This is a genomic window from Streptomyces camelliae, from assembly GCF_027625935.1.
Taxonomy (GTDB): Bacteria; Actinomycetota; Actinomycetes; order Streptomycetales; family Streptomycetaceae; genus Streptomyces; species Streptomyces camelliae.
This window is the reverse complement of sequence record NZ_CP115300.1, coordinates 7457270-7514940: the sequence shown is the minus strand read 5'-3', so window position 1 is coordinate 7514940 and position 57671 is coordinate 7457270. Positions and strand designations below refer to the sequence as shown.

The following is a 57671-nucleotide window of genomic DNA, read 5'->3' as shown; positions in this document are numbered from 1 at the left end:
GGTTCCCCGGCGATCCGTTCGAGGACCCGCTCGAAGTGCCGCATGTCGGACGCGAAGACCTGGGCGATCGCGTCCGCGTCCCCGGTGACGGTGGACGCGGCCACGACCTCCTGGTACCGCTCCAGCCCCCGCTGAATGGTCTCCGGCGAGGTGTTGCGCCGGCAGTAGATCTCGATGTATCCCTCGGTCTCCCAGCCGAGCGCCGCCGGATCCACCCGGACGGTGAATCCGGTGATCGCTCCGGTGGCGCGCAGCCGGTCCACGCGCCGCTTCACCGCGGGCGCGGACAGTCCGACCAGTTGCCCGATGTCCGCGTAGGAGCGGCGGGCGTCCTCGGCGAGGGCGTGCACGATGCGTTCGTCGAGATCGTTCAGCACAGGGGGTGGTTCACTTCTTCGGTTCGGTCGCTTACTGCTGAGCCGTCACCGCGAGGGCCTCACCGGTCGCGAGACGGGAACGGCGATAGCCGTATACGAAGTAGAACACGAGCCCGACGGCCATCCAGACACCGAACACGATCCAGGTGACCATGGACAGGCTGCCCATCATCCACACGCAGAAGAGGAAGCCCAGCGCGGGCAGCACCGGCGACAGGGGCACGCGGAAGGTGCGGTGCATCGCCGGGCGGGTCCGGCGCAGCACCACGACGGCGACGTTGACCAACGCGAAGGCGAACAGCGTGCCGATGCTGGTGGCGTCGGCCAGCTGGCCCAGCGGGATCGCGGCGGCGAGGACACCGCAGAACACGGACACGATGATCGTGTTGGCCCGCGGGGCACCGGTCTTCGGGTGGACCTTGGCGAACACCTTGGGCACCAGGCCGTCCCGGGACATCGCGAACAGGATGCGGGTCTGACCGTAGAGCACCGTCAGTACGACGCTGGCAATGGCGATGACCGCGCAGAACGCGAGCAGCGTGCCCCAGAAGCTCTGTCCGGTGACGTCCGTCATGATCTGGGCGAGCGCGGCCTCGGAGTCCTGGAACTTCTTCCACGGCCAGGCACCCACGGCGACGGCCGCGACGAGGACGTACAGCGCAGTCACGATGACCAGGGACAGCATGATCGCGCGCGGCAGGTCGCGCTGGGCGTCCTTCGCCTCCTCACCGGCGGTGGAGGCAGCGTCGAAGCCGATGTAGGAGAAGAACAGCGTCGCGCCGGCCGCGCTGACACCCCCCATGCCGAGCGGCATGAAGTTCGCGTAGTTGCCCGACTTGAAGCCCATGAAGCCGATGGCGCAGAAGAGGATCAGCGCGGCGATCTTCACGCTCACCATGATGGTGTTGGCCCGCGCGGACTCCTTGGCGCCGCCGAGCAGGAACACCATGCCGAGGAGGACGACGATCAGGGCGGGCAGATTGAAGATGCCGCCCTGGCCGGGCGGGGCCGACAGGGCGTCCGGGATGGTGACACCCAGGGTGCCGTCCAGCAGCTCGTTGAGGTACTGGCCCCAGCCGACGGCCACGGCGGCCACCGAGACGCCGTACTCCAGCAGCAGACACCAGCCGCAGACCCAGGCGATCAGCTCGCCCATCGTTGCGTATGCGTACGAGTACGAGGAGCCGGAGACCGGGATGGTGCCCGCCAGCTCGGCGTAGGACAGGGCCGAGAACAGCGCGGTGAGACCGGCGATCACGAAGGCGAGGGTGACGGCCGGACCCGCCTTGGGGACGGCCTCGCCGAGGACGACGAAGATGCCGGTGCCGAGCGTGGCACCGATGCTGATCATGGTCAGCTGCCACAGCCCGAGGGAGCGCCGCAGCGAGCCTCCCTCGCCCTGACCGCCCTCCGCGACCAGGCGTTCCACGGGCTTGCGCCGCATCAGGCGTGCGGCGAGACCCGGGGACGCGGGGGTGGTCGCTGTGCGGTCGTGCGGGGGTGCGCCTTGGTCGAGCACGCGCTGGCTCCTTATCGCTGCCGGTCTTGCGGGCGGGGAACGAGAGCAGCCCTGCGCGGGCAGGAACCCACCGAGCGGGGTCCCCGCCACGCCACGTACAGACGAGCACCCTATGAGGCGGACCTTCACGGACGTAATGCAGCAACCTTGCGTATCCCCGCACAATCATTGCGTTCATCGGACCGGATCGCCAAATCGTTGCGCACGGGCTGTGAACTGTTGCACAGCGACCTCATATGCACCGTTGTGCCCACAAGTGAGTACGCGGCCTCCGGATACGCCGACGGCCCCCGCCCCTCCCTGGCGTGGGAGGGACGGGGGCCGTCGCGGAACGCGGAAAAACGTCTCGCCGGTCAGGTCCAGCTGGCGTGCAGCGGCTTGCCCTCGGCGTAGCCGGCGGCGCTCTGGATGCCGACGATGGCCTTCTCGGCGAACTCCTCCAGGGAGCCGGCGCCGGCGTAGGTGCAGGAGGAGCGGACGCCCGCGATGATCGAGTCGATCAGGTCCTCGACGCCCGGACGGGCCGGGTCGAGGAACATGCGGGAGGTGGAGATGCCCTCCTCGAACAGCGCCTTGCGGGCGCGGTCGTACGCCGACTCCTCCGACGTGCGGTTGCGCACCGCGCGCGCGGAGGCCATGCCGAACGACTCCTTGTAGGCGCGGCCGCTCGCGTCGTGCTGGAGGTCGCCCGGGGACTCGTAGGTGCCGGCGAACCAGGAGCCGACCATCACGTTGGACGCACCGGCCGCGAGGGCCATGGCCACGTCGCGCGGGTGCCGGACACCGCCGTCGGCCCACACGTGCTTCCCGTACTTCCTCGCCTCGGCGGCGCACTCCAGGACCGCGGAGAACTGCGGCCGGCCCACGCCGGTCATCATGCGCGTGGTGCACATGGCGCCGGGGCCCACACCGACCTTGACGATGTCCGCGCCGGCGTCGATCAGGTCCTTGACGCCCTCGGCGGAGACGATGTTGCCCGCCGCGATCGGCACGTGCGGGTCGAGCGCGCGCACCACCTTGATCGCGGTGATCATGGACTCCTGGTGGCCGTGCGCGGTGTCGATGACGAGCGTGTCCACGCCCGCGTCAAGCAGCTGCTTGGCCTTGCCCGCGACGTCGCCGTTGATGCCGACGGCAGCAGCGATGCGCAGCTTGCCGTTCGCGTCCACGGCCGGGGTGTAGAGCGTGGCGCGCAGGGCGCCCTTGCGGGTCAGGATGCCGGCCAGCCTGCCGTCCTTGTCGACGGCGGGGGCGTAGCGCCGGTTGTGCTGGTCCAGGGTGTTGAAGGCCTCGCGGGGGTCGATGTCCGCGTCGAGGAGCAGCAGGTCCTTGGACATGACCACTTCGAGCTGGGTGAAGCGGTCGACGCCGGAGAGGTCGGCGTCGGTGACGACACCGATCGGCCGCTGGTCCTCGTCGACGACCACACCGGCGTTGTGGGCGCGCTTGGGCAGCAGGGCCAGCGCGTCGGCGACGGTCTGGTGCGGGGCCAGCACGATCGGCGTGTCGAGCACCAGGTGGCGGCTCTTCACCCAGGAGACGACGTCGGTGACGACGTCGATCGGGATGTCCTGCGGGATGACCACCAGGCCACCGCGGCGGGCCACGGTCTCGGCCATGCGGCGGCCGGCGATGGCGGTCATGTTGGCGACGACGAGCGGGATGGTGGTGCCCGTGCCGTCCGGCGAGCTGAGGTCCACGCCCTGACGCGAGCCGACCGCGGAGCGGCTCGGCACCATGAACACGTCGTCGTACGTCAGGTCGTACGCGGGCTGGATGTCATTGAGGAAACGCACGTGCTGCACATCCCAGTCGATCAGAGGTGACCCCCCGACAGGTGTGCCGGGGGGAAAGAGCACGTACTTCATTGTCCCATGTCGGGGGCTCTGTCATGCCCCGACAGAACATCCAGGGTCCCCGCCGATCAGCTAGGAGGATCGTCCAAGGGCGAGGGCCACGGTGAGCGAGGGTGTCCGGTCCACCGCTTCGGTGAACACGTCCTGCGCGATCCGCCACTCCTTCGGCTGTGCCTCGGCGTACGGCTGCCAGCCGCGTACGACGATCAGCAGTCCCTGCTCGACGGAGCCCTCGGGCCAGACGGTGTGATCGGAGAGGGAGTCCGCCAGCGCGTCCCAGTTGCGGCCGAACCAGTCGGGCAGTGCCAGGGCGCGAGCGACCCGGTCCATCAGGCCGGCCTTGTCGGTCACGCCGTGGAGGTCCAGCGTGACCGTATGGTGGCCCGCCAGGTCTTCGCTCATCTCAGCACCGCCCGGAACGAGTTGTAGTGATCATCCGTGTAGTAGATCTCCCCGGCCTTGCCGGTGATGATGCGCCGGGCGCCACGATCGCGCGAGCCGGGCGTCTTGACGGTGTACTCGTGGTAGTAGCCGCGCTGGTGCCTCGGCAGATGCCCCTCGTGGTTCCCGAAGACGACGCCGTCGCGGGCATAGGGAAAGGGGCCGCCCTGGTCGATGAGGGCGAGGGTCTGCCGGGCCTCGGCAGGCAGCGCGGACGCCTGGACAGTGCCCATGCCCTTGGCCCAGGCCGGGGTGGAAGCAGTGGCACGCGAGGCGAGACCGGCACTCTTGCCGGTGCCGGTGCCGGTGCCGGTGCTCGTGTGCGACGAGCATCCCGTCAGCAGGACGGCAAGGACGACCAGCAACCCGGCGAACAGCCGGGCCACCGACCGCCGGGCAGGTGGGGGGACGAACCGCAGCGACATGCCGCCGATGCTGCCACGACCGCCCGCCATCACGAACCCACGACCCGCGACCGGCAGCCACCGCGGCCCACCGAGTTCACCTGGGCGCACCGCGAGCCGGACGAGGCCCGCCAGGACCGGCCAGGGCCCGCCCGGACCAGCTGGGGCCACGCGAAGCCGGGCCGGAGCCGGGGGCGGAGCCGGGCACGGCCCGCCGGAAACCCGCGGGCCCCGCTGACACCCGTCGGCGCCGGTCAGGACGCGTCGCGAACGGCCGGAGCCGGCCGTGAGCCGACCGGAACCGGTCGGGCGCGGCCGGAGCCGCACGCTGCCGGTCAGAGGCCGTCCGGGTCCGCCCGGCTCAGGGCCGGCTTCGGGGTCGGGCCCGCCGTCATCAGGTAGTCCGCGGCCGAGGTGTCCGTGACCAGGCTGGTGACCAGCCCGGACCGCAGCACCGCGTCGATCGCGGCCGCCTTGCGCTGCCCGCCCGCGATCGCCACGACCTCCGGGATACGGCGCAGCTGATCGGCCTTGACCGTGATGCACCGCTCCCCCAGGTCCCGCCCGATCCGGCGCCCCTCGGCGTCGAAGAGGTGCGCCGACATCTCCGCGGCGACACCGAGCGAGGCGTAGTGCGCCCGCTCCTCGTCGCTGAGCATGTCGTGCACGGTCGAGATGCCCGGCTCCCAGGAGCCGATGGAGACACAGGCGACCGTGACCTTGTCGAAGTACTCGAAGGCCCGGGCGATCCCCGTCTGGTTGCGCAGCGCCGCCGCGGTGGCCGCGTCCGGCAGCAGCATCGGCGCGTAGATGGGGTGCGCGTCCCCGCCCGACACCTGGGCCGCGCGGCGCACGGCCTCCACCGATCCGCGCTCGGCGGTCCCGGCGTCGTACACGCCCGTCAGCTGCACCACCGTGCACGGCGGCAGCCGGTCGAGCGCCGCCGCCATGTGGATGGTGGACCGGCCCCAGGCCAGTCCCAGCACGTCTCCCTCGTTGACGAGCTCGCCGAGCAGGTCGGCGGCGACCTCGCCGAGGTTCTCGGGGTCGGGGGTCTCCTCGGCCTCGGCCGGGGACTCGACCACGACGGCGTGCCTCAGGCCGTAGCGGGCGCGGAGCGCGTCGGAGCGCTCGGCGTCCAGCTCGGCCGGCACGCGGATCTCGATGCGCACGAGATCCCGTTCGAGGGCCGTCTCCAGGACCCGGGCCACCTTGAAGCGGCTGACACCGAACTCCTCGGCGATCTGGATCTTGGACTTCCCCTCAAGGTAGAAGCGGCGGGCCATGGCCGCCGCCTGAACCAGCTCAGCGGGTCCCATCCGCATGGCTGACCGGCCCGCCGACATACCCGACACGGCGATCTCCTCACTGCTGTTCACACTCTGGATTCGCCGTTCATCCTTGCAGATTCGGGGCGACTGATCTGCCCTGATGGGCGCCGTTCACTTAACCGTTCACGTATCCGTGGCTCAGTGGTCGCATGCCCAGGACGCCTTGGCCGTAACGGCCTCCGCCTGGGCGCGCAGGGCACGCACCGCCTCCGCCGGGTCCTCGGCCCCGTAGACCGCCGAGCCGGCCACGAAGACGTCCGCTCCCGCGTCCGCGCACCGCTCGATCGTCGACGCCGAGACACCGCCGTCCACCTGGAGCCACAGCTGCAGGCCGTGCTTGCCGATCAGCTCCCGGGTGCGGCGGATCTTGGGCAGCATGATGTCGAGGAAGGCCTGGCCGCCGAAGCCGGGCTCGACCGTCATGATCAGCAGCATGTCGAGTTCCGGCAGCAGGTCCTCGAACGGCTCGATCGGCGTCGCCGGCTTGAGCGCCATCGAGGCACGGGCGCCCTTCGCGCGGATCTCCCGGGCGAGCCGCACGGGTGCGGCCGCGGCCTCCACATGGAAGGTGACGGAGGAGGCGCCCGCCTCGACGTACTGAGGAGCCCAGCGGTCGGGATCCTCGATCATCAGATGACAGTCCAGCGGGGTGTCCGTCGCACGGGCCAGGGACTCCACGACCGGCACGCCGAGCGTGAGGTTGGGGACGAAGTGGTTGTCCATGACGTCGACGTGGAGCCAGTCGGCGCCCTGGACCGCCTTGGCCTCCTCCGCGAGACGCGCGAAGTCGGCGGACAGGATGCTGGGGTTGATCTGCACGGCCATGACCCAAGCCTGCCATGCCGCTGCGCTCGGCTGTAACGGCGGTCGGTCGCGGTTGTGGTTCGTCTGCGGGCCGGTGGGGGCTGATCGCTCCCCCAAGTTCTCGGCTTCGCTCGAACCCGGGGGACCCCCATCGCGGCGGAGCCGCGTATCGATACAGCCCCGCGCCCCTTTCAGGGGGCGCCGGCCCCCCGCGGCGTTCAGCCGGTTCTGCGGATCAGGGCCAGGTACATCGCGTCCGTGCCGTGCACATGCGGCCACAGCTGTACGTCCGGCCCGTCGCCGAGCGCCGGCACCCCGGGCAGCAGCGGGCGCGCGTCGACCAGCTCGGTGTCCGGGTGGTGCTTGAGGATGTCGGCGACGACCGCCCGGGTCTCGGCGAGGTGCGGCGAGCAGGTGGCGTACCCGACGATTCCGCCGACGCGCACCGAGTCGAGCGCGGTGCGCAGCAGGGCGCGCTGGAGCGGCGCGAAGTTCTCCAGGTCCTCCGGGCGCCGCCGCCAGCGGGCCTCGGGCCGCCTGCGCAGTGCGCCGAGCCCGGTGCAGGGCACGTCCATCAGCACGCGGTCGAAGGTGCCGGGCCGCCACGGCGGCCGGGTGCCGTCGGCGGCGATCACCTGGTACGGCCCCGGGTTGCCGGCCAGCGCCTTGGCGACCAGTCCGGCCCGGTGCGGCTGCTTCTCGGAGGCGAGCAGTGTGGCTCCGCGCTCGGCGGCGAGGGCGGCCAGCAGCGCGGCCTTGCCGCCGGGCCCGGCGCATCCGTCGAGCCACAACGCGTCGGACCCCTCGACGGGCGCATTGGCGAGCGCGAGGGCGACCAGCTGGCTGCCCTCGTCCTGCACCCCGGCCCGCCCCTCGCGCACGGCCTCGACCGCGCCGGGCTCGCCGCCCTCCGCGAGCCGTACGGCGTACGGCGACCAGCGCCCGGGCACGGCGGCCTCCTCGCGCAGCAGCTCCTCGACGGTGGCCCGCCCCGGCCGCGCGACCAGTGTCACCTCGGGCCGCTCGTTGTCGGCCTCCAGCAGATCCTCGATCCCGGCGCGCCCGCCGCCGAGGGAGTCCCAGAGCGCGGAGACGACCCAGCGGGGATGGGAGTGCACGACGGCGAGGTGGTCCTCAGGGTCCTCGTCGTAGGGCGGCGCGACCTTCGCCAGCCACCCGTCGAGGTCGTCCTGGGCCACCTTCCGCAGCACGGCGTTGACGAACTTGGCCCGCCCGTCGCCCAGCACCACCCGGGCCAGCTCGACGGAGGCCGACACGGCCGCGTGGGTCGGGATCCGGGTCCCGAGGAGCTGGTGCACACCGAGGCTGAGCACGTCCAGCACCGGCGGGTCGACCTCGCGCAACGGCCGGTCGACACAGGCGGCGATCACCGCGTCGTACGTGCCCTGCCGGCGCAGCGTGCCGTACACCAGCTCGGTGGCGAGGGCGGCGTCCCGCGCGTCGAATTTTTCCGGTCCCTCCTTCTCGCGGGCCTTGCGCAGCAGCGGGGGCAGCACGAGGTTGGCGTACGCGTCCCGCTCGTCGACCGCGCGCAGCGCCTCGAAGGCCAGGATGCGCACGGGGTCCTTCTGAGGACGGCGGTAGGGCTTGGCGGGCTTACGGGGCCGCCGGGACTGCTCAGTCACGAAAAAGGTGCTCCGGAAAGGGAAAGAGAGGCGAGTCCCAGCGTACGTCGCATACGCCGGGGTCCGCCGTCAGGTGGGCCGGGAGGTACCTAGGGAGTCTCCGGGAACGGCGGGGGGCGGCCGTCAGCTGCCGAGGGTCTCGCGCTCGGCGATGCGCACCCCGCGGGCCCAGTCGGCCGCCCGCATCGGCTTCTTGCCCTGGGCCTGCACCCAGAGCAGCTCGACGGCGTACGAACCGGTGCCCACGTGCACGCTGTTCTTGCCGACCGCCATCTGTCCCGGCGCGAGGTCGGTCCGCTCGGGCACGGGCGTGACCTGGATCAGCTTGAGCCGCTCGCCGCGGAAGGAGGTCCAGGCGCCGGGCGCCGGGGTGCAGCCGCGTACGACCCGGTCGACGCGCAGTGCGGGCGCGGCCCAGTTCACCTGGGCGTCCTCGACGGTGATCTTCGGCGCGACGGTGATGCCCTCGGCCGGCTGCGGGACGGCCTTCAGGGTGCCGTCCTCGATGCCGTCCATGGTCGCGGAGAGCAGCCCGGCGCCGGCGAAGGCGAGCCGCGTGAGCAGATCGCCGCTGGTGTCGGTCGCCCGGACCTCCTCGGTGACGGTGCCGTAGACCGGCCCGGAGTCGAGCCCCTCCTCGATGAGGAAGGTGGAGGCGCCGGTGATCTGGTCGCCCGCCATGATGGCGTGCTGCACCGGGGCGGCCCCGCGCCAGGCGGGCAGCAGCGAGAAGTGCAGGTTGACCCAGCCGTGCGTCGGGATGTCGAGGGCGACCCTGGGCAGCAGCGCGCCGTAGGCCACGACAGGGCAGCAGTCCGGGCCGATCTCCTTCAGCCGCTCCAGGAACTCCGGGTCGCGCGGCTTGAGGGGCTTCAGCACCTCGATCCCGGCCTCCTCCGCCCGCTCGGCCACGGGCGACGCGACCAGCCTGCGCCCACGCCCGGCCGGCGCGTCGGGCCGCGTGACGACGGCGGCCACCTCATGCCGCCCGGAGGCGATCAGGGCGTCCAGAGCGGGAACAGCGACCTCGGGGGTACCGGCGAAGACAAGCTTCATGGGCGGGATCGGGCCTCTCGGGCGGGGGTTGAACGGGCAGCGCACCAGTCTATGGCCACACCCGGGAACGGGTGGTGCGTGGACGGACGGACGGCGTACGCATATGCCCGTACGCCCCCACCCCGTGACCAGCGGAGCGCACACGCGTTGGTCAAGAAAGAGTTGACCACATCGGGCCGCTTTCGCGGCCCAATTCCTTTCAACGCCGGTTCGAGAGGCTTGTTCATGGCCGACCACGCAACCCACGACGCCCAGGCCCGGGCCAGCCTGCACTTGCTGGTGCGGGACATCGAGCGGGTCCGCCGCCAGGTGGACGCGCTGCGCACGCTCACCGCCCAGCTGGGCAATGTCTACCGCCCGCGCCGCTCCGGCCCGTCCACGGGCTTCGTCGTCTACGGACGCGCCCCCGCCCCGACGGTCCGCCTCGCGCAGGAACTCCGCGACAGTGTCGAAACCCTGGTCACGGCCGCCGTGGACTTCGACCGCTCACTCGGCTTCTCGTGGGACGCGGTGGGCTCGGCGCTCGGAGTCACCAAGCAGGCGGTGCACCGCCGTTACGGCGCCCGCCGTGCCGCGGCCCAGGCGGCCGCCGCCGAGGCCGAGCGGACGCCGGAGTCGTCCGGTACACGCACGCTCAATGTGAACACCACGCTGCCCACGGTCCCGACGGTCCCCGCGGCGCGCTCGATGCCCACGCAGCCGACCGCCGGCAGCCCGGCCCTGCGCGACCGCGACGAGCCCCGTCCGACGGCCTTCCCCAGCCCGCGCAACGGCTGAGCAACGGCCGCCACCTCCGCCCTGCCCTTCCGGCCACCCGGGAGGGCAGACACGCGCTTGGACGCCGGCCTGCCGGACAGCCGTCGACGGCGAGCAAACCCGTGGGTCGCCCGGCTTCACTGCCGACCGGAAACGGGCGGTGCGCCGGTGGGAGAAGCTCACCCGATGTCCGGCGGATCGATCCGCACCCGGACCGCCTCCCCGCTCCCGCTCCCTCGTGCCATGCGAGCGGCCTGAGCGGCCTTCAGCGCGGAAGCCAGGGCCGCCCCGGTGCCCGGCGGCACCCGCACCAGCGCCCGCTCCCAGTGCTCACCGGGCGGCGGAGCACCGGGCCTGCGGGGCCGGCCGGGCGGCGTGGACGGCACCGGTACGGGCCCCAACACCTCGGCGTCCGGCGGCAGTTCGGCCGAAGCCAGAAACTCCGAGACGGCCGCGGGCGGTCCGGTGACGGCCGCCATCCGGGACACCGGCGGGAAGCCCAGCTCGGCCCGCTCGGCCAGTTCCCGCACCGCGTGCCCGACGGGGTCCCAGCGCACCAGCGCCTGCACCGGGCGCAGGGTCGGCTCGGCCACCACGACCACCGTGCCGCCCTCGCTCGGCGGCCGGACCAGCGCCGCCGCCGCGATCCACCGGCGCAGGGCGTCCTCACCGGCCCGCAGGTCGGGCCGTACGAGCATGGCCCAGCCGTCCAGCAGCAGGGCCGCCGCATAGCCGCCCTCGGCGACGGGTTCGGCGCCCGGGGTGCTCACCACCAGCGCGGGCGTGCCCGGCACGGTGTCCAGCACGTGTTCGCGCCCCGAGGTCCGCACCGGCACGGCGGGAAAGGCGCGCCCCAGCTCCTCGGCCGTACGCCGGGCGCCGACCACCTGGGCGCGCAGCCGGAAACCGCCGCACTCCGGGCAGTGCCAGGCGCTCTCCTCGCGCCCGCACCAGCCGCACCGCAGCACCTCCGCGTCCTGCCCCTGGAGCGGGCCGGAGCAGTGCCGGCACCGCGCGGGCGCCCGGCACCGGTCGCAGGCCATCCGGGGCACGTAGCCACGGCGGGGGACCTGCACCAGCACCGGGCCGTGCCGCAGCCCCTCGCGGGCCGCCTGCCAGGCGAGGGTCGGAAGCCGGGCGGCGCGGGCGGCCTCGTCGCGCGCGAGGTCGTCGTCGCCGACGGTCCTGACCAGGGGCGCGGCCCGGCGCACCTGCTCGCGGCCGGCGACCAGCGGGCGGGCCCAGCCGCTCTCCACGAGCTGGGCGGCCTCCACGGTGCAGCTGAATCCGCCGAGCAGGAAGGCGCACTTGTCCAGCGCGGCGCGCAGCAGCAGCACATCGCGCGCGTGCGGCTGCGGGGCGTGCTGTTCGCCGAGGCTGTCGTCGCCGTCGTCCCAGACCGCGACGAGACCGAGATCCCGCACGGGCGCGAACATGGCGGCCCGGGTCCCGACGACGGCCCGTACGGATCCGCGCCGCACCGCGAGCCACTGCGCGTACCGCTTCTCGGGCCCGGCGTCAGCGGTGAGCAGCGCGTGCCGACCGGGGCCGAGCAGCGCGGTGAGCGCGGCGTCGACCCGTGCGGCGGCCCGCCCGTCCGGTACGACGACGAGGGCGCCGCGTCCGGAGGCGAGCGTGGCGGCGACGGCCCGGGCCAGCTCCTCGCTCCACGGCGGGCCCGGCAGCGCGTTCCAGACGGCCCTGGGCGCTCCGCCGGAGGCCAGGGCGTCCAGGAAGGCGCCCCCGTGCTCGTACCGCGTCCAGGAACCGGTGTCGGGGGCTGCGGGGGGCGGCAGCGGGGCGGGCGACGGGCGCTTCTCGGCGGCGGCGCTGCGCGGCGGCACGGCCAGCTGGAGCACATCGGCGAGGCTCCCTGCGTACCGGTCGGCGACGGCCCGGGTGAGCCCCAGCAGCTCCTCGCTCAGCACGGGCTCCGGGGACACGACCTGGGCGAGCGCCGCGAGCGGGCCGGAGTAGTCGGTCTCGGCCCGGCGCTCGATCAGGAACCCGTCGATGAGCCCGCCGCCCTCGCGGCGCCCCTCACGCACCCGGTGCCGGCCGGCCCCGAACCGCACCCGCACCCGCACGCCGGGCTGCGCCTGTGCGTCCAGCTCCTCGGGCACCGCGTAGTCGAAGTACCGGTCGAGGTGCAGCACGCCCTTGTCGACCAGCACGCGGGCCACGGGGAGCTCCTCGGCGAGCGCGGCCCCCCGCCAGGTGCGCGGCTTGGCGCGGGGCGTCTTCGCCTTGCGCACGCTCTCCCGGATGAGCGCGAGCTGCTCCGGCGGCGCGCCCTCGGCCCCGCCCTCCCCGCCCTCTCGGGGCGGCTCGTTCTCGCTGCTCACGCTTGCATTCTTACCAAACCGCACTGACAACGGCCCCCCGCCGCCTCGAACCACCTCGGACACGCCGAGGCCCGGCCCCCCGAAGGGAAGCCGGGCCTCGGCGAGAGAAGGGGAGCGGGCTTAGAGGCCCGCGGCCTTGCGGAGAGCGTCCACGCGGTCGGTGCGCTCCCAGGTGAAGTCGGGCAGTTCGCGGCCGAAGTGGCCGTAGGCCGCCGTCTGGGAGTAGATCGGGCGGAGCAGGTCGAGGTCGCGGATGATCGCGGCCGGGCGGAGGTCGAAGACCTCGTCGATGGCCTTCTCGATCTTCTCGGTCTCGATCTTGTGGGTGCCGAAGGTCTCCACGAAGAGACCGACGGGCTCGGCCTTGCCGATCGCGTAGGCGACCTGGACCTCGCAGCGGGAGGCCAGGCCGGCCGCCACGACGTTCTTGGCGACCCAGCGCATCGCGTAGGCGGCCGAGCGGTCCACCTTGGACGGGTCCTTGCCGGAGAAGGCACCGCCGCCGTGGCGGGCCATGCCGCCGTAGGTGTCGATGATGATCTTGCGGCCGGTCAGGCCGGCGTCGCCCATCGGGCCGCCGATCTCGAAGCGGCCGGTCGGGTTGACCAGCAGGCGGTAGCCCTCGGTGTCCAGCTTGATGCCCTCGTCGAGCAGGGCCTTCAGCTCGGGCTCCACGACGAACTCGCGGATGTCGGGAGCGAGCAGCGACTCCAGGTCGATGTCGGAGGCGTGCTGCGAGGAGACGACGACCGTGTCGAGGCGGACGGCCTTGTCACCGTCGTACTCGATGGTGACCTGCGTCTTGCCGTCGGGGCGCAGGTAGGGGATGGTGCCGTTCTTGCGGACCTCGGACAGGCGCTTGGACAGGCGGTGCGCCAGGAAGATCGGCAGCGGCATGAGGGTCGGCGTCTCGTCGGAGGCGTAGCCGAACATCAGGCCCTGGTCGCCGGCGCCCTGCTTGTCCAGCTCGTCGTCGTCGCCTTCGACCCGGGACTCGTACGCCGTGTCGACACCCTGCGCGATGTCCGGGGACTGCGCGCCGATGGACACCGACACGCCGCAGGAGGCGCCGTCGAAGCCCTTCTTGGAGGAGTCGTAGCCGATCTCCAGGATCTTGCTGCGGACCAGGTTCGCGATGTCCGCGTAGGCCTTGGTCGTGACCTCGCCGGCCACATGCACCAGGCCGGTGGTGATCAGCGTCTCGACGGCGACCCGGGAGGTCGGGTCCTCGCGCAGAAGCGCGTCGAGAATGGTGTCGCTGATCTGGTCAGCGATCTTGTCGGGGTGACCCTCGGTCACGGACTCCGAGGTGAACAGGCGACGGGACACAACGCTCCCTGTGGTTGCAGCGGCTGCTGGCTGATCATTTGCAGTCGGCACGAGGGCTGCGCCCGGTGCCGACCTTGAACAGTTTATCGGTCGCACTCGGCCGATGGGCCACCGTCTCGCCTCTCGGGAGCGCTGTGACCTGCGGCACGAGAATTCTGCCCAATGCCGGGTGATGTTGGCCAGGGTCGCCACACCGGAATCCAGCGCTCCTCGTGCACGCCCCCAGCGGATGGCCGCGAGGGTGCGCCCGGGCTCAGCCCAGGCGCTCGGCGACCAGGTCCCAGACGGTGTCGGCCAGGGCTTCCTTGGGTCCGTGCGGTACCGGCGTCTCGCTTCCGTCGGCGCCCAGCACGATCGCCTCGTTCTCCTCGGAGCCGAACGTCTTGCGCTCCCCCACCTCGTTGACCACGAGCAGGTCACAGCCCTTGCGGGCGAGCTTGGCACGGCCGTTGGCGAGCACGTCGTCGGTCTCGGCGGCGAAGCCGACGATCACCTGTCCGGACCTGGCGCGATCGGCCGAAATCTCCGCAAGAATGTCCGGATTCCGCACGAGGACGATCGGGTCGGGCTCGTGGCCGTCCTTCTTCTTGATCTTCCCGGCGGCGTAGACCGCGGGCCGGAAGTCGGCGACGGCGGCGGCCATGACGACCGCGTCGGCGTCCGCCGCGGCCTTCAGGACGGCCTCGCGCAGCTGGACGGCCGTGCCGACCGGGACGACGTCCACGCCGGCCGGGTCGGGCAGACCGGTGTTGGCCGCGATCAGCGTGACCCGGGCGCCGCGGGCGGCGGCGGTGCGGGCGAGGGCGTAGCCCTGCTTGCCGGAGGAGCGGTTGCCGAGGAAGCGGACCGGGTCGAGCGGCTCGCGGGTGCCGCCGGCGGAGACGACGACGTGCCGCCCCTTGAGGTCCGGCCGGGTGACGCCCCGGGCCAGCACCCGGCGGCAGACCTCGAAGATCTCGGCCGGGTCGGGCAGCCGGCCCTTGCCGGTGTCGACGCCGGTGAGGCGGCCGACGGCCGGTTCGATGACGACGGCGCCGCGTCGGCGCAGGGTGGCCACGTTCTCCTGGGTGGCCGGGTGCTCCCACATCTCGGTGTGCATGGCGGGCGCGAGCACGACCGGGCAGCGGGCGGTCAGCAGGGTGTTGGTGAGGAGGTCGTCGGCGAGGCCGTGGGCGGCCTTGGCCAGCGTGTCGGCCGTGGCGGGCGCGACGACGACGAGGTCGGCACCCTGGCCGATGCGGACGTGCGGCACCTCGTGGACGTCGTCCCAGACCTCCGTCGAGACGGGGTTGCCCGACAGGGCGGACCAGGTGGCGGCGCCGACGAAGTGCAGCGCGGAGGCGGTGGGGACGACGCGTACGTCATGGCCCGACTCCGTGAACCTTCTCAGCAGCTCACAGGCCTTGTACGCGGCGATGCCACCGCTGACCCCCAGGACGACCTTCGGCTTGTCCACGCTCACTCCCCGGACTCGGAACCCTGCACCACCAATGACACACCACAGGCCCGGCAGCACGACTGCCGGGCCTGTGGATAAGTCACCTGCGATCTGAAAGTACTACTGCGCAGCGTTACTGGGCGGGGCCTTCGACGGCCTCGGACGTCAGCAGACCCGCGTTGATCTCGCGCAGGGCGATCGAGAGCGGCTTCTCGTGGACGTGGGTGTCGACGAGAGGACCGACGTACTCAAGGAGGCCCTCGCCGAGCTGGGAGTAGTACGCGTTGATCTGACGGGCCCGCTTGGCGGCGTAGATCACGAGGCTGTACTTCGAGTCGGTGGCCTCAAGCAACTCGTCGATCGGCGGGTTGATGATGCCCTCGGGCGCGGTGATGGAAGAGGACACGCTCTACCTTCCGAAGGAGGGGAAAAGATCAGTCATGATCACACAACGTCCATCAAGGCTAGCAGCTCGCGCGCCACGTCCTCGACGGAGGTGTTGACCAAGGTCACGTCGAACTCCGGCTCGGCCGCCAATTCGGTCCTGGCCGCGTCCAGGCGGCGCTCGATGACCTCGGGAGGCTCGGTGCCCCGGCCGGTCAGCCTGCGCACCAGCTCCTCCCAGGAGGGCGGGGCCAGGAACACCAGCCGGGAATCGGACATGGACTCCCGGACCTGCCGGGCGCCCTGGAGGTCGATCTCCAGCAGAACGGGCTCGCCGTTCTCCAGCCGTTCCAGCACGGCCGCGCGGGGCGTGCCGTAGCGGTTCCCGGCGAACTCGGCCCACTCCAGCAGCTCGCCGTTGGCGATCAGCTTGTCCATCTCCTCGTCGGTGACGAAGAAGTAGTGGACCCCGTGCTGCTCACCGGGGCGCGGCTTGCGGGTGGTGGCCGACACCGAGAGCCAGACCTCGGGGTGTTCCTTGCGCATATGGGCGACGACCGTGCTCTTGCCGACCCCCGAGGGGCCGGAGAGCACGGTCAGCCGCGGACGTACGTCCGGGGGCTCGGGGGTCGTCCCCCGGAATGTTGCAGCCATGCAGCGATTATTCCAGCAATCCCGGAGTGCCCGGGACTCCCGGTCCGCCCGGAGACGGACTCAGGAGGCGGTGCTGCCGAACTCACGCTCCAGGGAAGCGATCTGGTTGGAACCGAGACCGCGCACGCGGCGGCTCTCGGAGATGCCCAGACGCTCCATGATCTGCTTGGCGCGGACCTTGCCCACGCCCGGCAGCGACTCAAGCAGCGCGGAGACCTTCATCTTGCCGATGACGTCGTTCTCCTGGCCCTGCTTGATGACCTCGTGCAGGGATGCGCCGGAGTGCTTGAGTCGATTCTTGACCTCGGCCCGCTCCCGGCGAGCCGCGGCGGCCTTTTCGAGCGCGGCTGCGCGCTGTTCAGGGGTAAGGGGCGGAAGAGCCACGCCTACGTCACCTCGGATGTCGAACTGTCGGATACGGACCGGTGAGGAACCTAGTCGCCCCACACCTGGGGAGCTACGAGCAACACGCTGCCCGCTCTCCCCACACCTGCCTTGAGGGCGCGGGAGGTGCCCCCACTGCTCGGAGACTAGCGGGCAAGTCCGCCAGAGTCAGCGAGAACAGCGGAAAAGTCCTGGTCAGCCTCCGTCAGGCCGGACATTTCAGACATAATGCCCCCGATTTGAGGATGTATTCACACTCAAGTCGCCGGCCCGCCGCCCGCCGGGGCGCACACCGGAGGGCTCAGGAACCCCCGACGACCGCCTGAATCTCCTCGGCGAAGCGCTCGGCGGCCGCCCGCAGCGCCCCGGTGTCGGGACCGTGACGCAGAACACCCCTGCTGACGTTCGGCACGACGTTGCGCAGCGCCGACCCGAAGACCGCCGGAAGGTCGGCCGCCGTCGCCCCCTGCGCGCCGACACCGGGCGCGAGGAGCGGGCCGTTGATCGCGAGGTCGTACGACGACAGGTCGCCGACCGTGGCACCGACGACGGCGCCGAAGGACCCCAGCGGCTCCTCCCCCGCGTTCTCGGCGGCCAGGTGGGCCAGCATGGTCGCACCCACGCTGCGGCCGTCCGTACGGACCGCGTGCTGCACCTCGGGGCCCTCCGGGTTCGAGGTCAGCGCCAGCACGAACAGACCGGCGCCGCTCTCCCGGGCCAGCGCGACGGCCGGGCTGAGCGAGCCGTAGCCGAGGTAGGGCGAGACGGTGAGGGCGTCGCAGAACAGCGGGGCGTCCTTGTGCAGGTAGGCCTCCGCGTACCCGGCCATGGTCGAGCCGATGTCGCCGCGCTTGGCGTCCATCACGACCAGGGTGCCGGCCGCGCGCGCCTCCCGGACGACCGTCTCCAGGACGGCGATGCCGCGCGAGCCGAACCGCTCGAAGAAGGCGCTCTGCGGCTTCATCACGGCGACCCGGTCGGCCACGGCCTCGACGACCGTGCGGCTGAACCGCTCCAGACCGGCCACGTCGTCGTTCAGGCCCCACTGGGCGAGCAGGGAGGCGTGCGGGTCGATGCCGACGCACAGGGGGCCGCGCTCGTCCATGGCGCGGCGCAGCCGGGCGCCGAAGGGCTCCGTCGAAGTCATGCGGGCTTCCTCACGTCGGCGCCGACCGCGTCGGCGAGGGTGGCGTACGGGCTGGTGCGCAGCCGGGCGGCGAGGCCCTTGTGGATGGCACGGCACCAGAAGGGGCCCTCGTAGATGAAGGCGCTGTAGCCCTGGACCAGCGTGGCACCGGCCAGGATGCGCTGCCAGGCGTCCTCGGCGGTCTCGATGCCGCCGACACCCACCAGGGTGATCCGATCGCCCACGCGCGCGTACAGGCGGCGCAGGACCTCCAGGGAGCGCTCCTTGAGCGGGGCGCCGGACAGCCCGCCGGTCTCCTGCACGACCGAGGGCGCGGAGCGCAGCCCGAGGCCCTCGCGCGCGATGGTGGTGTTGGTGGCGATGATGCCGTCCAGGCCCAGCTCCACGGCCAGGTCGGCGACGGCGTCGATGTCCTCGTCGGCGAGGTCCGGGGCGATCTTCACCAGCAGCGGCACGCGCCGGTTCGCGACCGTGCGGTCGGCGGCCTCGCGCACGGCGGTCAGCAGCGGGCGCAGCGCCTCGGTGGCCTGGAGGTTGCGCAGGCCGGGCGTGTTCGGCGAGGAGACGTTGACGACCAGGTAGTCGGCGTACGGCGCGAGCCGCTCGGCGGACTTCACGTAGTCGCCGACGGCCTCCGCCTCCGGCACGACCTTGGTCTTGCCGATGTTGACACCGACGACGGTCCTGAAGACCGGCGTGCGGGTCGCGAGACGGGCCGCCACGGCCAGCGAACCGTCGTTGTTGAAGCCCATGCGGTTGATCAGCGCGCGGTCCGCGACAAGGCGGAACAGCCGCTTCTTGGGGTTGCCGGGCTGCGGCTCCCCCGTCACCGTGCCGATCTCGACGTGGTCGAAGCCCAGCATCGACATGCCGTCGATCGCGACGGCGTTCTTGTCGAAGCCGGCGGCGAGCCCGAAGGGCCCGTGCATGCGCAGTCCGAGGGCCTCCGTGCGCAGCTCCTTGTGGCGGGGCGCGAGGGCGGCCGCGACGAAGGTGCGCAGGACGGGGACGCGGGCGGCGAGGCGGATCCAGCGGAAGGCCAGGTGGTGGGCCTTCTCGGGGTCCATCCGGGTGAACACCAGACGGAAGAAGAGCTTGTACATCTCGGAAAAGTCCTCAGGGGTCCTCATGCGGAGGGGGACACCGTTTCCGGTGTCCCCCTCAAGGGCTGCTAGTCGCGGGCCGCGGTCAGGTGTTCCGCGTGTTCCTGGAGCGAGCGGACGCCCACGTCTCCGTGGTTGAGCGCGTCGATGCCCTGGACGGCGGCGGCGAGCGCCTGGACCGTCGTCAGGCACGGCACCGACCGGGCGACGGCCGCCGTACGGATGTCGTAGCCGTCGAGGCGGCCGCCCGTGCCGTACGGGGTGTTCACGATGAGGTCGACCTCGCCGTCGTGGATCAGCTGGACGATGGTCTTCTCGCCGTTCGGGCCGGTGCCCTCGGACTGCTTGCGTACGACGGTGGCGTTGATGCCGTTGCGCCGGAGGACCTCCGCCGTGCCCGAGGTGGCGAGCAGTTCGAAGCCGTGCGCGACCAGCTCGCGCGCCGGGAAGATCATCGAGCGCTTGTCGCGGTTGGCGACCGAGATGAACGCCCGCCCCTTGGTGGGCAGCGGGCCGTACGCCCCGGCCTGCGACTTGGCGTACGCCGTGCCGAAGACGGAGTCGATGCCCATGACCTCGCCGGTGGAACGCATCTCCGGGCCGAGGACGGTGTCCACACCGCGTCCCTGGATGTCCCGGAACCGCGACCACGGCATCACGGCCTCCTTGACGGAGATCGGCGCGTCCAGCGGCAGCTCGCCGCCGTCGCCCTTCGCCGGGAGCAGGCCCTCGGCGCGCAGCTCGGCGATGGTCGCGCCCAGCGAGACCCGGGCGGCGGCCTTGGCCAGCGGCACCGCGGTCGCCTTCGAGGTGAAGGGCACGGTGCGCGAGGCGCGCGGGTTGGCCTCCAGGACGTAGAGGATGTCGCCCGCCATCGCGAACTGGATGTTGATCAGACCGCGCACGCCGACACCGCGCGCGATGGCCTCGGTGGAGGCGCGCAGCCGCTTGATGTCGAAGCCGCCCAGGGTGATCGGGGGCAGGGCACAGGCGGAGTCGCCGGAGTGGATGCCGGCCTCCTCGATGTGCTCCATCACACCGCCGAGGTACAGCTCCTCGCCGTCGTAGAGGGCGTCGACGTCGATCTCGATGGCGTCGTCCAGGAAGCGGTCGACGAGGACCGGCCGGGACGGGCTGATCTCGGTCGACTCGGCGATGTAGGACGCCAGGCGGGCCTCGTCGTAGACGATCTCCATGCCCCGGCCGCCGAGGACGTACGACGGCCGGACGAGGACCGGGTAGCCGATCTCGTCGGCGATCGCCTTGGCTCCCTCGAAGGTGGTCGCGGTGCCGTGCTTCGGGGCCGGGAGACCGGCCTCGGCCAGGACGCGGCCGAAGGCGCCGCGGTCCTCGGCGGCGTGGATGGCCTCGGGGGACGTGCCGACGACCGGCACGCCGTTGTCCTTCAGCGCCTGGGACAGGCCCAGCGGGGTCTGGCCGCCGAGCTGCACGATCACACCGGCCACCGGTCCGGCCTGCTGCTCGGCGTGGACGATCTCCAGGACGTCCTCCAGCGTCAGCGGCTCGAAGTACAGCCGGTCGGAGGTGTCGTAGTCGGTGGAGACGGTCTCCGGGTTGCAGTTGACCATCACCGTCTCGTAGCCCGCGTCGCTCAGCGCGAAGGAGGCGTGGACACAGGAGTAGTCGAACTCGATGCCCTGGCCGATGCGGTTCGGCCCGGAGCCCAGGATGATCACCGCGGGCTTCTCGCGGGACGCGACCTCGGTCTCCTCGTCGTAGGAGGAATAGAAGTACGGCGTCTTCGCGGCGAACTCGGCGGCGCAGGTGTCGACCGTCTTGTAGACCGGGCGGAGGCCGAGGGCGTGCCGGACCTCGCGGACCACGTCCTCGCGCAGGCCCCGGATCTCACCGATCTGGACGTCGGAGAAGCCGTGCCGCTTGGCCTCGGCGAGCAGCTCGGCGGTCAGCTCGGGGGCCTCGGCCAGCTCGTCCGCGACCTCCTTGATCAGGAAGAGCTGGTCCACGAACCAGGGGTCGATCTTCGTGTACTCGAAGATCTCCTCGGGCGTGGCGCCCGCGCGGATGGCCTGCATGACCGTGTTGACCCGGCCGTCGGTGGGCCGTACGGCCTCGCGCAGCAGGGTGTCCTTGTCGCCCGGCTCGCCGACGAAGGTGAACTGCGAGCCCTTCTTCTCCAGCGAGCGCAGCGCCTTCTGGAAGGCCTCGGTGAAGTTGCGGCCGATGGCCATGGCCTCGCCGACGGACTTCATGGTGGTGGTCAGCGTGGAGTCGGCCTGCGGGAACTTCTCGAACGCGAAGCGCGGGGCCTTGACGACCACGTAGTCGAGCGTGGGCTCGAAGGAGGCCGGGGTCTCCTGCGTGATGTCGTTGGGGATCTCGTCCAGGGTGTAGCCGACGGCCAGCTTGGCGGCGATCTTCGCGATCGGGAAGCCGGTCGCCTTGGAGGCGAGCGCCGAGGAGCGCGACACACGCGGGTTCATCTCGATGACGATCACGCGACCGTCCTCGGGGTTCACCGCGAACTGGATGTTGCAGCCGCCGGTGTCGACACCGACCTCGCGGATGACGGCGATGCCGATGTCCCGCAGGATCTGGTACTCGCGGTCGGTCAGCGTCATCGCGGGCGCGACGGTGATGGAGTCACCGGTGTGCACGCCCATGGGGTCGAAGTTCTCGATGGAGCAGACCACCACGACGTTGTCGTGCTTGTCGCGCATCAGCTCCAGCTCGTACTCCTTCCAGCCGAGGATGGACTCCTCCAGGAGCACCTCGGTGGTCGGGGAGAGCGTGAGGCCCTGGCCCGCGATGCGGCGCAGCTCCTCCTCGTCGTGCGCGAAGCCGGAGCCGGCGCCGCCCATGGTGAAGGACGGCCGGACGACGACCGGGTAGCCGCCGAGCGTCTCGACGCCCGCGAGGACGTCCTCCATGGAGTGGCAGATCACCGAGCGGGCGGACTCGCCGTGGCCGGTCTTGCGCCGGACCTCCCCCACGACCTCCTTGAACAGGTCGCGGTCCTCGCCCTTGTGGATCGCCTCGGGCTTGGCGCCGATCAGCTCGACGCCGTACTTCTCCAGGACCCCGTTCTCGTGCAGCGAGATCGCGGTGTTGAGCGCCGTCTGGCCGCCCAGGGTGGGCAGCAGGGCGTCGGGGCGCTCCTTGGCGATGATCTTCTCGACGAACTCCGGGGTGATCGGCTCGACGTAGGTCGCGTCGGCGATCTCCGGGTCGGTCATGATCGTCGCCGGGTTGGAGTTGACGAGCACCACGCGCAGGCCCTCGGCCTTGAGCACGCGGCACGCCTGGGTGCCGGAGTAGTCGAACTCGGCGGCCTGGCCGATGACGATCGGGCCGGAGCCGATGACCAGGACGGACTGGATATCGGTGCGCTTAGGCACGCTGGCCCTCCATCAGAGAAACGAAGCGGTCGAACAGGTAGGCGGCGTCGTGCGGGCCCGCTGCCGCTTCGGGGTGGTACTGGACGGAGAAGGCCGGCTGGTCGAGCAGCTGCAGCCCCTCCACGACGTTGTCGTTCAGGCACACGTGCGAGACCTCGGCGCGGCCGAACTTGGTGTCGCTCACCTTGTCGAGCGGCGCATCGACGGCGAAGCCGTGGTTGTGCGCGGTGACCTCGACCTTGCCGGTCGTACGGTCCTGGACCGGCTGGTTGATGCCCCGGTGGCCGTACTTCAGCTTGTAGGTGCCGAAGCCGAGGGCGCGGCCGAGGATCTGGTTGCCGAAGCAGATGCCGAACAGGGGCGTCTTCCGCTCCAGGACGGCGGTCATCAGCGCGACCGGGCCGTCGGCCGTGGCCGGGTCACCGGGGCCGTTGGAGAAGAAGACCCCGTCCGGGTTGACGGCGTAGATGTCGTCGGCCGTGGCCGTGGCCGGGAGGACGTGCACCTCGATGCCGCGCTCGGCCATGCGGTGCGGGGTCATGCCCTTGATGCCGAGGTCGATCGCGGCGACGGTGAACCGCTTCTCCCCGATCGCCGGGACGACGTACGCCTCCTTCGTCGCGACCTCCTCGTACAGGCTCAGGCCCTTCATGCGGGGCTGGGCCTGCACGCGCGCGAGGAGCTCGCTCTCGGGGGCGATCGCCTCGCCGGAGAAGATGCCGGCGCGCATCGAGCCGCGCTCACGCAGATGACGGGTGAGGGCGCGGGTGTCGATCCCGGAGATGCCGACCACGTCCTGCGCGACCAGCTCGTCGTCCAGGGAGCGCTTGGCGCGCCAGTTGGACGGCACGCGCGCGGGGTCGCGCACGACGTAGCCGGAGACCCAGATGCGGCTCGACTCGTCGTCCTCGTCGTTCCAGCCGGTGTTGCCGATCTGCGGGGCGGTCGCCACGACGATCTGGCGGTCGTACGACGGGTCGGTCAGGGTTTCCTGGTAGCCGGTCATGCCGGTGGAGAACACGGCCTCGCCGAAGGTCTCCCCCACGGCCCCGTAGGCACGGCCGCGGAAGGTGCGGCCGTCCTCCAGGACGAGTACGGCGGGAACCTTGGCAGCTCCCCTGGTGGAGGTCGTCATCGTGCGCCTTCCGTGTCGTTGATCATGTCGTTCAGGGTGTCGGCCCATTCGGTGTGCTCGGCCGCGTGGTCGGAGCGGAAGCCGGAGTCGATCAGCTTGTCGCCGAGCGCCCAGGTCACCACGAGCAGTCCGCCCTCGGTGAGGACCTTGCCGGCGATGCCCTTGTCCAGCCGGGCCCCGCGCAGTGCGGCGGCGGGGACGAAGAAGTCGTTCGCTCCGGGACGCTCGACCTCCAGGCCCGCCTCCGTGAGGGTGAGCTCGGCCCGGCTGCGGGTGCCGAGGCCGTGGGCCACGATCCGGTCCAGCCACTGCCCGGCGGTGGTGGAGCCGTGGTAGCGGCCGCTCATGCTCAGTTTCACCGGGCCGGTCTCCTCCGGCGCGCTGGGCGGCTCCGGAAGGTCGCTCTGGAGCGTGCCGCGCCACTTCCAGCCCTCGCGCATCAGCCAGTAGACGAGCGCGATGAACAGGACGAGTCCGACGAGCCAGCCGATGCGGGCCGGCCAGTCGGTGACGGCGGCCGATTTCTTGGCCTCCGCGAGCAGGATTACAGGTGTCACGTGAGCTTCCCGTCGACGAGCGTGGCCTTGCCCCGCAGCCACGTGTGCGTCACACGGCCCGGCAGCTCACGCCCCTCGTAGGGGGTGTTGCGGCTGCGTGAGGCGAAGCCCGCGGGGTCCACCTGGCCACGGTATTCCGTGTCGACGAGGGTGAGGTTGGCGGGCTCACCAGCCGAGACGGGACGGCCGTGCCCGGTGGCCTGTCCGATCTGCGCGGGCTTGACGGACATCCGGTCGGCGACGCCGGCCCAGTCCAGCAGGCCCGTGTCGACCATGGTCTCCTGGACCACTGACAGCGCGGTCTCCAGGCCCACCATCCCCATGGCGGCGGCGGCCCACTCGCAGTCCTTGTCCTCGTGCGGGTGCGGGGCGTGGTCGGTGGCGACGATGTCGATCGTGCCGTCGGCGAGCGCCTCGCGCAGGGCCAGCACGTCCCGCTCGGTGCGCAGCGGCGGGTTGACCTTGTAGACGGGGTTGTACGTCCGCACCAGCTCGTCGGTGAGGAGCAGGTGGTGCGGGGTGACCTCGGCCGTGACGTCGATGCCGCGGGACTTGGCCCAGCGGACGATCTCGACGCTGCCGGCGGTCGAGAGGTGGCAGATGTGGACGCGGGAGCCGACGTGCTCGGCGAGCAGCACGTCCCGCGCGATGATCGACTCCTCGGCGACGGCCGGCCAGCCGCCCAGGCCCAGCTCGGCGGAGACGATGCCCTCGTTCATCTGGGCGCCCTCGGTGAGCCGCGGCTCCTGCGCGTGCTGGGCGACGACACCGCCGAAGGCCTTCACGTACTCCAGCGCCCGGCGCATGATCACCGCGTCGTCCACGCACTTGCCGTCGTCGGAGAAGACGGTGACCCCGGCGGCCGACTCGTGCATGGCGCCCAGCTCGGCGAGCTTCCTGCCCTCCAGGCCGACGGTGACGGCGCCGATGGGCTGCACGTCGCAGTAGCCGTGCTCCTGGCCCAGCCGGTAGACCTGCTCGACCACACCGGCGGTGTCGGCGACCGGGAAGGTGTTGGCCATGGCGAACACGGCCGTGTAGCCGCCGGACGCGGCCGCGCGGGTGCCGGTCAGGACCGTCTCGGAGTCCTCGCGGCCCGGCTCGCGCAGATGGGTGTGCAGGTCGACCAGGCCCGGCAGCAGCACCTTGCCTGCCGCCTCCACGACCTCGGCGCCCTCGGCGGACAGGCCGGTGCCGACCGCCTCGATCACCTCGCCGTCGATCAGCACGTCCTGCGGCTCGCCGCCGAGCACCTTCGCACCACGGATCAGGATCTTGCTCATGGTCTTACTTCTCCTCGTTGGTGCGGGCGTGGGTGACGGCGGGCTCGTTGCCACCGAGCAGCAGGTACAGCACGGCCATCCGGATGGAGACGCCGTTCGCGACCTGCTCGACGACCGTGCAGCGCTCGGAGTCGGCGACCTCGGCGGTGATCTCCATGCCCCGGACCATCGGGCCGGGGTGCATCACGATGGCGTGCTCGGGCATCTTCGCCATGCGCTCGCCGTCGAGGCCGTAGCGCCGCGAGTACTCGCGCTCGGTCGGGAAGAACGCGGCGTTCATGCGCTCGCGCTGGACGCGGAGCATCATCACCGCGTCCGACTTCGGCAGGACGCTGTCGAGGTCGTACGACACCTCGCACGGCCAGGTCTCGACGCCGACCGGCACCAGGGTGGGCGGGGCGACCAGAGTGACCTCGGCGCCGAGGGTGTGCAGCAGGTCGACGTTGGAGCGGGCGACCCGGCTGTGCAGGACGTCGCCGACGATGGTGATGCGCCTGCCGGACAGGTCCTTGCCGAGGCCGGCGTCACGGCCGATCAGCCGGCGGCGCATGGTGAAGGCGTCCAGCAAAGCCTGGGTGGGGTGCTGGTGAGTGCCGTCGCCGGCGTTGATGACGGCCGCGTCGATCCAGCCGGAGTTGGCGAGGCGGTACGGGGCTCCGGAGGCGCCGTGCCGGATGACGACGGCGTCGACGCCCATGGCCTCCAGGGTCTGCGCGGTGTCCTTCAGGGACTCGCCCTTGGAGACGCTCGACCCCTTGGCAGTGAAGTTGATGACGTCGGCGGACAGGCGCTTCTCCGCGGCTTCGAAGGAGATACGCGTGCGCGTGGAGTCCTCGAAGAAGAGGTTGACGATCGTGCGGCCGCGCAGGGTCGGCAGTTTCTTGATCGGCCGGTCGGCGACCCGGGCCATCTCCTCGGCGGTGTCGAGGATCAGGACGGCGTCGTCGCGGGTCAGGTCGGCGGCCGAGATGAGATGACGCTGCATCTGTCAGGCTCCGTAAGGCAGTTCAAAGGGAGATTCGGGGCAAACGGGCGCGTATGCGGGTACGCCGAAGCGGGCCTGTGCGCCTGGCTTGCTACTGGTCGGTCTGCTTGACACCGAGCAGCACGGTGTCGCGACCGTCCTCCTCGGCGAGCTGGACCTTGACCGTCTCCCGCAGCGACGTGGGGAGGTTCTTGCCGACGTAGTCGGCGCGGATCGGCAGTTCGCGGTGGCCCCGGTCGACCAGGACCGCGAGCTGCACCGCGCGCGGGCGCCCGATGTCGTTCAGGGCGTCGAGGGCGGCGCGGATGGTGCGGCCGGAGAAGAGCACGTCGTCGACGAGGACGACGAGCCTCCCGTCGATGCCGTCACCGGGGATCTCGGTGCGGGCCAGCGCGCGCGGCGGGTGCATGCGCAGGTCGTCGCGGTACATGGTGATGTCGAGCGAGCCGACCGGGATCTTGCGTCCGGTGATCTGCTCCAGCTTGACGGCGAGCCGTTGGGCGAGGAAGACACCCCGGGTGGGGATGCCGAGGAGCACCACGTCGTCAGCGCCCTTGGCGCGCTCGACGATCTCGTGGGCGATGCGGGTCAGTACCCGCGCGATGTCGGGGCCCTCAAGAACGGGCCGCGCATCGGACGCCGGCGGATTCGCGGGCGAGACGTGCTTGTCCATACGAAACGGACCTCCTTCTCCGCCTCACGGGACGGACCTTAAAGGACGTCGGATTTGCGCCATCCACCGTAGCAGGTCATGGGCAGAGCCTCGATCACCCCCTTGGCCCAATCGGCCGTCACTACCACGGAAGAGTCGGTGTGGACCATTCGGCTTGACGCAGAAGAGTCACGCTGCGTAACCTCACAGTGAGTTACCAGCCGCGCGGCGGGCAACACAGCCGGCCGCGTCGACACAGTGTCCGGGGAGCTATATGTCCAGCGAATACGCCAAACAGCTCGGGGCCAAGCTCCGGGCCATCCGCACCCAGCAGGGCCTTTCCCTCCACGGTGTCGAGGAGAAGTCACAGGGTCGCTGGAAGGCCGTGGTGGTCGGGTCCTACGAGCGTGGCGACCGTGCGGTGACCGTGCAGCGGCTTGCCGAGCTGGCCGATTTCTACGGTGTTCCGGTCCAGGAGCTCCTGCCGGGCACGACGCCGGGCGGCGCCGCCGAGCCGCCGCCGAAGCTGGTCCTGGACCTGGAGCGCCTGGCCACCGTGCCGGCCGAGAAGGCGGGCCCGCTGCAGCGCTACGCGGCGACGATCCAGTCCCAGCGTGGTGACTACAACGGCAAGGTGCTCTCCATCCGCCAGGACGACCTGCGCACACTCGCCGTCATCTACGACCAGTCCCCCTCGGTCCTGACCGAGCAGCTGATCAGCTGGGGTGTCCTGGACGCCGACGCGCGCCGCGCGGTGGCCACCCACGAAGAGAGCTGACCCGCTCAGTACCTGAGCAGAAACGTGCCGTCGGGGTGGCGGGAACCGTATGGTTCCGGCCACCCCGACGGCGTTCTGGTCTCGTGAGAGACGGTCAGAGGCATGCAGCGGGCGCGCGGGAACGCCGGAGGGCCCACAGCAGACGTACTGTGGGCCCTCCGGCGTTGTCGTGAGCGGCTTTACGCCTCGTCCCGGCGCAGGGACGGCTTGAGCTCCTTCAGGCGGCCCAGCAGGCCGTTCACGAACGAGGGCGACTCGTCCGTGGAGAACTCCTTCGCCAGCTGCACCATCTCGTCCAGGACGACGGCGTCCGGGGTCTCGTCGACCCAGATCAGCTCGTACGCGCCCAGCCGAAGGATGTTGCGGTCCACGACCGGCATCCGGTCGAGCGTCCAGCCGACCGCGTACTGGGCGATCAGCTCGTCGATGCGCGTCGCGTGTCCGGCGTAGCCCTCGACCAGCTGCATCGTGTACTCGCTGACCGGCGGCTGCCGGGTGTCGGACCGGGACAGCCGGACCCAGTCGGCGAGGACCGTCAGGACGTCGGCGCCGCGCTGGTCGCCCTCGAAGAGGATCTGGAAGGCGCGCTTGCGGGCCGTGTTGCGGGCAGCCACGGTTAGCTGTTCACCCGGCCGAGGTAGTCGCTCGTGCGGGTGTCGACCTTGATCTTCTCACCGGTGGTGATGAAGAGCGGCACCTGGATCTGGTGGCCGGTCTCCAGGGTGGCGGGCTTGGTGCCACCGGTGGAGCGGTCGCCCTGGACGCCCGGCTCGGTCTCCTGGATCGTCAGCTCGACGGCGGCCGGCAGCTCGACGAAGAGCACCTCGCCCTCGTGCTGCGCGACGGTGGCCGTGAAGCCCTCGATGAGGAAGTTGGCGGCGTCACCGACGGCCTTGCGGTCGATGTGCAGCTGGTCGTAGGTCTCCATGTCCATGAAGACGAAGTACTCGCCGTCCATGTACGAGAACTGCATGTCGCGCTTGTCGACAGTGGCCGTCTCGACCTTGACGCCGGCGTTGAACGTCTTGTCGACGACCTTGCCGGAGAGCACGTTCTTGAGCTTGGTGCGCACGAAGGCCGGGCCCTTGCCGGGCTTGACGTGCTGGAACTCGACGACGGACCAGAGCTGGCCGCCTTCGAGCTTGAGCACCATGCCGTTCTTGAGGTCGTTCGTGGAAGCCACGGTTGCGGAATCTCCTGGACTGACGTACGACCCCGGCGCACGCCACTGCCTAGAGGGCGAGCAGCTCCTTGGTCGTGATGGTGAGTAGCTCGGGTCCGCCGTCCGCCTCGGGGCGTACGACGAGCGTGTCATCGATCCGGACACCGCCCCGGCCCGGGAGGTGGACCCCCGGTTCGACGGTGACCGGCACGCAAGCGTCCAGTTTACCCATGGCGGCGGGGGCCAACTGCGGGTCCTCGTCGATTTCGAGTCCCACGCCATGTCCGGTCAGGGGTGACAGGGCCTCCGCGTAGCCGGCCGAGTCCAGTACGTGGCGTGCGGCGCGGTCCACGTCACCGCAGGCGGCGCCGGGCGCCAGGGCCTCGCGGCCGGCCCGCTGGGCGGCGAAGACGAGGTCGTACAGCTCGACCTGCCAGTCGGCGGGCGACGTGCCGATCACGAACGTCCGGCCGATCTCGCAGCGGTAGCCGCGGTACGTCGCACCCAGGCACACCGAGAGGAAGTCGCCCTCCTCCACGCGGCGGTCGGTGGGGCGGTGCCCGCGCCGTCCGGAGTTGGGCCCGGTGGCCACGGAGGTGGGGAACGCCGGGCCGTCGGCGCCGTGGTCCACCAGACGGCGCTCCAGCTCCAGCGCGAGGTGCCGCTCGGTCCGGCCGACCAGGATCGACTCCAGCAGCTCACCGAGAGCCTGGTCGGCGATCTCGGCACCGATGCGCAGGCAGGAGATCTCCTCCTCGTCCTTGACGACCCGGAGCTGCTCGACGGCTCCGCCGACGTCGGTGAGGCGGAGCGTGGGAGCGACGGAGGAGATGACCCGGTGCCGTGCCACCGTGAGGTGGTGCTCCTCCACGGCCAGGGAGTCGGCGTCCTGCGCCACGGCCAGCAGCGCCGCCGCGACCGCCGCGTCACCGCCTGAGCCGGCGTCGGCGCCGTTCGGCGGGAGGATGTGCAGGCGCAGGTTCTCGTCCGGGCGGCCGTCGCAGACACGGTCGTCCGGTGGGCCGGCGCAGACGAGGAGGTCCTCGCGTCTGCCGAGCAGCAGGGCGGAACCCTGGGGGGCGGCACCGGCGAGATAGCGCACGTTGGCCGGACGGGTGACGAGCGCTGCCGCGGTGCCGGCCGCGGTGAAGTGGTCCCTCAGCCGGGATCGGCGGGTCGCGTACACCTCTGACATGAGACGAGCGTAGGAGTTTTGCGGCGGTTGTGCCGGTTTAGGGGGGCCGAGTGGAGTCTGTGGGGGGTAGTCGCTCCCCCTCTGCTTACCAGTTCGGTGGGCTCGCAATCGCCCTTGCCAGGACATCGTCGAGTACGCGGGCCGTGCCCGGTACGTCCAGCTGGGAGTTGTCGATGATCGGGAGGCCCGAGCCGTACCAGCCCGCCATGCGGCCGTGGATGCGGGCCACCTCCTCGTCGGTGAGGCGGCGGTTGCCCGTGCGTTCCGCGTTGCGCTCCAGGACGATGTCCAGGCCCGGGAGGAGGACGACCGGGAGCAGGCCGGGGCCGACGTGGCGCTTCCAGCCGCCGAGGCCCACGACCGGGCGGTCCGGGAACACGGCGTCGTCGAGGATGCAGGAGATTCCGTTGGCCAGGAAGTTGCGGGCGGCAAAGCCACAGGTGCGGCGGGCGAGGCGGTACTGGGCCTCGGAGTTGTCGTTCCAGCCGGACTGGGGGTCGGCGAAGCCCGAGCGGACCCATTCACGCACGTCGTCCAGGCTGATGTGGGCGGTGGGCACCCGGCGGTGGTCCGCCCAGAACTTGGCGACGCTGGTCTTGCCCGCGCCCGCCGGGCCGATCAGCAGGACGGCCAGGGTGGTGGTCGTCGGGTCGGGGACCGAGGCGGGAGCCGGGGGCGCCGTGGGCACGCCGACCGGGCCGCCGGGCGGCAGCGGAACATGGCCCGTGGTGTCGGGGGCCGGCGGTGCGGCCGGATGCTGCGGGGCCGGAGGCTGCGCGAGGGGCGGCTGGGGCGCGGGAGGCTGCGGGGGCGTCGGCGGGACGACGCCGGCCGGGGCCGGGAAGCCAGGAGGCGGGGGCACGGGGGCGGGACCGTGGGAGGCTCCCGGGTGTGGGCCCGGATGGTGTGCGGCCGACGCCCAGCCGGCGTGCGGCACCTGCCCCGGCTGGTGGGGCGGCGGCAGCGGAGATCCCACTGCGTGCTGCATCCGTTGCCACTCCGTCTCGTACAGGCTGTTGGCGCTGGCAGCGGGGGCGAACTCCCGCTCCTTACCGAACGGTACCGTCCCCGGCCGTCGTTCGGTGAAACGGCCGGGGGCGGCCCGAAGTGCCCGTTGCGGAAAGCGAATCGGACGCGCGTGGCGTTACTGGCCCACTTCGCCGTAGGCGGCGAGGAGTACGGCCGGGTCCGGGCCCTCCATCACGGTGGGCTTGGCCAGACCGTCCAGGACGATGAACCGCAGCAGGTCACCACGGGACTTCTTGTCGACCTTCATCGTCTCCAGCAGCTTGGGCCACTGGTCGTAGCGGTAGTGCAGCGGAAGGCCGACCGCCTCCAGCACCGTGCGGTGCCGGTCCGCCGTCGCATCGTCCAACCGGCCCGCCAGACGCGCAAGTTCGGCCGCGAAATGCATACCCACGGCCACCGCGGCACCGTGCCGCCACGTGTACCGCTCGTTCTTCTCGATCGCGTGGGCCAGCGTGTGACCGTAGTTGAGGATCTCCCGCAGACCCGACTCCTTCAGATCCGAGGAGACCACCTCGGCCTTCACCCGGATCGCACGCTCGATCAGCTCCGCCGTGTGCCCACCCGCGGGAGACCGGGCGCCCTCCGGGTCGGACTCGATCAGGTCCAGGATCACCGGATCCGCGATGAACCCGGCCTTGATCACCTCGGCCAGCCCGGAGACGTAGTCGTTGACCGCGAGGGACTCCAGAGCGGCCAGGTCGCACAGCACCCCGGCCGGCGGGTGGAAGGCACCGACGAGGTTCTTGCCCTCGGCGGTGTTGATCCCCGTCTTGCCGCCGACCGCCGCGTCCACCATGGCCAGCACCGTGGTGGGGATCGCGATCCAGCGCACCCCGCGCAGCCAGGTCGCCGCGACGAAACCGGCCAGGTCCGTCGTCGCTCCGCCGCCCACACCGACGATCACATCGGTGCGGGTGAAGTTCGACTGGCCCAGCGCCTTCCAGCAGTACGCGGCGACCTCGGCGGTCTTCGCCTCCTCCGCGTTGGGCACCTGGATCGCGATCGCCTCATAGCCCTGCCCGGCCAGATCGGCGCGCAGCGCGTCACCGGTCTCCGCCAGCGCCTCCGGGTGGATCACCGCGACCCGCCTGGCCTTCGGCCCGACCAACGCACCGAGCTCGCCCAGGAGTTGACGCCCGACCAGCACCTCGTACGGTTCGGTGCCTGCCGTGCCGGCGACCTGGATCCGGGTGACTGCCTCGCTCATGCCTTCTTCAACTCCAGTGCGTCCAGGGCCGCTTGCGTGACCTCTTCGGGCGTACGGCCGTCCGTGGCGACGACGGCCGTGGCGACCTCCTCATACAGATGCCGCCGGGCCTCCATCAGCTCCCGCCACTGCCTGCGCGGATTGACCGCCAGCAGCGGACGAGCCGCGTTCAGGCCGGTACGCCGGACCGCCTCCTCCACCTCCATCGAGAGATAGACGACCCGCAGCCCGGCGAGCAGCGCACGCGTGTCCGCATCGAGAACGGCACCGCCGCCGAGCGCGAGGACGCCGTCGTGCTCGGCGAGCGCGGCGGCGACCGCCCGCTTCTCGATCGCCCGGAAGACGGCCTCGCCCTCGTCGACGAAGATCTCGGCGATGGACCGGCCCTGCTCGGCCACGATGTCCGCGTCGGTGTCCCGGTAACCGAGCCCCAGACGCTCGGCGAGCAGCTGTCCCACGGTGGACTTGCCGACACCCATCGGCCCGACCAGCACGATCGCAGGCACGACGCTCACCGGATCTGCAGGTGGTCGAGGTAGGACCGCACGTTGCGGCGGGTCTCGGCCACGCTGTCCCCGCCGAACTTCTCCGCGACCGCGTCCGCCAGCACGAGGGCCACCATCGCCTCCGCCACGATCCCAGCCGCCGGCACCGCCGACACATCCGAACGCTGATGGTGAGCCTGAGCCGCCTCACCCGTGGTCACATCCACCGTCTGCAGCGCCCGCGGCACCGTCGCGATCGGCTTCATCGCCGCCCGCACCCGCAACAGCTCCCCCGTGCTCAGACCACCCTCCGTGCCGCCGGAACGGCCGGAGACACGGCGGATCCCCTCGGGCGTGTTGACGATCTCGTCGTGCGCCTTGGAGCCCGGGACCCGGGCGAGTTCGAAACCGTCACCGACCTCGACACCCTTGATCGCCTGGATGCCCATCAGCGCACCCGCCAGCCGCGCGTCCAGCTTCCGGTCCCAGTGCACATGCGAACCCAGGCCCACCGGCACGCCGTAGGCCAGGATCTCCACCACGCCGCCGAGGGTGTCGCCGTCCTTGTGAGCCTGATCGATCTCCGCGACCATCGCCTTCGACGCATCCGCATCCAGGCAGCGCACCGGATCAGCGTCCAGCCGCTCCACATCGCCCGGGGTCGGGTAGACGCCCTGCGGAGCCTTCACCGAGCACAGCTCGACCACATGCGAGACGATCTCGATACCGGCCGTCTCCTTCAGGTACGACCGCGCCACCGCACCCAGCGCCACCCGCGCCGCCGTCTCACGCGCCGACGCGCGCTCCAGGATCGGCCGGGCCTCGTCGAAACCGTACTTCTGCATGCCCGCGAGGTCGGCGTGACCGGGACGCGGACGGGTCAGCGGGGCGTTACGGGCCAGGCCCGCCAGGATCTCCGGATCGACCGGATCGGCCGACATCACCTGCTCCCACTTCGGCCACTCCGTGTTCCCCACCATGATCGCGACCGGCGAACCGAGGGTCAGACCGTGCCGGACACCACCCAGGAAGGTGACCTCGTCACGCTCGAACTTCATCCGCGCACCGCGGCCATAGCCGAGCCGCCGCCGCGCCAGGTGGTCCGCCACCATCTCCGTGGTGATCGGCACGCCGGCGGGAAGGCCCTCCAGCGTCGCGACAAGTGCGGGACCGTGGGACTCCCCCGCGGTCAGCCAACGCAGCCTGCTCAACGGTGCTCCTCAGTGCTCGCGCCCGGTACTGCCCTGCGTACGCGCGTCCTCGCGTACGGCGACGACGTCACCGGGTGCGCGACCCCGGTACGCCACCTCTGATCCTCCCACGTCCGGGGTCCGAATCCGGCCGCCGGTCCACAAGGCGGACGCGAGCGGGTGGTCAGCGGGCGGCGAGCGCCTTCTCGCCGGCGTGCCGCATGGCCTCCAGAGGGGCCGGGGAACGCCCGGTGACCTGCTCGACCTGGAGGACCGCCTGGTGGACCAGCAGGTCGAGGCCGCTGACCACGGCACCGCCGAACATGGACCAGCGGGCCGCCAGCTCGGTGGGCCAGGGGTCGTAGAGCACGTCGAAGAGGGTCGCGGGGCGTTCGGGTACGGCGGCGGCGAGGGCGTCGGTGGTGCCGGCGGGCGTGGTGGCGATCACCAGGGGGGCGCGCAGCGCCTGGGCGGCGTCGGCCCAGTCCGCCGTACGGACGTCCACGTCGAGCCGCTCGCCCCACTGCCGCATCTCGGCGGCGCGGGCCTCGCTGCGGACGTAGACGGTGATGTCGCCGGTGCAGATCCGGGCGAGGGCGGCGAGGGCGGAGGAGGCGGTGGCGCCGGCGCCGAGGATCGCGGCGGAGCCGACCTGCTCGATGCCGTGCTCGCGCAGGGCGGCCACCATGCCCGGGATGTCGGTGTTGTCACCGAGGCGGCGGCCGTCCTCGGTGAAGACGACGGTGTTGACCGCGTCGACGGATGCGGCGGTGTCGCTGATCTCGTCCAGCAGCGGGATGACCGCGCGCTTGAGCGGCATGGTCAGGGAGAGCCCCGCCCACTCCGGCCCGAGTTTCTCGAAGAAGCCGGGCAGTCCGGCCTCGTCGACCTCGAAGCGCTCGTACGACCAGTCGGTGAGCCCGAGTTCGTCGTACGCCGCCCGGTGCAGCACCGGGGAGAGGGAGTGGGCGATGGGCTTGCCGAGGACGGCCGCCCGGCGGGCGTCAGTTGCCCGATGAGGCATTGAATTTTTCCTTGAGCTGCTGGAATTCGGCGTAGGTCTTGGCGAATTCGGTGTTGTTCTGACCGTCGGTCGCCACGAAATAGATCCAGCCGTCGTGGGTCGGATTCAGCGCCGCCATGATCGCGTCCTCGCCGGGGTTTCCGATCGGACCGGGCGGCAGGCCCTTGTGGGTGTACGTGTTGTACGGGTTGCGGTTGCTGTTGATCTCCTTCTCGGAGATGTGGATGTTGCTGGTGCCCTTGAGGTAGTTGTACGTCGAGTCGAACTGGAGCAGCTGGTTCGTCTCGTGGTTGGTGGGCTTGAGACGGTTGTAGACCACCTCCGCCATCTTGCGGAAGTCGTCGTGCGTCTTGCCCTCCGCCTGCACCAGGCTCGCGACGGTGACGAGCTCGAACGGGTTGTTCAGGCCCAGGTCCTGCGCCTTCGCGGAGAGGCCGTAGGCGTCGTACTTGGACGTGGCCTGCGCGACCATCTGCTTCAGGATCGCGTCGGGCTTCATGCCCTTGGCCGCCGGATAGGTACCCGGGAAGAAGAAGCCCTCCAGCGGGTCCCTGATGTCGGACGCGTACTGCGTGTTCAGCGCCCAGGCCGGCAGACCGAGTTGCTTGTATTCCTGCTGGGCGGTCTTCTTGGTGGTGCCGGCGGCGAGTTCGAGTTTCCTGTCGATCGCTTCGTAGACGCCCGCATTGCGTTCGCCCGGGGTCACCACGACATTGTTCTGGCTCTTCGGGTCCAGCATCATTTTCACGGCGCTGGCGGCGGACATCTCCTTCTTCAGGAGGTACGCGCCGGCCTGGATGCTGTTGCCGCCCTTTATGTCGTTCTGCGCGTGCACGAAGGCCTCGGCGCTCTTGACGACGCCGGCCTCCTTCAGGCGGTTGCCGATGTCCCAGCCGCCCGCGCCCTTGGGGATCTCGACGGTCACCGTCTCGTTGGTGCCGTCGCCCTTGTAGTCCGGGGCCGGGGCGAAACGGTTCTGGTAGAACTTGTAGCCGAAGTAGCTGACCGCACCGAGGCCGCCGCCGAAGACCAGGACGACCACCATGCAGGCGCAGCCGGTCCGCCGCTTCTTGCCCTTGGCGGGTTTCTTTCCCTTGCCGCGCCGGTCGCGCCGGCCGGCGAGCTCGTGCTCCTCGTCGTCGTCATCGTCGTCGCCGCCGCCCGTGAAGAAGGGGTGCTGCTCCTCTTCCTCGGGCACGTCCTCCGGCTCCGGCTCCGGGCGCCTGCGGCCGGGCGGCACCGGTGGCGGGTAGGCGTCCTCGGTGCCGTAGAAGTCGGGCTGCTCCCCGCCGTAGGCGACGGGCTGCTGCCCGTAGGGGTCGCCGGGGTCGGCCGCGTACGGCACCTGACCCTGGGTGCCGGTCGCGTCCCAGCCGCCGTGCTGCTGGTACTCGTACTGCTGCTGGGGGTGACCGGCGTACTGCGGGTGCCCCTGACCGTCGTAGGAGGGGTACTGCTCGTGGCCGTACCCGGGCTGCTGCTCCTGGCCCCAGTCGCCGTACTGCGGCTGCTGCGGGTAGTGCTGCGGCTGGCCGCCGTAGCCGGGCTGCCGGCCGACGTGCGCCTGCTGCCCTTCCCATCCGCCGTCCCCGTACAACGGGTCCTGCGGATGCCACGGTTCGGAGCCCTGGCCCCGGCCATACTCAGTCATCGATCCCCTAGAGCCGCGAGGCCGACCGGTCACGCGGCCGGTGGGCCCGCTTCCGTTCCGCCTCCTCTTGCTATGTGCCGGCTGTTCGAACACCGGCACATCGCGCGGAACGTTACCGTATCGCGATCAGATGACCACTTCGACGCCCTCGCCGGGTGCTTTACCTGACACTCGTTCGGATTCGAGGGCCTGTTGCAGGATGACGACGGCGGCGGCCTGGTCGATGACCGAGCGGCCCTTCTTCGACTTCACCCCCGAGGCCCGCAGTCCCTGAGTGGCCGTCACGGTCGTCATCCGCTCGTCCACCAGGCGGACCGGCACCGGCTTGATGCCCTTGGCCAGCTCCTGGGCGAAGGCGCGGACCTTGACCGCGGCCGGGCCCTCGCCCCCCTTGAGGGAGCGAGGGAGTCCGACGACGACCTCGATCGGTTCGTACTCCTCCACCAGCTGCCTGAGCCGGCGGTGGGCGGCGGGGATGTCCCGGCCGGGGACCGTCTCCACCGGGGTGGCGAGGATCCCGTCGGGGTCGCACGAGGCGACCCCGATCCGGGCGTCGCCCACGTCGATCGCGAGTCGACGTCCTCTGCGCATTTCCGACCGTTTCCTTACGTGCCCGTTACTTCGCGGTCTCGGCGACCAGGCGCTCGACGGCGTCCACGGCCTCGCCGACGGCGGCCGGGTTCTGACCGCCGCCCTGGGCCACGTCCGGCTTGCCGCCACCGCCGCCGCCGAGGGTCTTGGCGGCGGTACGGACCAGGTCACCGGCCTTGAGGCCGCGCTCGCGGGCGGCCTCGTTGGTGGCGATGACCGTCAGCGGCTTGCCGCCCGTGACCGTGAACAGGGCCACGACCGCGGCCCGCCCGCCCTGGATGCGGCCGCGCACGTCCAGGACCAGCTTGCGCAGGTCGTCCGGCGTCGTGCCGTCCGGGACCTGACCGGTGACGACGGCCACACCGCGCACGTCCTTGGCGGACTCGGCGAGACCGGCGGCGGCCTGGAGCACCTTCTCGGCGCGGAACTTCTCGATCTCCTTCTCGGCGTCCTTCAGCTTGCCGAGCATCGAGGAGACCTTCTCCGGCAGCTCCTCCGGGCGGCCCTTGAGCAGCTCGGTCAGCTGGTTGACGACCGTGTGCTCGCGGGCGAGGAAGGTGTAGGCGTCCACACCGACCAGGGCCTCGATACGACGGACACCGGAGCCGATGGAGGACTCGCCGAGCAGCTTCACCAGGCCCAGCTGGGCGGTGTTGTGCACGTGCGTGCCGCCGCACAGCTCCTTGGAGAAGTCGCCGATGGTCACCACGCGGACGCGCTCGCCGTACTTCTCGCCGAACTCGGCGATGGCGCCCTGCTTCTTGGCCTCGTCGATGCCCATGATGTCGGCGCGGACGTCGAGGTCGCGGGCGAGCACCTCGTTGATCTTCTGCTCGACGTCGGTCATCACGGCCGTCGGCACGGCGGACGGCGAACCGAAGTCGAAGCGGAAGCGGCCGGGCTGGTTCTCCGAACCGGCCTGGGCGGCCGTCGGGCCGAGGGCGTCACGCAGGGCCTGGTGGGTCAGGTGGGTGGCCGAATGGGCGCGGGCGATGGCCTTGCGGCGGCGGGCATCGATCGAGGCGTGGGCCTTGGCACCGACGGTGACCTCGCCGACCTGGACCACGCCCTTGTGGACGTACACCCCCGGGACCGGCTTCTGGCAGTCGCGGATCTCGATCACGGCACCGGAGTCGACCTTGATGCGGCCGGTGTCGCCGATCTGGCCGCCGCCCTCGGCGTAGAACGGGGTGCGGTCGAGGACGATCTCGACCTCGTCGCCCTCGGTGGCGGCCGGGGAGGAGGTGCCGTCGACCAGGATGCCGACGATCGTGGACTCGCCCTCGGTGTCGCTGTAGCCGATGAAGTCGGTCTCGCCGACCTTGTCGGCGATCTCCCGGTAGGCTCCGGCGCCGGCGTGGCCGGTCTTCTTGGCCTGGGCGTCGGCCTTGGCGCGCTCCCGCTGCTCCTTCATCAGGCGGCGGAAGCCCTCCTCGTCCACGGACAGCCCCTGCTCGGCGGCCATTTCGAGGGTGAGGTCGATCGGGAAGCCCCAGGTGTCGTGGAGCAGGAAGGCCTTGTCGCCGGAGAGGACCGTGCCGCCGGACTGCTTGGTCTCGGTGACGGCGGTGTCGAGGATGTTGGTGCCGGCCTTCAGCGTCTTGAGGAAGGCGTTCTCCTCGGCGAGGGCGACCTTCTCGATGCGCTCGCGGTCGGTGATCAGCTCGGGGTACTGCTGGCCCATCATGTGGATCACGGTGTCGATCAGGTCCTTGACGACCGGACCGGTGGCGCCGAGCAGGCGCATGTTGCGGATGGCGCGGCGCATGATGCGGCGCAGGACGTAGCCGCGGCCCTCGTTGCCGGGGGTGACGCCGTCACCGATGAGCATCACGGACGTACGCATGTGGTCGGTGACCACGCGCAGGGAGACGTCCGAGTCGTGGGATTCGCCGTAGGCCACGCCGGTCAGCTCGGTGGCCTTGTCGATGACGGCCATGGAGGTGTCGATCTCGTACATGTTCTGCACGCCCTGCAGAATCATGGCGAGGCGCTCCATACCGAGGCCGGTGTCGATGTTCTTGCTCGGCAGGTCCCCGAGGATCTCGAAGTTGTCCTTGCCGATGCCCTCGCCACGCTCGTACTGCATGAAGACGAGGTTCCAGATCTCCACGTACCGCTCGTCGTTGACGGCGGGGCCGCCCTCGACGCCGAACTCGGGGCCGCGGTCGTAGTTGATCTCGGAGCAGGGGCCGCACGGGCCCGGGACGCCCATGGACCAGAAGTTGTCCTTCATGCCGAGGCGCTGGATGCGCTCCATGGGCACGCCGACGACCTCGTGCCAGATGCGCTCGGCCTCGTCGTCGTCCTTGTAGACGGTGATCCACAGGCGCTCGGGGTCGAGGCCGTAACCGCCCTTGTCCTGGGGCGTGGTGAGCAGCTCCCAGGCGTGCTTGATGGCGCCTTCCTTGAAGTAGTCGCCGAAGGAGAAGTTGCCGCACATCTGGAAGAACGTGCCGTGGCGCGTGGTCTTGCCGACCTCTTCGATGTCCGGCGTGCGCACGCACTTCTGCACGCTGGTGGCGCGCGGGAACGGCGGCTTGACCTCGCCCAGGAAGTAGGGCTTGAAGGGCACCATGCCGGCGGGGACGAGGAGCAGAGTCGGGTCGTCCGCGATGAGCGACGCCGAAGGGACGACGGTGTGCCCGCGCTCCTCGAAGAAGCTCAGCCAGCGGCGGCGGATCTCAGCCGACTCCATCAGTGGTCCTCATTCCGGTTGTACGAGTACATCGGGGCTTCGATGTACTTCGGTGTGGTGCGGTTGGTGCTGTTCTCGACGTTCTCGATGGCGGCGAACCGCCGGGGTGCGGGGAGTTCGGGGTCCTCGTGGATCCCGAGGGCCTCCTCCAGCTCGGCCTCCCGCACCGCCATGTTGTCGCGGACGTCGAGCGCGAAGCCCACCGCGCGGTCCTTCAGCCGCTGACCGGTCTCCAGAGCCTTGTTCGCCGCGGTGGCGGCGAGGCTCTCGGGGGTCAGCTGCTTCAGCTTGCGGTTGACCTTGGTGGTGGCCCACACACCGGCGGCGACGCCTGTGGTGAACCAGAACGTACGGCGGAACATCGCTCGGTCTCAGTCCTTACTTCCGCTTGCGTCGCGCGGCGGGGACCGTGCGGCCCACGATCACCGTACGCCGGGGCGCCTTGGCGGGCACGTCCTCCTTGCGTCCGCCCAGCGCCCGGCGCACCCCGTAGCCGAAGGCCGCGACCTTGACCAGCGGGCCGCCGAACGTGGAGGCGACGGTCGTCGACAGCGCGGAGGCGTTCGACGTGACCTCCTGGACGTCGGAGGCGATGGCGTCGACGCGGTCGATCTGGGTCTGCGCGGAACGCACCGCCTGGGAGGCGTCGGCGAGCAGCGGGACGGCCTGATCGGTCACGTCCGCGACGAGCTTGGTGGTCGCCTTGAGCGTCTGGGCCAGCCTCACGAGTGCCACCGCGAGGAAGGAGACCAGGATCGCCCAGAAGACGGCCACCAGGATCCCGGCCACCTCTCCACCGGACACTGTGCGCACCCGCTCCCTGAAACGTGCCTCACCATCGAAAAAGTCGAGTCCGAGCCTATCGCGCCGTGGCCCGGGCTCCGTACCGGATTACCCGGCGGCGGGGACGGAGTTGCGGGAAGCGATTGTACGCAGTGAACACACTTCAGTACGCTCCGTGTCCCATGCGAGGTCCTCAGCGCCCAGGCCCCTTTCCTCACGGTGATCCGCCCCTGGAACTGACCACTTTCGTCGGGCGCTCGGCCGAACTCGCCGCGCTGGCGTCGGCGCTCGGCGGGGCGCGGCTGGTGACCGTGACCGGGGTCGGCGGTGTCGGCAAGTCCCGGCTGGCCGCGCGGGCCGCCGCCGGGTGGGAGCCGGGGTCGTGCGGGCGGGTCGAGCTGGCCCCGGTGCGCGATCCGCAGTTCGTGGAGTACGCGGTGGCCGAGGCGCTGGGCCTGACCGACCACACCGCCCGGCTGCCCCGTCAGACGCTGCTGGAGCATCTCGCCGGGCGCCCGGTGCTGCTCGTGCTGGACGGGTTCGAGCATCTGGTGGAGGCCTGTGCCGAGCTGACGGCGGAGCTGCTGCGCAAGCTGCCGGAGCTGAGCGTGCTGGCCGCGGGCCGGCGGCCGCTGGGACTGGCGGGCGAGCGGCTGTTCCCGCTGGCACCGCTCGGCGAGGACGCGGCGGTGGAGCTGTTCACGGACCGGGCCCGGGAGCAGGGGCTGACGGCGTCCGACGGCCCCGAGGTGCGCGAGCTGTGCCGGCGGCTGGAGGGCATCCCGCTCGCGGTGGAGCTGGCGGCCGGGCGGCTGCGGGCACTGTCCCCCGGGCAGCTGCTGCAGCGGCTCGACGACCGGTTCCGGCTGCTGACCACGGGCGCCGGGCCGCGATCTGTCCCCGGGGGACCCCCGTCCCGTCATCAGACGCTGCGCACGGCGATCGGCTGGAGCCACGAGCTGTGCACGCCCGCCGAACGGCTGCTGTGGGCGCGGCTGTCGGTGTTCGCGCAGACCTTCGACCTGGAGGCGGCCGAGTACGTGTGCAGCGGGGCCGGGCTGCCCGCCGAGGACGTCCTCGACGTGCTGTCACAGCTGCTGGCCCAGTCGGTCGTCACCCGCGAGGACACCCCGGCCGGCCCCCGGTACCGGATGCTGGACACCGTCCGGGCCTACGGCGCCGAGTGGCTGGCGGCGGCCGGGGACGCGGGCCGGCTGCGCAGACGGCACCGGGACTGGTATCTGGGCCTGGCGACCTGGTGCGAGCTGGACTGGTTCTCGCCCCGGCAGCGGGAGATCGCCGAGCGGGTCGAGGCCGAGCTGCCGAATCTGCGGGCCGCGCTGGAGTTCTGTCTGACCGAGCCGGACGAGGCACATCTCGGACAGTTCCTGGCCGGTTCGCTGTGGTTCTGCTGGGTCGGGTGCGGACGGCTCGCGGAGGGGCGGCGCTGGCTGGAGCGCAGCGTGGAGCTGGACTCGGAGTACGAGCAGTCCCGGCTGAAGGCGCTGTGGGTGCTCGGCTATGTGGCGATCCTGCAGGGCGACACCGTGCCGGCGCTCGCGGTGCTGCGGGAGTGCCGGGAGCAGGCGGAGCGGATCGCGGACGCGACGGCGGTGGCGTACGCGGAGCACCGTACCGGCTGTCTGGCCCTGGTCAGCGATGACATGGCGCGCGCAGAAACGCTGCTGCGCTCGGCGCTGGAGCGCTATCAGGAGATCGGCGAGCTGAACAGCAACGTCCTGATGGGCCAGGTGGAACTGGCGATGACACGGGCGTTCCAGGGCGATCTGCCGGACGCGGTACGGCTGTGCGAGGACGTACGGCAGGTGTGCGAGGACCACGGGGAGCGCTGGGCTCGGTCGTACGCACTGTATGTGCTGGCGTACGCGGCCTGGCTGGACGGCGCGCCCGCCCGCGCGCGTGAGCTGCTGGCGGACTGCCTGGGCCACGCGCACGCCTTCCGCGATCTGCTCGCCGAGGTACTGACACTGGAACTGCTGGCGCTGGTCACGGCGACCGAGGGCGATCCGGCCGAGGCGGCGCTGCTCCAGGGCGCGGCGGCCCGGCTGTGGCCCTCGGTGGGGCTGCCGCTGTTCGGCTCGGCGTACTACAACGCCCCGCACGAACGCTGTGAGGCGCTGGCCCGGCAAACGCTCGGGGACGCGCGGTACGAGGAGTGCGTACGGGAAGGGGGCCGGCTGGACCGGGCCGGAGCCGTGGCCCGTGCACTGGGGCAGGGCGGGGTGACGCGCCCCGAAGGGGCGCGGGACCGTGTCGACATGCGGCTCCGCCACGGGGCGCGACCAGCTCCCACCGGCCCGCAGCGCCCGAACCGGCCGGAAACACGAACCCGCCGCCTCGCCCGCCCGGCAGGACCGGGCGAGGAGACGGCGGGCTGAGGTGGTGCTGCGCCGGGGCTGGGATCAGCGGGCGTAGTACTCGACGACGAGCTGCTCGTCGCAGATCACCGGGATCTCCTTGCGGTTCGGCTCGCGGTCCAGGCGGAACGCCAGGGCCTTGAGGTTCACCTGCAGGTAGCGCGGGGTCTCACCGTCGGGGGCGAAGCCACCCTCACGGGCGATCGTGAAGAGCGTCTTCTCCTTGGAGCGGTCGCGGACCTGCACGACGTCGTCCGGGCGGACACGGAAGGACGGCTTGTCGACCTTCTGGCCGTTGACCTGGATGTGGCCGTGGACGACCATCTGGCGGGCCTGGTAGATGGTCCGGGCGATACCCGAACGCAGGACCAGGGCGTCGAGACGGCGCTCCAGCTCCACGATCAGGGCCTCACCGGTCTTGCCCTGAACCTTGGACGCGCGCTCGTAGGCGCGGACCAGCTGGCGCTCGGAGATGTCGTACTGCGCGCGCAGACGCTGCTTCTCCAGCAGACGGACCTTGTAGTCCGAGTTCTGCTTGCGGCCACGGCCGTGCTCACCCGGCGGGTAGGGGCGGGCCTCGAAGTACTTGACGGCCTTCGGGGTCAGCGCGATACCGAGGGCACGCGACTTCTTGACCTTGGGACGGGACTGGTTCGCCACTGTCTCAATCTCTTTCGTAGTGTTCGGCTCGTCAGTGTTGAGGGAGGTCGCATCCGCAGCCGGGAAAACCCGCCGGGCCCTCGATGAGGACCTGCCGGGCAGCCGCTTCCCTGGTCTGGGCACATACGTGCAGCACGCGAGTGGCCCACCGGCCGTTCCCGGAGCTCCGGGTGGTGGTGGGCTGCCCGCGACACCGATCGACGGTGCGCGACGCTCCTGGAGCCGGTCCGCGGGGGACCGGTTCTCCGGCTGGTTGTCCCGCTCTGACAGCGCGGGACTCAGCACTTCGGAGCAGTCTACAGGGTGCTCAGGAGGGCCTGCGACCGAGGTGTTTCCTGGTCCACTCCACCGCGTCGGCGTATCTGGCCTCGGTGCCGTGCCGGGTCGGGGTGTAGTACTCGCGGTCCTTCAGGGCGTCCGGGGCGTACTGCTGCTGGGCGATGCCCTCGGGCAGGTCGTGCGGGTAGACGTACCCCTGGGCGTGGCCGAGCTTGGCCGCGCCCTTGTAGTGCCCGTCGCGCAGATGCGGCGGGACCGGGCCGGCCAGGCCCTTGCGTACGTCCTCCAGGGCGGCGCCGATCGCGGTGGTCGCGGCGTTGGACTTGGGGGCGAGCGCGAGGGCGATGGTGGCGTGGCTGAGGGTGAGGGCGGCCTCGGGGAAGCCGATCATGGCGACGGCCTGCGCGGCCGCGACCGCGATCGGCAGCGCGTTCGGGTCGGCGAGACCGATGTCCTCGCTCGCGGAGATCATCAGGCGGCGGGCGATGAAGCGGGGGTCCTCGCCGGCTTCGATCATGCGGGCCAGGTAGTGCAGGGCGGCGTCGACGTCGGAGCCGCGGATGGACTTGATGAGGGCGCTGGCGACGTCGTAGTGCTGGTCGCCGTCGCGGTCGTACTTCACCGCGGCCCGGTCGACCGTCTGCTCCAGGGTCTCCAGACCGATCTCGCGCTCGCCCTGGTCCAGGGCGGCGCCGGCGGCGGCCTCCAGGGCGGTCAGGGCGCGGCGGGCGTCGCCGCCGGAGATGCGCAGCAGATGCTCGGCGGTGTCGTCGGGCAGGCCGACGGCGTCCTTGAGGCCGCGCTCGTCGCTCAGGGCGCGCTTCAGCAGGCCCCGGATGTCGTCGTCGGTGAGCGGTTCGAGGGTGAGCAGGAGGGAGCGGGAGAGCAGCGGGGAGATCACCGAGAAGTACGGGTTCTCCGTCGTGGCCGCGATCAGGGTCACCCAGCGGTTCTCGACGGCCGGGAGCAGGGAGTCCTGCTGGGCCTTGCTGAAGCGGTGGATCTCGTCCAGGAAGAGGACGGTCTCCTTGCCGTAGCCGCCGGTGGCGCGGCGGGCGCCGTCGATGACCGCGCGGACCTCCTTGACGCCGGCCGTGATCGCGGAGAGCTCCACGAACCGCTTGTTCGTCGCCTTGGAGACGACGTACGCGAGCGTCGTCTTGCCGGTGCCGGGCGGGCCCCACAGGATCACCGAGGACGGTCCGGCGGGGCCGCCGGAGCCCTCGCCGACCAGCCGGCGCAGCGGGGAGCCGGGCTTCAGCAGATGCTGCTGGCCCACGACCTCGTCGAGGGTGCGCGGGCGCATCCGCACCGCCAGGGGGCTGCCTGCCGGGTCCTTCTCCTGGCGTTCTTCCGCCGCTGCGGTGAAGAGGTCGGGTTCCACGCTGAAACCCTAAGACACGGCACTGACAATGCTGTGTCCCCCGGGTCAGGCCCAGAGCTGGCTGCCCCAGCGGGTCAGGATCAGCATGGCGATGATGCCGCAGTGGGTGACCGGGACGACCCAGGTGAACTCGGAGAAGAAGGACTTCAGCCAGCGCGGGGCCGGCAGGAAGTCGTTGCGGACGTTGAACGAGGTCACGTACCAGAACATGGTGATCGTGGCGACCCAGGCCAGCGAGCACCACAGGCACAGCGCGTTGATCCGGTACAGGGACTGGAACTGCAGCCAGGTGACGAAGCAGACGCCGAAGAGCGTGCCGAAGTTGAAGGTCAGCCAGTACCAGCGCGGGAAGCGGGCGCGGCCCAGCAGGCTCATGCCGACGCAGATGACGATGCCGTAGCAGACCAGGCCGAGCCAGGGGTTCGGGAAGCCGAAGGCCGCCGCCTGCTTGCTCTGCATGACGCTGCCGCAGGACACGATCGGGTTGACACTGCAGCCCGGCGTGAACGTCTTCCCCGCGATCTTCGCTTCGAGGAGCTTGTTCTTGTCGAGCGTGATGACCCAGGCCGCCAGCAGTCCGGCCGCGCCGGTGATCACCAGCAGCAGGGCGAAGGCGCGGCTGCCGCCCACCGTGCGGGGTGCGTCGGCGGCACGCTCGGGCCCGGGCTCCGTCGAGACGTCTGTGACTGTCGTCTTGCTCATCCGCCGATTCCGTCGCTTGAGAGTTGGACCATCTTCGGGCACGGGCCATTGTGCCGCACGCGCATGTGTGTCCACCGTTCGGAGGACATAAGGAAGTACGCACGGTGGTCGCGGACCGTTCGGTTCCGGCCGAAGCTCGGGGTCATGACAGCACACGCGAACGAACGCGCGGTGGACGTCCGGGGGCTGCGCAAGCGGTACGGGGGCGTGCGCGCGCTCGACGGCCTCGATCTCACCATCCGGCGCGGCGAGGTGTTCGGCCTGCTCGGACCCAATGGCGCGGGCAAGAGCACCACGGTGGAGATCCTCCAGGGCAACCGGTCCCGGGACGCGGGCGAGGTGTCCGTCCTCGGGGCGGATCCGGCGACGGGCACGCGCGCGTGGAGATCTCGGGTGGGAATCGTCTGGCAGGACGAATCGACACCCGCCGAGTTGACGGTCCGCGAGACGGTGCGGCACTTCGCCCGGTACTACCCGCGTCCGCGCGACCCGGAGGAGGTCCTCCACCTGGTCGGTCTGGAGGCGCAGGCGGACAGCCGGATCAAGTCGCTCTCCGGCGGCCGGCGGCGCCGCCTGGACGTGGCACTCGGCGTGATCGGCGGCCCGGAGCTGCTGCTCCTGGACGAACCGACCACCGGCTTCGACCCGGCCGCCCGGCGCCGGTTCTGGGACCTGATCCGGCTGCTCGCCGACGAGGGCACGACGATCCTGCTCACCACGCACTACCTGGAGGAGGCCGAGACCCTCGCGGACCGCCTCGCCGTCGTGGCCGAAGGCCGGGTCGTCGCCGAGGGCACACCCGACGCGCTGCGCCGCCGGTACGGGGGTGAGGCCGTAGTCACCTGGACCGGGCCCGACGGCTCCCCGCGCACGGAGCGCACCGGCACGCCGACCCGCGTGGTCGCCGGCCTCATGCGCCGCTTCGACGGCGAGATCCCCGGGCTGACCGTGACCCGCCCCACCCTGGAGGACGTCTACCTCCGGCTGACCGGACAGGAGGCCGTGCGATGAACACGACCGCCGTCCGTGCCACCGCCCGCGCGTCGATCGAGGTCCGTCTCGACTATGCCGACGCCACGCTGTCCCTGTCCGTCCACGACGACGGCTGCGGCTTCGACCCCGCTGCCGTGTCGACCGGTTACGGTCTGGCCGGGCTGCGCGCCCGCGCCGCCGAGGTGGGTGGCACGGCTTCCGTCCACAGCGCGCCGGGCGACGGTACGACGGTGACCGTACGCCTGCCTGTGCCGACCGTCATGGGGAGTGAGCGACCGTGATCCGGATCGTCCTGGCCGACGACCATCCCGTCGTACGGGAGGGACTGCGCGCCATGCTCAGCGCCGAGCCGGACCTGGAGGTGGTCGGCGACGCGGCGAGCGGACCGCGGGCGGAGGCGCTGGCGGCGGAACTGCGCCCGGACATCGTGCTGATGGCCCTGCGGATGCCGGGCGGCTCCGGCGTCGACTCGATCGTCCGGATGACCGCCGCCGGGCTGCCGTGCCGAGTGATCGTCCTGACGACGTACGAGACGGACCGGGACATCCTGCGAGCCGTGGAGGCGGGCGCGGCGGGCTACCTCCTGAAGGACCTCCCCCGCCGCGAGTTGGCCGACGCGGTACGGGCCGCCGCGCGCGGCGAGACGGTCCTGGCCCCCTCGGTGGCGGCCCGTCCGGTCGACCAGTTGCGCACGAAACCGGAACGCCCCCGGCTCTCGGAACGCGAGACGGCAGTCCTGCGCCTGGTGGCCGACGGCTGCACGAACGCGGAGATCGGCCGCCGGCCCACGCGGCGGTAGCCGCATGTCGACGCAACATCGGGGAGTCGACGGTGAAGACCCATCTGCTGCGGATCTTCGGCAAGCTGGGCGTGGACGACCGGACGGCGGCGGTGACGAGCGCGATGCGCCACAGACTGCTGGAGCAATGAGAAGGGCGCCGGCCGCGCGGTGATCGCCGTATGCGGTCCGGCGCCCTTCTCGCGGGCCGTGCCTAGCCGAGCCTGGACTTCAGTTCCGTGCGGACGGCGTCCAGGGCGATCGCCGTCTGCTCGCCGGAATCCATGTCCTTGAGCTGGACAACACCCTCGGCGATGTCGCGCTCCCCGAGGACCAGGGCATAACGGGCCCCCGACCGGTTGGCCGCCTTCATCGCCGCCTTCAGGCCCTTGCCGCCGTAACTGAAGTCCGCCGCGATGCCCGCCTTGCGCAGCTCGGTGACCTTGGCGAAGAGTGTGCGGCGGGCCTCCTCGCCGAGCGGGACGGCGTAGACCGACGTCGAGGACGGGAGGTCCAGTTCGACGCCCTCCGCCTCCAGGGCGAGGACCGTGCGGTCGACACCCAGGGCCCAGCCGACCGAGGGCAGCGCCGGGCCGCCGATCATCTCGGACAGGCCGTCGTAGCGGCCGCCGCCGCCCACCGCGGACTGGGAGCCCAGGCCGTCGTGCACGAACTCGAAGGTGGTGCGGGTGTAGTAGTCCAGGCCGCGCACCAGCTTCGGGTCGTCCTCGAAGACCACGCCCGCCTCGGTGAGCAGCTCGCGGACCTCCTCGTGGTAGGCCTTGCAGGCGTCGCACAGGAAGTCGCGCAGCATCGGCGCACCCGTGAGCTGCTTCTGGACCGACTCGCGCTTGTCGTCCAGGACCCGGAGCGGGTTGATGTCGACGCGGCGGCGGGTGTCCTCGTCCAGGTCGAGGCCGCGCAGGAAGTCCTGCAGCGCGGCCCGGTACACCGGCCGGCACTCCTTGTCGCCCAGGCTGTTCAGCAGGATCCGGAAGTTGCTCAGGCCCAGCGAGCGGTACGCCTGATCGGCCAGGATGATCAGCTCGGCGTCCAGCGCCGGGTCCTCCGCGCCGATCGCCTCGGCGCCGACCTGGGAGAAGTGGCGGTAACGGCCCTTCTGCGGCTTCTCGTAGCGGTAGTACGAGCCCGAATACCAGAGCTTGACCGGCAGGTTGCCCTGCTTGTGCAGGCTGGCCTCCAGGGCCGCGCGCAGCACGGAGGCCGTGCCCTCGGGACGCAGGGCCAGCCTGTCGCCGCCCTTGGTCTCGAAGGCGTACATCTCCTTGGTGACGATGTCGGTGGACTCGCCGACACCGCGCGCGAACAGCTCGACGTTCTCGAAGCCGGGCGTCTCGACGTAGCCGTAACCCGAGTTGCGCAGCGGCGCGGCGATCGCCTCGCGGACCGCGAGGTACTTGGCGGAGTCCGGCGGGATCAGGTCGTAGGTGCCCTTGGGGGCCTGGAAGGTACTCACGGAAAGGCTCTCTCGTCACATTCCTCGTCGGGGAGCGGTGTTCATGTCCGCTCCCTGGCCGGCCGCCACCTGCCGCAGATAGGGGTTGGTGGCGCGCTCCTGGCCGATGGTCGTCTGGGGGCCGTGGCCGGACAGCACCACGGTGGAGTCGTCGAGCGGCAGGCACACGCGGGCCAGCGACTCCAGCATGTCCGCCATGGATCCGCCCGGCAGGTCGGTGCGTCCGATGGAGCCGGCGAACAGCAGATCCCCGGAGAAGAACACCGACGGGATGTCGGCGGTCTCGGGCATCCGGAAGGTCACCGACCCCTTGGTATGGCCCGGCGCGTGCGCGACGGAGAACTCCAGCCCGGCCAGCGAGAGGGTGGTGCCGTTCGTCAGCTCGCGGACGTCGTCCGGCTCCCCCACGGTCAGCTCGCCCATCAGCGGCATGCCGATGGAGCGGCCGAGCGCCTTCTCGGGGTCGCTCATCATGTACCGGTCCTCGGGGTGGATCCAGGCCGGTACGTCGTGGGCCCCGCAGACCGGGACGACCGAGGCCACGTGATCGAGGTGGCCGTGGGTGAGGACGACGGCGACGGGCTTGAGCCGATGCTTCTTCAGTGCTTCCTCGACGCCTTCGGCGGCCTGGTGGCCCGGGTCGATGATCACGCACTCCTCACCGGGGGCGGGGGCGACGAGGTAGCAGTTCGTCCCCCAGGCCCCGGCGGGGAACCCGGCAATGAGCACGATCGTCCTTCGTTGTGTCGATGGGGTACGGCTTGCAGACGGCTCGCGGAGGGCTTGCCGGCGGCGACAGTCGCAGTCAGAGCCTACCGGCGCTGCCGTTTCCTCAGCGAACCCATATACGGTACGGGGCTAACACGCAGCGGTCGGCCCATGAGAACCACGCAGCCGCACGCGTACCGGTCGACACACGACACGCATGAGGAGAGAACCCGGTGGTCAGCCAGGAGCAGCGGCGGCGTCAGCTCGCCCGGGAGAAGTTCTTGCGGCAGCAGCAGCGGCGCACCGAGGCGCGCCGCAAGGCCCGCCTGCGCAACTCCGTGATCGCGTCGGTACTGGGCGTGGTCGTGATCGGCAGTGTCGCGCTGTACACGACCGGCGTACTGAAGAACGACGACAAGAAGGCGAACGCCGCCGCCGACACCACGCCGAGCGCGTCGCCGACCAGCAAGGCCCCGGACCCCTGCGCGAAGCCGGCGGCCGGCTCGGTGAAGAAGCTGAGCTGGAAGAAGGAGCCGGCGATGGCGATCGACACGTCGGCGAACTACACGATGAAGCTCGCCACGACGTGCGGTGACATCGACATCGCGCTGAAGACGGCGGCGGCCCCGCACACGGTGAACTCGTTCAACTTCCTGGCCGGCCAGGGCTACTTCGACCACACCAAGTGCCACCGTCTGACCACGGACGGCATCTTCGTGCTCCAGTGCGGCGACCCGCAGGGCACCGGCATGGGCGGGCCGGGCTACACGCTCCCGGACGAGAACCTGAAGGACAAGAGCCTGAAGGGCAACACGTACCCGGCGGGCACGGTGGCGATGGCCAACACCGGGCAGAAGCACACCGGCGGCAGCCAGTTCTTCCTGGTCTACAAGAACAGCCCGCTGCCGCCCAGCTACACGCCCTTCGGCACCGTGTCGGCGGCCGGCATGAAGGTGCTGCAGAAGATTGCGGCGGCCGGTGCGCAGGCAGCCGACCCGACCTCGGGCAACACCGCGCCGAACGCGACCGTCGTGATCAACAAGGCGACGGTGACGAAGTCCTGACGGCAATGACGGCCAACTGCGGAATTTCGGTCGCGCTGGATGCGGACAGGCCGCCCGCCGGTCGCCTATGTTGGCCGTGACGAAACTGTGGACGATGCCCGGGGGCGCTGAAGCCCCTCGCAGGCATCATGTGGAGGAGGCGCTGTGAGCAGCGACCCGTGGGGCCGCGTCGACGAGACGGGGACCGTGTACGTGCGTACGGCCGACGGCGAGCAGGTCGTCGGATCCTGGGCGGCCGGCTCCCCTGAGGAGGCGCTTGCCTACTTCGAGCGCAAGTACGAGGGCCTGGTTGTCGAGATCGGCCTCCTCGAAAAGCGAGTGCAGACCACCGACCTGTCGGCGAAGGACGCCCAGGCCGCGATCGACCACCTGCGTGAGCAGGTGGAGGCGCACCACGCGGTCGGCGACCTCGACGCGCTCCGCACGCGGCTGGACAAGCTCGTGCAGACCGTGGAGGCGCGCCGGGAGGAGCGCAAGCAGCAGCGGGCCAAGCAGTCCGACGAGGCCCGCAAGGCCAAAGAGGACCTGGTCACCGAGGCCGAGCAGCTGGCGCAGTCCGACCAGTGGCGGGCCGCGGGTGAGCGGCTGCGGGCGCTGGTGGACACCTGGAAGGGTCTGCCGCGGCTGGACCGCAAGTCCGACGACGAGCTGTGGCACCGCTTCTCGCACGCCCGCTCGGCGTTCTCCAAGCGCCGCAAGGCGCACTTCGCACAGCTGGACGCGCAGCGCGAGGAGGCCCGCCGGACCAAGGAACGGCTGGTCGCCGAGGCCGAGTCGCTGTCGGCTTCGACGGACTGGGGTCCGACGGCGGCCCGCTACCGCGACCTGATGGCGGAGTGGAAGGCCGCGGGTCGCGCCCAGCGCGAGCACGAGGACGATCTGTGGAACCGCTTCCGCGGCGCCCAGGACGTGTTCTTCGCCGCCCGCAGCTCGGTCTTCGCCGAGCGGGACGCGGAGCAGGCGGAGAACCTGAAGCTGAAGGAGGAGCTGGCCGAGGAGGCTGAGAAGATCCTCCCGGTCACGGACCTCAAGGCCGCCCGGGCCGCCTTCCGCTCGGTCAACGAGCGCTGGGAGGCCATCGGCCACGTCCCGCGGGACGCGCGGCCGAAGGTCGAGGGCCGGATGCACGCCGTCGAGCGGGCGATCCAGGAGGCCGAGGAGACCGAGTGGCGCCGCACGAACCCCGAGGCACGCGCGCGTGCCGAGGGGCTCACCGGTCAGCTGCAGGCCGCCGTGGACAAGCTGAAGGCGCAGATCGAGCAGGCGCGCGGCCAGGGCAACAACGCCAAGGCCGACAAGCTGGAGCGTGAGCTGGAGGGCCGCCAGGCGCTCCTGGACCAGGCTCTGAAGGGTCTGCAGGAGTTCGGCGGCTGAGACTCCCCGCCGCTTGCGTGAAAGGGCCCCGTACGCACGTACGGGGCCCTTTCCTCGTGGTCCTGGGTTCTTTGCGGTCCTGGGTACTTTGCGGTCCGGGGTCTTCTACGACCGGGAGCGTCCCGACGTCACGCGGTACACGTCGTACACGCCCTCCACGCCCCGTACGGCCTTCAGGACGTGGCCGAGGTGCTTCGGGTCGCCCATCTCGAAGGTGAACCGGGAGGTGGCCACCCGGTCGCGGGAGGTCTGGACGGCCGCGGACAGGATGTTGACGTGCTGGTCGGACAGGACGCGGGTGACGTCCGACAGCAGGCGGGAGCGGTCCAAGGCCTCGACCTGGATGGCGACCAGGAAGACCGAGGACTGGGTGGGCGCCCACTCGACGTCGAGGATGCGCTCCGGCTCACGGGACAGCGAGTCGACGTTGACGCAGTCGCTGCGGTGAACCGATACGCCGCTGCCGCGCGTGACGAAGCCGATGATCGGGTCGCCCGGGACGGGCGTGCAGCAGCGGGCCAGCTTGACCCACACGTCCTCGACGCCCTTGACGACCACGCCCGGGTCGGCACTGGAACGGCGCTTGCGGCCGCGGGTGCGGGACGGCGGGACCGTCTCGTCGATCTCCTCGGTGGCCGCTTCCTCGCCGCCGAGGGCCTGGACGAGCTTCTGGACGATGTTCTGCGCGGAGACATGGCCCTCGCCGATCGCCGCGTACAGCGCGGAGATGTCCGAGTAGCGCATCTCGTGGGCGAGTGTGACGAGCGAGTCGCCGGTGAGGATGCGCTGGATGGGCAGGTTCTGCTTGCGCATCGCCCGGACGATGGCGTCCTTGCCCTGCTCGATCGCCTCGTCCCGGCGTTCCTTGGAGAACCAGGCCCGGATCTTGTTGCGCGCCCGCGGCGACTTGACGAAGCCGAGCCAGTCGCGGGACGGTCCGGCACCGGCCGCCTTGGAGGTGAAGACCTCCACCAGGTCGCCGTTGTCCAGGGTCGATTCGAGCGGTACGAGGCGGCCGTTGACCCGCGCTCCTATGGTGCGGTGACCGACCTCGGTGTGGACGGCGTACGCGAAGTCGACAGGGGTGGCGCCGGCGGGCAGGGCGATGACGTCGCCCTTGGGCGTGAAGACGAAGACCTCGTTGCGGGACAGGTCGAAGCGCAGGGACTCCAGGAACTCGCCGGGGTCCTCGGTCTCCTTCTGCCAGTCGAGCAGCTGGCGCAGCCACGCCATGTCGTTGAGGTGGTCGTCCTTCTTGCCGGCCTTGGGCACGTCGGTGCGCACCTTCGAGGCGCCGGCGACGGCCTCCTGCTTGTACTTCCAGTGCGCGGCGATGCCGTACTCGGCGCGGCGGTGCATGTCGAAGGTGCGGATCTGCAGCTCGACCGGCTTGCCGTTGGGCCCGATGACCGTCGTGTGCAGCGACTGGTACATGTTGAACTTGGGCATCGCGATGTAGTCCTTGAACCGGCCGGGGACCGGGTTCCATCGCGCGTGCACCGTGCCGAGGGCGGCGTAGCAGTCGCGGACGGTGTCGACGAGGACACGGATGCCCACCAGGTCGTAGATCTCCGCGAAGTCACGGCCGCGGACGATCATCTTCTGGTAGACGCTGTAGTAGTGCTTCGGGCGTCCGGTGACGGTCGCCTTGATCCGGGCGGCCCGCAGGTCGCTCTGCACCTCGTCGGTCACTATGGCGAGGTACTCGTCCCGCTTGGGCGCCCGCTCGGCCACCAGCCGCACGATCTCGTCGTACATCTTGGGGTAGAGGATCGCGAACGCGAGGTCCTCCAGCTCCCACTTGATGGTGTTCATGCCCAGGCGGTGGGCGAGCGGCGCGTAGATCTCCAGGGTCTCGCGCGCCTTCTTCTCCTGCTTCTCCCGCTTGAGGTAGCGCATGGTGCGCATGTTGTGCAGGCGGTCGGCGAGCTTGATGACCAGGACGCGCGGGTCCTTGGCCATGGCGACGACCATCTTGCGCACGGTCTCGGCCTGCGCGGCCTCGCCGAACTTGACCTTGTCCAGCTTGGTGACGCCGTCGACGAGCAGCGCGACGGTGTCTCCGAAGTCGCGGCGCAGCTGGTCGAGGCCGTACTCGGTGTCCTCGACGGTGTCGTGCAGCAGGCCCGCCATGAGGGTGGCCGGGTCCATGCCCAGCTCGGCGAGGATGGTGGTGACCGCGAGCGGGTGCGTGATGTACGGGTCGCCGCTCTTGCGCTTCTGGCCGCGGTGCCAGCGCTCGGCGACCTGGTAGGCGCGCTCGATCTGGCGCAGCGTGGAGTTCTCGATCTTGGGGTCGTTGCTGCGCACTATCCGCAGCAGCGGCTCCAGCACCGGGTTGTAGGGGTTCGCGCGCTGCACGCCGAGGCGGGCCAGGCGGGCGCGGACGCGGTTGGAGGAGCCGGTGCGGGCGGGCGTGCCGGCGGGCTGGCGCACCACGGGGGGCTGCACCGGGCGCTCGGCCGGGGCCGGCTTGGGGCGGGAGGCCTCGGCAGCCTTCTCGACGGGCGCGGACTGGGCGTGCTCGATCGGCCCGCGGGTGTCGTTCTTCGCGTCGGACGCGTGCGGCGCGGGCTTCGCCGCGGCGGCCGAGGCGGACTCGGGCTTTGCGGCGGTCAGGTGCTGGGCCTCGTCTGGCAAGAGGACTCCTCGTGCGCGATCCGGGTCCCCCGGTCAGGCTCCGGAGACCCCATGGTAGCGATCCTGCGGCTGGTCATCGCCTCCAGGCGGCTGTGAGGACCGCTCACTCCTGAAACACAGGAGGCCGCCGCCGGATTCCGGACGGTGGATTCCAGGTGTTCGGGGGCGTGCGGGGAGTGTCCCGGGAGGGTTGCCCGCGGGTGCCCGCCGCATGCGTACGGCCGCCCCGGCGAGGTGCCGGGGCGGCCGTGACGACGAGCAGGGCGGGGGCGGCCGTGACGACGAGCAGGGCGGGGGCGGCCGTGACGACGAGCAGGGCGGGGCCTGTCAGACCTGGAGCAGTGCCTCCAGGGGAGCCTCGCCGAGGGCCGGGGCCAGCCGGGCCCGGCCGGCGAGGAAGCCCAGCTCCATCAGCACCGCCAGGCCCGAGACCTCGGCTCCAGCGCGCTGGATGAGGTGGATCGCCGCCTCTGCCGTACCACCCGTCGCGAGGACGTCGTCCACGATCAGGACGCGGTCGGCGGAGGTCAGGTCCTCGGCGTGGATCTCGATCTCGGCCGAGCCGTACTCCAGGTCATAGGCCTGGCGCAGGGTCGCTCCGGGGAGCTTGCCCGCCTTGCGGACCGGGATGAAGCCGAGGCCGGCGCGGACGGCGACCGGGGCGCCGAGGATGAAGCCCCGGGCCTCCAGGCCGACGACCTTGGTCGCGCCGGTCTCCGTCGCGATCTCGGCGAGCGCGTCGGTGAGCGCCGTGAACGCGGCCGGGTCCGCGAGGAGCGGGGTGATGTCCTTGAACATCACGCCCGGCTCGGGGTAGTCGGCGACGTCACGGATACGGCTGAGCAGCAGCTCCTTGATGTCGGTCATCGGCGCTTCCCGGAGGCTCGGCCGCGGCCCCGGCCGCGGGGGCCCACGACGGCGGGGGCGGTGTCGTCGGATCCGTCCTCGTCCAGGGCGGCGCGGTCGGCCGCGAGGTCCTCCTCCGCGGCGGCCTGGGCGCGCTTGGCCAGGACCCGCTTGGTGAGGGCCTTCATCGCCGGCTCGCGCTCCTTGAGGTCGGCGACGAGCGGCGTGGCGATGAAGATCGAGGAGTAGGCACCGGCCGCGAGGCCGACGAAGAGCGACAGGGAGATGTCGTTGAGCGTGCCGGCGCCGAGGAAGCCGCCGCCGATGAACAGCAGACCGGCGACCGGCAGCAGGGCGACGACCGTGGTGTTGATGGAGCGGACCAGGGTGCCGTTGATCGACCGGTTGGCGATGTCGCTGTAGGTCCAGCGGGTCTGCTTGGTGATGTCCTTCGTCTGCTCCTTGAGGCTGTCGAAGACGACGACCGTGTCGTAGAGCGAGTAACCGAGGATGGTCAGCAGACCGATGACCGTACCGGGCGTGACCTCGAAGCCGACGAGGGCGTAGATACCGGTCGTGATGGTGATGTCGTGGATCAGCGCGACGAGGGCCGCGACGGCCATGCGCCACTCGAAGGCGATGGCCAGGTAGATCACGACGAGCACCATGAAGATCGCCAGGCCCTCCCAGGCCTTGCTGGCGATCTGCTGGCCCCAGCTCGGGCCGACCAGGTCGGCCGCGAGCCTCTCGGGGTCGAGGTTCAGGTCCTTGGCCAGGTCCTGCTTGATCTTGTCGGACTGGCCGGTGTCGATGCCGGCGATCTGGATGCGCAGGCTGCCGTTGCCGAGCTTCTGCACGATGGCCTCATGACCGGAGGCGTCCTTGGCGTACGTCTCCGCCTGGGTGACCGAGGTGCTCATATGGGTCGGCGTGGTGAAGACCGCGCCGCCCTTGAACTCGATGCCCATGTTCAGCCCGCGCACCGCCAGGCCGAGGATGGCCGTGATGGTGATCAGGATGGAGATGCCGTACCAGATCTTGCGCTTGCCGACGAAGTCGTAGCTGATCTCGCCGCGGTGCAGTCGAGCGCCGAGGTTGCCGAGTTTCGACATCGCTCACGCCTCCTTCGGGTCGGCAGGGCCGGCGGCGGGACCGGCGGAACGGCGGGTGCGGCGCAGCGGCGCCTTGGCGCCCAGGCTCTTCGGATCGAGTCCGGACCACTTGTGGCCGTTCGCGAAGAACGCGCGGCGGGCGAGGAGCGTCATGAGCGGCTTGGTGAACAGGAAGACGACGACGACGTCGAGCACGGTGGTCAGGCCGAGCGTGAACGCGAAGCCCTGGACCTTGCCGACGGTCACGATGAACAGGACGGCGGCGGCGAGGAACGACACGAAGTCGGAGACGAGGACGGTGCGCCGGGCGCGCGGCCAGGCCCGCTCGACGGCGGGGCGCAGCGAGCGGCCCTCGCGGATCTCGTCCCGGATGCGTTCGAAGTACACGATGAACGAGTCTGCGGTGATACCGATGGCGACGATGGCACCGCAGACGGCCGGCAGGTTCAGCGCGAAGCCGATGGCCGGGCCGAGCAGCGACATGATCACGTAGGTGAGGATCGCGGAGACCAGCAGCGAG

The 57671-nt window shown here is 71.0% G+C and carries 52 protein-coding genes and 1 pseudogene (2 of these 53 running past the window's edge); 8 read left to right on the top strand and 45 right to left on the bottom strand.

Annotation, left to right across the window (positions count from 1 at the left end; genetic code table 11):
- The 9 genes from O1G22_RS34475 to fmt form a co-directional block, all read right to left on the bottom strand.
- A protein-coding gene (locus tag O1G22_RS34475) for an Lrp/AsnC family transcriptional regulator (protein WP_023552128.1) crosses the window boundary here: on the bottom strand, positions 1-377 show its 5' portion. Its footprint begins 76 nt before the window's first position; 377 of the gene's 453 nt are visible here — the first part of the coding sequence; its start codon is at positions 375-377; the stop codon falls past the left edge of the window.
- A 31-nt stretch (positions 378-408) separates the two neighbouring features.
- Positions 409-1896, bottom strand: a complete 1488-nt coding sequence (locus tag O1G22_RS34470) for an amino acid permease (RefSeq protein WP_270084873.1) — start codon at positions 1894-1896, stop codon at positions 409-411.
- Positions 1897-2249: 353 nt separating this feature from the next.
- The gene (locus O1G22_RS34465; protein WP_270084872.1) at positions 2250-3692 is read right to left on the bottom strand and encodes a GuaB1 family IMP dehydrogenase-related protein; all 1443 of its coding nucleotides are present in this window, start codon (positions 3690-3692) and stop codon (positions 2250-2252) included.
- Positions 3693-3824: 132 nt separating this feature from the next.
- The gene (locus tag O1G22_RS34460; protein WP_270084871.1) at positions 3825-4154 is read right to left on the bottom strand and encodes a barstar family protein; all 330 of its coding nucleotides are present in this window, start codon (positions 4152-4154) and stop codon (positions 3825-3827) included.
- Positions 4151-4618 carry a guanyl-specific ribonuclease gene (locus tag O1G22_RS34455; protein ID WP_270084870.1) on the bottom strand — a complete coding sequence of 156 codons (468 nt, stop codon included), beginning with the start codon at positions 4616-4618 and terminating at the stop codon, positions 4151-4153. The genes O1G22_RS34460 and O1G22_RS34455 overlap by 4 nt, the downstream gene beginning before the upstream one ends.
- A 314-nt stretch (positions 4619-4932) precedes the next feature.
- Positions 4933-5976, bottom strand: a complete 1044-nt coding sequence (locus tag O1G22_RS34450) for a sugar-binding transcriptional regulator (protein WP_067046372.1) — start codon at positions 5974-5976, stop codon at positions 4933-4935.
- A gap of 90 nt (positions 5977-6066) precedes the next feature.
- A complete protein-coding gene (rpe, locus tag O1G22_RS34445) occupies positions 6067-6753 on the bottom strand; it encodes a ribulose-phosphate 3-epimerase (RefSeq protein ID WP_225101259.1) in 687 nt (228 codons plus the stop codon).
- A gap of 197 nt (positions 6754-6950) precedes the next feature.
- Positions 6951-8378: an RsmB/NOP family class I SAM-dependent RNA methyltransferase gene (locus O1G22_RS34440; RefSeq protein WP_270084869.1), complete on the bottom strand. Its 1428-nt coding sequence runs from the start codon at positions 8376-8378 to the stop codon at positions 6951-6953.
- Between the two features lie 123 nt (positions 8379-8501).
- Positions 8502-9434, bottom strand: a complete 933-nt coding sequence (fmt, locus tag O1G22_RS34435) for a methionyl-tRNA formyltransferase (RefSeq protein WP_270084868.1) — start codon at positions 9432-9434, stop codon at positions 8502-8504.
- Positions 9435-9659: 225 nt separating this feature from the next.
- On the opposite strand from fmt, the gene O1G22_RS34430 reads away from it, so the two are divergent.
- Entirely contained in the window at positions 9660-10211 is a 552-nt protein-coding gene (locus O1G22_RS34430) for a hypothetical protein (RefSeq protein WP_225101262.1), read from the top strand.
- 158 nt (positions 10212-10369) lie between these two features.
- Here O1G22_RS34430 and O1G22_RS34425 read toward each other — a convergent pair whose 3' ends face one another.
- The 14 genes from O1G22_RS34425 to pyrR all read right to left on the bottom strand — a co-directional run bounded on the left by O1G22_RS34425 (position 10370) and on the right by pyrR (position 26984).
- Positions 10370-12535: a primosomal protein N' gene (locus O1G22_RS34425; RefSeq protein ID WP_270084867.1), complete on the bottom strand. Its 2166-nt coding sequence runs from the start codon at positions 12533-12535 to the stop codon at positions 10370-10372.
- Between the two features lie 120 nt (positions 12536-12655).
- Positions 12656-13864: a methionine adenosyltransferase gene (gene metK, locus O1G22_RS34420; RefSeq protein WP_270084866.1), complete on the bottom strand. Its 1209-nt coding sequence runs from the start codon at positions 13862-13864 to the stop codon at positions 12656-12658.
- Between the two features lie 253 nt (positions 13865-14117).
- The gene (gene coaBC / locus O1G22_RS34415; protein WP_270084865.1) at positions 14118-15320 is read right to left on the bottom strand and encodes a bifunctional phosphopantothenoylcysteine decarboxylase/phosphopantothenate--cysteine ligase CoaBC; all 1203 of its coding nucleotides are present in this window, start codon (positions 15318-15320) and stop codon (positions 14118-14120) included.
- Between the two features lie 115 nt (positions 15321-15435).
- Positions 15436-15708: a DNA-directed RNA polymerase subunit omega gene (rpoZ, locus tag O1G22_RS34410; protein ID WP_003982715.1), complete on the bottom strand. Its 273-nt coding sequence runs from the start codon at positions 15706-15708 to the stop codon at positions 15436-15438.
- Between the two features lie 38 nt (positions 15709-15746).
- Positions 15747-16340: a guanylate kinase gene (gene gmk / locus O1G22_RS34405; protein ID WP_270084864.1), complete on the bottom strand. Its 594-nt coding sequence runs from the start codon at positions 16338-16340 to the stop codon at positions 15747-15749.
- Positions 16341-16400: 60 nt separating this feature from the next.
- Positions 16401-16724: an integration host factor gene (locus O1G22_RS34400; protein ID WP_006607450.1), complete on the bottom strand. Its 324-nt coding sequence runs from the start codon at positions 16722-16724 to the stop codon at positions 16401-16403.
- 301 nt (positions 16725-17025) lie between these two features.
- On the bottom strand, positions 17026-17871 hold the full coding sequence (gene pyrF / locus O1G22_RS34395) for an orotidine-5'-phosphate decarboxylase (RefSeq protein ID WP_270084863.1): 846 nt from the start codon (positions 17869-17871) through the stop codon (positions 17026-17028).
- Entirely contained in the window at positions 17868-18974 is a 1107-nt protein-coding gene (locus O1G22_RS34390; protein ID WP_270084862.1) for a quinone-dependent dihydroorotate dehydrogenase, read from the bottom strand. The genes pyrF and O1G22_RS34390 overlap by 4 nt, the downstream gene beginning before the upstream one ends.
- 68 nt (positions 18975-19042) lie before the next feature.
- Positions 19043-22351 carry a carbamoyl-phosphate synthase large subunit gene (carB, locus tag O1G22_RS34385; RefSeq protein ID WP_270084861.1) on the bottom strand — a complete coding sequence of 1103 codons (3309 nt, stop codon included), beginning with the start codon at positions 22349-22351 and terminating at the stop codon, positions 19043-19045.
- A complete protein-coding gene (gene carA / locus O1G22_RS34380; RefSeq protein WP_270084860.1) occupies positions 22344-23486 on the bottom strand; it encodes a glutamine-hydrolyzing carbamoyl-phosphate synthase small subunit in 1143 nt (380 codons plus the stop codon). The genes carB and carA overlap by 8 nt, the downstream gene beginning before the upstream one ends.
- The gene (locus tag O1G22_RS34375; protein ID WP_225101271.1) at positions 23483-24043 is read right to left on the bottom strand and encodes a PH-like domain-containing protein; all 561 of its coding nucleotides are present in this window, start codon (positions 24041-24043) and stop codon (positions 23483-23485) included. Before O1G22_RS34375 ends, carA begins: the two co-directional genes overlap by 4 nt.
- Entirely contained in the window at positions 24040-25326 is a 1287-nt protein-coding gene (locus O1G22_RS34370; protein ID WP_225101272.1) for a dihydroorotase, read from the bottom strand. Before O1G22_RS34370 ends, O1G22_RS34375 begins: the two co-directional genes overlap by 4 nt.
- 4 nt (positions 25327-25330) lie before the next feature.
- Positions 25331-26311 carry an aspartate carbamoyltransferase catalytic subunit gene (locus O1G22_RS34365; RefSeq protein ID WP_270084859.1) on the bottom strand — a complete coding sequence of 327 codons (981 nt, stop codon included), beginning with the start codon at positions 26309-26311 and terminating at the stop codon, positions 25331-25333.
- 91 nt (positions 26312-26402) lie between these two features.
- Positions 26403-26984 (bottom strand): bifunctional pyr operon transcriptional regulator/uracil phosphoribosyltransferase PyrR, encoded by a 582-nt coding sequence (gene pyrR, locus O1G22_RS34360; protein WP_225101274.1) that lies wholly within the window; start codon positions 26982-26984, stop codon positions 26403-26405.
- A gap of 253 nt (positions 26985-27237) precedes the next feature.
- Between pyrR and bldD the strand changes: the two genes are divergently transcribed.
- Positions 27238-27741 carry a transcriptional regulator BldD gene (gene bldD, locus O1G22_RS34355; RefSeq protein ID WP_086170636.1) on the top strand — a complete coding sequence of 168 codons (504 nt, stop codon included), beginning with the start codon at positions 27238-27240 and terminating at the stop codon, positions 27739-27741.
- 179 nt (positions 27742-27920) lie between these two features.
- On the opposite strand, the gene nusB is transcribed toward bldD, so the two are convergent.
- From nusB to O1G22_RS34290, 13 genes are all read right to left on the bottom strand, one after another.
- Complete coding sequence (gene nusB / locus O1G22_RS34350; RefSeq protein WP_225101275.1) at positions 27921-28355, bottom strand: transcription antitermination factor NusB; 435 nt, start codon at positions 28353-28355, stop codon at positions 27921-27923.
- Between the two features lie 2 nt (positions 28356-28357).
- On the bottom strand, positions 28358-28924 hold the full coding sequence (gene efp, locus O1G22_RS34345; RefSeq protein ID WP_225101276.1) for an elongation factor P: 567 nt from the start codon (positions 28922-28924) through the stop codon (positions 28358-28360).
- Between the two features lie 49 nt (positions 28925-28973).
- On the bottom strand, positions 28974-30098 hold the full coding sequence (locus tag O1G22_RS34340; protein ID WP_270084858.1) for an aminopeptidase P family protein: 1125 nt from the start codon (positions 30096-30098) through the stop codon (positions 28974-28976).
- An 85-nt stretch (positions 30099-30183) separates the two neighbouring features.
- Complete coding sequence (locus tag O1G22_RS34335; RefSeq protein WP_270084857.1) at positions 30184-31086, bottom strand: Pro-rich N-terminal domain-containing protein; 903 nt, start codon at positions 31084-31086, stop codon at positions 30184-30186.
- Positions 31087-31242: 156 nt separating this feature from the next.
- Positions 31243-32334, bottom strand: a complete 1092-nt coding sequence (aroB, locus tag O1G22_RS34330) for a 3-dehydroquinate synthase (RefSeq protein ID WP_270084856.1) — start codon at positions 32332-32334, stop codon at positions 31243-31245.
- Complete coding sequence (locus O1G22_RS34325) at positions 32331-32813, bottom strand: shikimate kinase (RefSeq protein ID WP_270086315.1); 483 nt, start codon at positions 32811-32813, stop codon at positions 32331-32333. The genes aroB and O1G22_RS34325 overlap by 4 nt, the downstream gene beginning before the upstream one ends.
- A 32-nt stretch (positions 32814-32845) precedes the next feature.
- Positions 32846-34030, bottom strand: coding sequence for a chorismate synthase (aroC, locus tag O1G22_RS34320; protein ID WP_270084855.1), 1185 nt, complete (start codon positions 34028-34030; stop codon positions 32846-32848).
- A gap of 163 nt (positions 34031-34193) precedes the next feature.
- Positions 34194-35033 carry a shikimate dehydrogenase gene (locus O1G22_RS34315; protein ID WP_270084854.1) on the bottom strand — a complete coding sequence of 280 codons (840 nt, stop codon included), beginning with the start codon at positions 35031-35033 and terminating at the stop codon, positions 34194-34196.
- The gene (mltG, locus tag O1G22_RS34310; protein ID WP_270084853.1) at positions 35014-36684 is read right to left on the bottom strand and encodes an endolytic transglycosylase MltG; all 1671 of its coding nucleotides are present in this window, start codon (positions 36682-36684) and stop codon (positions 35014-35016) included. The genes O1G22_RS34315 and mltG overlap by 20 nt, the downstream gene beginning before the upstream one ends.
- 126 nt (positions 36685-36810) lie before the next feature.
- Complete coding sequence (ruvX, locus tag O1G22_RS34305; protein WP_225098143.1) at positions 36811-37275, bottom strand: Holliday junction resolvase RuvX; 465 nt, start codon at positions 37273-37275, stop codon at positions 36811-36813.
- 25 nt (positions 37276-37300) lie between these two features.
- Positions 37301-39973 (bottom strand): alanine--tRNA ligase, encoded by a 2673-nt coding sequence (gene alaS, locus O1G22_RS34300; protein ID WP_270084852.1) that lies wholly within the window; start codon positions 39971-39973, stop codon positions 37301-37303.
- Positions 39973-40335, bottom strand: a complete 363-nt coding sequence (locus tag O1G22_RS34295; RefSeq protein ID WP_270084851.1) for a hypothetical protein — start codon at positions 40333-40335, stop codon at positions 39973-39975. Before O1G22_RS34295 ends, alaS begins: the two co-directional genes overlap by 1 nt.
- 16 nt (positions 40336-40351) lie before the next feature.
- Complete coding sequence (locus tag O1G22_RS34290) at positions 40352-40786, bottom strand: DUF948 domain-containing protein (protein ID WP_225098146.1); 435 nt, start codon at positions 40784-40786, stop codon at positions 40352-40354.
- A gap of 152 nt (positions 40787-40938) precedes the next feature.
- On the opposite strand from O1G22_RS34290, the gene O1G22_RS34285 reads away from it, so the two are divergent.
- Positions 40939-43155 (top strand): ATP-binding protein, encoded by a 2217-nt coding sequence (locus O1G22_RS34285; RefSeq protein ID WP_270084850.1) that lies wholly within the window; start codon positions 40939-40941, stop codon positions 43153-43155.
- Positions 43156-43179: 24 nt separating this feature from the next.
- Here O1G22_RS34285 and rpsD read toward each other — a convergent pair whose 3' ends face one another.
- The 3 genes from rpsD to O1G22_RS34270 form a co-directional block, all read right to left on the bottom strand.
- A complete protein-coding gene (gene rpsD, locus O1G22_RS34280) occupies positions 43180-43794 on the bottom strand; it encodes a 30S ribosomal protein S4 (RefSeq protein WP_030343860.1) in 615 nt (204 codons plus the stop codon).
- Between the two features lie 307 nt (positions 43795-44101).
- Complete coding sequence (locus tag O1G22_RS34275) at positions 44102-45457, bottom strand: replication-associated recombination protein A (protein ID WP_270084849.1); 1356 nt, start codon at positions 45455-45457, stop codon at positions 44102-44104.
- Between the two features lie 45 nt (positions 45458-45502).
- On the bottom strand, positions 45503-46159 hold the full coding sequence (locus O1G22_RS34270) for a vitamin K epoxide reductase family protein (RefSeq protein WP_270084848.1): 657 nt from the start codon (positions 46157-46159) through the stop codon (positions 45503-45505).
- 144 nt (positions 46160-46303) lie between these two features.
- Between O1G22_RS34270 and O1G22_RS34265 the strand changes: the two genes are divergently transcribed.
- The 3 genes and pseudogenes from O1G22_RS34265 (at position 46304) to O1G22_RS34255 (ending at position 48082) form a co-directional block, all read left to right on the top strand.
- Entirely contained in the window at positions 46304-47170 is an 867-nt protein-coding gene (locus O1G22_RS34265; protein WP_270084847.1) for an ABC transporter ATP-binding protein, read from the top strand.
- Positions 47167-47433, top strand: coding sequence for a sensor histidine kinase (locus tag O1G22_RS34260; protein ID WP_333492424.1), 267 nt, complete (start codon positions 47167-47169; stop codon positions 47431-47433). The genes O1G22_RS34265 and O1G22_RS34260 overlap by 4 nt, the downstream gene beginning before the upstream one ends.
- A pseudogene (locus O1G22_RS34255) lies at positions 47430-48082 on the top strand (response regulator). The gene O1G22_RS34260 and the pseudogene O1G22_RS34255 overlap by 4 nt, the downstream one beginning before the upstream one ends.
- Before the next feature lie 62 nt (positions 48083-48144).
- On the opposite strand, the gene hisS reads toward O1G22_RS34255, so the two are convergent.
- Both hisS and O1G22_RS34245 read right to left on the bottom strand, forming a co-directional pair.
- Positions 48145-49407, bottom strand: a complete 1263-nt coding sequence (hisS, locus tag O1G22_RS34250; RefSeq protein ID WP_270084846.1) for a histidine--tRNA ligase — start codon at positions 49405-49407, stop codon at positions 48145-48147.
- Positions 49408-49422: 15 nt separating this feature from the next.
- Entirely contained in the window at positions 49423-50136 is a 714-nt protein-coding gene (locus O1G22_RS34245; RefSeq protein WP_270084845.1) for an MBL fold metallo-hydrolase, read from the bottom strand.
- A gap of 212 nt (positions 50137-50348) precedes the next feature.
- On the opposite strand from O1G22_RS34245, the gene O1G22_RS34240 reads away from it, so the two are divergent.
- Both O1G22_RS34240 and O1G22_RS34235 read left to right on the top strand, forming a co-directional pair.
- Positions 50349-51179, top strand: a complete 831-nt coding sequence (locus O1G22_RS34240; RefSeq protein WP_270084844.1) for a peptidylprolyl isomerase — start codon at positions 50349-50351, stop codon at positions 51177-51179.
- Between the two features lie 144 nt (positions 51180-51323).
- A complete protein-coding gene (locus O1G22_RS34235; RefSeq protein WP_270084843.1) occupies positions 51324-52553 on the top strand; it encodes a DUF349 domain-containing protein in 1230 nt (409 codons plus the stop codon).
- Positions 52554-52658: 105 nt separating this feature from the next.
- Here O1G22_RS34235 and relA read toward each other — a convergent pair whose 3' ends face one another.
- From relA to secD, 4 genes are all read right to left on the bottom strand, one after another.
- Complete coding sequence (gene relA, locus O1G22_RS34230) at positions 52659-55193, bottom strand: GTP pyrophosphokinase (protein ID WP_270084842.1); 2535 nt, start codon at positions 55191-55193, stop codon at positions 52659-52661.
- Between the two features lie 327 nt (positions 55194-55520).
- Positions 55521-56060 carry an adenine phosphoribosyltransferase gene (locus O1G22_RS34225; RefSeq protein WP_270084841.1) on the bottom strand — a complete coding sequence of 180 codons (540 nt, stop codon included), beginning with the start codon at positions 56058-56060 and terminating at the stop codon, positions 55521-55523.
- Positions 56057-57151, bottom strand: coding sequence for a protein translocase subunit SecF (gene secF, locus O1G22_RS34220; RefSeq protein ID WP_270084840.1), 1095 nt, complete (start codon positions 57149-57151; stop codon positions 56057-56059). The genes O1G22_RS34225 and secF overlap by 4 nt, the downstream gene beginning before the upstream one ends.
- A 3-nt stretch (positions 57152-57154) precedes the next feature.
- Positions 57155-57671: the 3' end of a protein translocase subunit SecD gene (gene secD, locus O1G22_RS34215; RefSeq protein WP_270086621.1), read on the bottom strand. The gene runs 1289 nt beyond the window's last position; the window shows 517 of its 1806 coding nt (coding positions 1290-1806); its start codon lies beyond the right edge, outside the window; its stop codon occupies positions 57155-57157.

Coding starts and splice junctions, on each gene's coding strand:
- O1G22_RS34460 (WP_270084871.1), bottom strand. CDS start 4,154: ATGAGCGAAGACCTGGCGGGCCACCATACGGTCACGCTGGACCTCCAC.
- O1G22_RS34455 (WP_270084870.1), bottom strand. CDS start 4,618: ATGTCGCTGCGGTTCGTCCCCCCACCTGCCCGGCGGTCGGTGGCCCGG.
- rpe (WP_225101259.1), bottom strand. CDS start 6,753: ATGGCCGTGCAGATCAACCCCAGCATCCTGTCCGCCGACTTCGCGCGT.
- fmt (WP_270084868.1), bottom strand. CDS start 9,434: ATGAAGCTTGTCTTCGCCGGTACCCCCGAGGTCGCTGTTCCCGCTCTG.
- O1G22_RS34430 (WP_225101262.1), top strand. CDS start 9,660: ATGGCCGACCACGCAACCCACGACGCCCAGGCCCGGGCCAGCCTGCAC.
- gmk (WP_270084864.1), bottom strand. CDS start 16,340: ATGGCTGCAACATTCCGGGGGACGACCCCCGAGCCCCCGGACGTACGT.
- pyrF (WP_270084863.1), bottom strand. CDS start 17,871: ATGACTTCGACGGAGCCCTTCGGCGCCCGGCTGCGCCGCGCCATGGAC.
- O1G22_RS34390 (WP_270084862.1), bottom strand. CDS start 18,974: ATGTACAAGCTCTTCTTCCGTCTGGTGTTCACCCGGATGGACCCCGAG.
- carA (WP_270084860.1), bottom strand. CDS start 23,486: ATGACGACCTCCACCAGGGGAGCTGCCAAGGTTCCCGCCGTACTCGTC.
- O1G22_RS34370 (WP_225101272.1), bottom strand. CDS start 25,326: ATGAGCAAGATCCTGATCCGTGGTGCGAAGGTGCTCGGCGGCGAGCCG.
- O1G22_RS34365 (WP_270084859.1), bottom strand. CDS start 26,311: ATGCAGCGTCATCTCATCTCGGCCGCCGACCTGACCCGCGACGACGCC.
- pyrR (WP_225101274.1), bottom strand. CDS start 26,984: ATGGACAAGCACGTCTCGCCCGCGAATCCGCCGGCGTCCGATGCGCGG.
- bldD (WP_086170636.1), top strand. CDS start 27,238: ATGTCCAGCGAATACGCCAAACAGCTCGGGGCCAAGCTCCGGGCCATC.
- O1G22_RS34340 (WP_270084858.1), bottom strand. CDS start 30,098: ATGTCAGAGGTGTACGCGACCCGCCGATCCCGGCTGAGGGACCACTTC.
- O1G22_RS34335 (WP_270084857.1), bottom strand. CDS start 31,086: ATGCAGCACGCAGTGGGATCTCCGCTGCCGCCGCCCCACCAGCCGGGG.
- aroB (WP_270084856.1), bottom strand. CDS start 32,334: ATGAGCGAGGCAGTCACCCGGATCCAGGTCGCCGGCACGGCAGGCACC.
- O1G22_RS34325 (WP_270086315.1), bottom strand. CDS start 32,813: ATGGGTGTCGGCAAGTCCACCGTGGGACAGCTGCTCGCCGAGCGTCTG.
- O1G22_RS34315 (WP_270084854.1), bottom strand. CDS start 35,033: ATGCCTCATCGGGCAACTGACGCCCGCCGGGCGGCCGTCCTCGGCAAG.
- mltG (WP_270084853.1), bottom strand. CDS start 36,684: ATGACTGAGTATGGCCGGGGCCAGGGCTCCGAACCGTGGCATCCGCAG.
- ruvX (WP_225098143.1), bottom strand. CDS start 37,275: ATGCGCAGAGGACGTCGACTCGCGATCGACGTGGGCGACGCCCGGATC.
- alaS (WP_270084852.1), bottom strand. CDS start 39,973: ATGGAGTCGGCTGAGATCCGCCGCCGCTGGCTGAGCTTCTTCGAGGAG.
- O1G22_RS34295 (WP_270084851.1), bottom strand. CDS start 40,335: ATGTTCCGCCGTACGTTCTGGTTCACCACAGGCGTCGCCGCCGGTGTG.
- O1G22_RS34285 (WP_270084850.1), top strand. CDS start 40,939: ATGCGAGGTCCTCAGCGCCCAGGCCCCTTTCCTCACGGTGATCCGCCC.
- O1G22_RS34270 (WP_270084848.1), bottom strand. CDS start 46,159: ATGAGCAAGACGACAGTCACAGACGTCTCGACGGAGCCCGGGCCCGAG.
- O1G22_RS34265 (WP_270084847.1), top strand. CDS start 46,304: ATGACAGCACACGCGAACGAACGCGCGGTGGACGTCCGGGGGCTGCGC.
- O1G22_RS34260 (WP_333492424.1), top strand. CDS start 47,167: ATGAACACGACCGCCGTCCGTGCCACCGCCCGCGCGTCGATCGAGGTC.
- O1G22_RS34225 (WP_270084841.1), bottom strand. CDS start 56,060: ATGACCGACATCAAGGAGCTGCTGCTCAGCCGTATCCGTGACGTCGCC.
- secF (WP_270084840.1), bottom strand. CDS start 57,151: ATGTCGAAACTCGGCAACCTCGGCGCTCGACTGCACCGCGGCGAGATC.